The organism is Rhizobium sp. M10, assembly GCF_002531955.1.
Taxonomy (GTDB): Bacteria; Pseudomonadota; Alphaproteobacteria; order Rhizobiales; family Rhizobiaceae; genus Rhizobium; species Rhizobium etli_C.
Map to the genome: position 1 here is coordinate 1 of NZ_NWTA01000004.1, position 57671 is coordinate 57671.

The 57671-nt window shown below is 62.9% G+C and carries 49 protein-coding genes (1 of these 49 running past the window's edge); 27 read left to right on the top strand and 22 right to left on the bottom strand.

Annotation, left to right across the window (positions count from 1 at the left end; translation table 11 throughout):
* Window positions 1–250 precede the first annotated feature (250 nt).
* On the top strand, window positions 251–1288 hold the full coding sequence (locus tag CO671_RS07700) for a polysaccharide deacetylase family protein (protein ID WP_097605450.1): 1038 nt from the start codon (window positions 251–253) through the stop codon (window positions 1286–1288).
* Window positions 1289–1293: 5 nt separating this feature from the next.
* On the opposite strand, the gene pdxH is transcribed toward CO671_RS07700, so the two are convergent.
* Window positions 1294–1914, bottom strand: coding sequence for a pyridoxamine 5'-phosphate oxidase (gene pdxH, locus CO671_RS07705; protein WP_097605451.1), 621 nt, complete (start codon window positions 1912–1914; stop codon window positions 1294–1296).
* A 65-nt stretch (window positions 1915–1979) separates the two neighbouring features.
* Between pdxH and CO671_RS07710 the strand changes: the two genes are divergently transcribed.
* The 4 genes from CO671_RS07710 (at window position 1980) to CO671_RS07725 (ending at window position 5541) form a co-directional block, all read left to right on the top strand.
* The gene (locus CO671_RS07710) at window positions 1980–2438 is read left to right on the top strand and encodes an RT0821/Lpp0805 family surface protein (protein WP_097605452.1); all 459 of its coding nucleotides are present in this window, start codon (window positions 1980–1982) and stop codon (window positions 2436–2438) included.
* A 359-nt stretch (window positions 2439–2797) separates the two neighbouring features.
* Entirely contained in the window at window positions 2798–3991 is a 1194-nt protein-coding gene (locus CO671_RS07715; RefSeq protein ID WP_097605724.1) for a DnaJ C-terminal domain-containing protein, read from the top strand.
* Window positions 3992–4112: 121 nt separating this feature from the next.
* Window positions 4113–4931: an enoyl-ACP reductase FabI gene (gene fabI / locus CO671_RS07720; RefSeq protein WP_097605453.1), complete on the top strand. Its 819-nt coding sequence runs from the start codon at window positions 4113–4115 to the stop codon at window positions 4929–4931.
* Window positions 4932–4950: 19 nt separating this feature from the next.
* Window positions 4951–5541, top strand: coding sequence for a histidine phosphatase family protein (locus tag CO671_RS07725; RefSeq protein WP_097605454.1), 591 nt, complete (start codon window positions 4951–4953; stop codon window positions 5539–5541).
* Between the two features lie 68 nt (window positions 5542–5609).
* Here CO671_RS07725 and CO671_RS07730 read toward each other — a convergent pair whose 3' ends face one another.
* Window positions 5610–5870, bottom strand: coding sequence for a DUF1344 domain-containing protein (locus tag CO671_RS07730; protein ID WP_003569889.1), 261 nt, complete (start codon window positions 5868–5870; stop codon window positions 5610–5612).
* Between the two features lie 240 nt (window positions 5871–6110).
* On the opposite strand from CO671_RS07730, the gene CO671_RS07735 reads away from it, so the two are divergent.
* The 3 genes from CO671_RS07735 (at window position 6111) to ribB (ending at window position 11662) form a co-directional block, all read left to right on the top strand.
* Window positions 6111–9290, top strand: a complete 3180-nt coding sequence (locus CO671_RS07735) for an EAL domain-containing protein (RefSeq protein WP_097605455.1) — start codon at window positions 6111–6113, stop codon at window positions 9288–9290.
* Window positions 9291–9452: 162 nt separating this feature from the next.
* On the top strand, window positions 9453–10550 hold the full coding sequence (gene aroC, locus CO671_RS07740; protein WP_097605456.1) for a chorismate synthase: 1098 nt from the start codon (window positions 9453–9455) through the stop codon (window positions 10548–10550).
* A gap of 8 nt (window positions 10551–10558) precedes the next feature.
* Entirely contained in the window at window positions 10559–11662 is a 1104-nt protein-coding gene (gene ribB, locus CO671_RS07745) for a 3,4-dihydroxy-2-butanone-4-phosphate synthase (RefSeq protein WP_097579968.1), read from the top strand.
* A 258-nt stretch (window positions 11663–11920) separates the two neighbouring features.
* On the opposite strand, the gene CO671_RS07750 is transcribed toward ribB, so the two are convergent.
* Window positions 11921–13111, bottom strand: coding sequence for a winged helix-turn-helix domain-containing protein (locus tag CO671_RS07750; RefSeq protein WP_097605457.1), 1191 nt, complete (start codon window positions 13109–13111; stop codon window positions 11921–11923).
* Window positions 13112–13426: 315 nt separating this feature from the next.
* Here CO671_RS07750 and CO671_RS07755 point away from each other — a divergent pair, with 315 nt between their 5' ends.
* The 3 genes from CO671_RS07755 to CO671_RS07765 are packed head-to-tail and all read left to right on the top strand — an operon-like array spanning window position 13427 to window position 15297.
* Window positions 13427–14101, top strand: a complete 675-nt coding sequence (locus CO671_RS07755; RefSeq protein ID WP_010034209.1) for an ABC transporter ATP-binding protein — start codon at window positions 13427–13429, stop codon at window positions 14099–14101.
* The gene (locus tag CO671_RS07760; RefSeq protein ID WP_010034205.1) at window positions 14101–14709 is read left to right on the top strand and encodes an energy-coupling factor transporter transmembrane protein EcfT; all 609 of its coding nucleotides are present in this window, start codon (window positions 14101–14103) and stop codon (window positions 14707–14709) included. The genes CO671_RS07755 and CO671_RS07760 overlap by 1 nt, the downstream gene beginning before the upstream one ends.
* A gap of 24 nt (window positions 14710–14733) precedes the next feature.
* Window positions 14734–15297, top strand: coding sequence for a biotin transporter BioY (locus tag CO671_RS07765; protein WP_097605725.1), 564 nt, complete (start codon window positions 14734–14736; stop codon window positions 15295–15297).
* Between the two features lie 589 nt (window positions 15298–15886).
* Here the strand turns inward: CO671_RS07765 and metG are convergent.
* The 5 genes from metG to CO671_RS07795 form a co-directional block, all read right to left on the bottom strand.
* Window positions 15887–17452, bottom strand: coding sequence for a methionine--tRNA ligase (gene metG / locus CO671_RS07775; protein ID WP_097605459.1), 1566 nt, complete (start codon window positions 17450–17452; stop codon window positions 15887–15889).
* A gap of 403 nt (window positions 17453–17855) precedes the next feature.
* On the bottom strand, window positions 17856–18959 hold the full coding sequence (locus tag CO671_RS07780) for a helix-turn-helix transcriptional regulator (protein WP_097605460.1): 1104 nt from the start codon (window positions 18957–18959) through the stop codon (window positions 17856–17858).
* Between the two features lie 273 nt (window positions 18960–19232).
* Window positions 19233–20582, bottom strand: a complete 1350-nt coding sequence (locus CO671_RS07785) for an SLC13 family permease (RefSeq protein ID WP_097605461.1) — start codon at window positions 20580–20582, stop codon at window positions 19233–19235.
* 92 nt (window positions 20583–20674) lie between these two features.
* The gene (locus CO671_RS07790; protein WP_097605462.1) at window positions 20675–22189 is read right to left on the bottom strand and encodes a malonyl-CoA synthase; all 1515 of its coding nucleotides are present in this window, start codon (window positions 22187–22189) and stop codon (window positions 20675–20677) included.
* On the bottom strand, window positions 22186–23610 hold the full coding sequence (locus CO671_RS07795; protein ID WP_097605463.1) for a malonyl-CoA decarboxylase: 1425 nt from the start codon (window positions 23608–23610) through the stop codon (window positions 22186–22188). Before CO671_RS07795 ends, CO671_RS07790 begins: the two co-directional genes overlap by 4 nt.
* A gap of 157 nt (window positions 23611–23767) precedes the next feature.
* On the opposite strand from CO671_RS07795, the gene CO671_RS07800 reads away from it, so the two are divergent.
* Complete coding sequence (locus tag CO671_RS07800) at window positions 23768–24418, top strand: GntR family transcriptional regulator (RefSeq protein ID WP_097605726.1); 651 nt, start codon at window positions 23768–23770, stop codon at window positions 24416–24418.
* A gap of 103 nt (window positions 24419–24521) precedes the next feature.
* Here the strand turns inward: CO671_RS07800 and CO671_RS07805 are convergent, their stop codons facing one another.
* Together CO671_RS07805 and CO671_RS07810 are read right to left on the bottom strand one after the other, a co-directional pair.
* Complete coding sequence (locus CO671_RS07805) at window positions 24522–24944, bottom strand: hypothetical protein (protein WP_141514456.1); 423 nt, start codon at window positions 24942–24944, stop codon at window positions 24522–24524.
* 79 nt (window positions 24945–25023) lie between these two features.
* Window positions 25024–25425, bottom strand: a complete 402-nt coding sequence (locus CO671_RS07810) for a thioesterase family protein (protein WP_097605465.1) — start codon at window positions 25423–25425, stop codon at window positions 25024–25026.
* A 189-nt stretch (window positions 25426–25614) separates the two neighbouring features.
* Here CO671_RS07810 and CO671_RS07815 point away from each other — a divergent pair, with 189 nt between their 5' ends.
* From CO671_RS07815 to CO671_RS07830, 4 genes are all read left to right on the top strand, one after another.
* On the top strand, window positions 25615–26550 hold the full coding sequence (locus CO671_RS07815; protein ID WP_097605466.1) for a histone deacetylase family protein: 936 nt from the start codon (window positions 25615–25617) through the stop codon (window positions 26548–26550).
* Between the two features lie 2 nt (window positions 26551–26552).
* Window positions 26553–26804, top strand: coding sequence for an exodeoxyribonuclease VII small subunit (locus tag CO671_RS07820; protein WP_097605467.1), 252 nt, complete (start codon window positions 26553–26555; stop codon window positions 26802–26804).
* Window positions 26805–26878: 74 nt separating this feature from the next.
* Window positions 26879–27646: an SDR family oxidoreductase gene (locus CO671_RS07825; protein WP_097605468.1), complete on the top strand. Its 768-nt coding sequence runs from the start codon at window positions 26879–26881 to the stop codon at window positions 27644–27646.
* An 84-nt stretch (window positions 27647–27730) separates the two neighbouring features.
* Window positions 27731–28654 carry a pirin family protein gene (locus tag CO671_RS07830; RefSeq protein ID WP_097605469.1) on the top strand — a complete coding sequence of 308 codons (924 nt, stop codon included), beginning with the start codon at window positions 27731–27733 and terminating at the stop codon, window positions 28652–28654.
* Window positions 28655–28688: 34 nt separating this feature from the next.
* On the opposite strand, the gene CO671_RS07835 is transcribed toward CO671_RS07830, so the two are convergent.
* Complete coding sequence (locus CO671_RS07835; protein WP_097605470.1) at window positions 28689–30665, bottom strand: phospholipase D-like domain-containing protein; 1977 nt, start codon at window positions 30663–30665, stop codon at window positions 28689–28691.
* A 287-nt stretch (window positions 30666–30952) separates the two neighbouring features.
* Between CO671_RS07835 and dxs the strand changes: the two genes are divergently transcribed.
* Window positions 30953–32869, top strand: a complete 1917-nt coding sequence (dxs, locus tag CO671_RS07840; RefSeq protein WP_097605471.1) for a 1-deoxy-D-xylulose-5-phosphate synthase — start codon at window positions 30953–30955, stop codon at window positions 32867–32869.
* 244 nt (window positions 32870–33113) lie between these two features.
* Here the strand turns inward: dxs and CO671_RS07850 are convergent, their stop codons facing one another.
* The gene (locus CO671_RS07850) at window positions 33114–35057 is read right to left on the bottom strand and encodes a methyl-accepting chemotaxis protein (protein ID WP_097605472.1); all 1944 of its coding nucleotides are present in this window, start codon (window positions 35055–35057) and stop codon (window positions 33114–33116) included.
* Window positions 35058–35365: 308 nt separating this feature from the next.
* Between CO671_RS07850 and CO671_RS07855 the strand changes: the two genes are divergently transcribed.
* Together CO671_RS07855 and CO671_RS07860 are read left to right on the top strand one after the other, a co-directional pair.
* Complete coding sequence (locus CO671_RS07855; protein WP_097605727.1) at window positions 35366–36112, top strand: TlyA family RNA methyltransferase; 747 nt, start codon at window positions 35366–35368, stop codon at window positions 36110–36112.
* Window positions 36109–37359 carry a class I SAM-dependent RNA methyltransferase gene (locus tag CO671_RS07860; protein WP_097605473.1) on the top strand — a complete coding sequence of 417 codons (1251 nt, stop codon included), beginning with the start codon at window positions 36109–36111 and terminating at the stop codon, window positions 37357–37359. The genes CO671_RS07855 and CO671_RS07860 overlap by 4 nt, the downstream gene beginning before the upstream one ends.
* Window positions 37360–37363: 4 nt before the next feature.
* Here the strand turns inward: CO671_RS07860 and CO671_RS07865 are convergent, their stop codons facing one another.
* Complete coding sequence (locus CO671_RS07865; RefSeq protein ID WP_097605474.1) at window positions 37364–37813, bottom strand: helix-turn-helix domain-containing protein; 450 nt, start codon at window positions 37811–37813, stop codon at window positions 37364–37366.
* 85 nt (window positions 37814–37898) lie between these two features.
* On the opposite strand from CO671_RS07865, the gene CO671_RS07870 reads away from it, so the two are divergent.
* Both CO671_RS07870 and CO671_RS07875 read left to right on the top strand, forming a co-directional pair.
* Window positions 37899–38717: an oxidoreductase gene (locus tag CO671_RS07870; RefSeq protein WP_097605475.1), complete on the top strand. Its 819-nt coding sequence runs from the start codon at window positions 37899–37901 to the stop codon at window positions 38715–38717.
* 82 nt (window positions 38718–38799) lie between these two features.
* Window positions 38800–39804: an MBL fold metallo-hydrolase gene (locus CO671_RS07875; protein ID WP_097605476.1), complete on the top strand. Its 1005-nt coding sequence runs from the start codon at window positions 38800–38802 to the stop codon at window positions 39802–39804.
* A 30-nt stretch (window positions 39805–39834) separates the two neighbouring features.
* On the opposite strand, the gene CO671_RS07880 is transcribed toward CO671_RS07875, so the two are convergent.
* Window positions 39835–40587, bottom strand: coding sequence for a crotonase/enoyl-CoA hydratase family protein (locus CO671_RS07880; RefSeq protein ID WP_097605477.1), 753 nt, complete (start codon window positions 40585–40587; stop codon window positions 39835–39837).
* Window positions 40588–40618: 31 nt separating this feature from the next.
* On the bottom strand, window positions 40619–42394 hold the full coding sequence (locus tag CO671_RS07885) for an acyl-CoA dehydrogenase (RefSeq protein ID WP_097605478.1): 1776 nt from the start codon (window positions 42392–42394) through the stop codon (window positions 40619–40621).
* Between the two features lie 209 nt (window positions 42395–42603).
* Here CO671_RS07885 and CO671_RS07890 point away from each other — a divergent pair, with 209 nt between their 5' ends.
* Both CO671_RS07890 and CO671_RS07895 read left to right on the top strand, forming a co-directional pair.
* The gene (locus CO671_RS07890; protein ID WP_097579991.1) at window positions 42604–43599 is read left to right on the top strand and encodes a transporter; all 996 of its coding nucleotides are present in this window, start codon (window positions 42604–42606) and stop codon (window positions 43597–43599) included.
* A gap of 320 nt (window positions 43600–43919) precedes the next feature.
* A complete protein-coding gene (locus CO671_RS07895; protein WP_097605479.1) occupies window positions 43920–44183 on the top strand; it encodes a DUF982 domain-containing protein in 264 nt (87 codons plus the stop codon).
* 122 nt (window positions 44184–44305) lie between these two features.
* Here CO671_RS07895 and CO671_RS07900 read toward each other — a convergent pair whose 3' ends face one another.
* Window positions 44306–44761: a BA14K family protein gene (locus CO671_RS07900; RefSeq protein ID WP_010026411.1), complete on the bottom strand. Its 456-nt coding sequence runs from the start codon at window positions 44759–44761 to the stop codon at window positions 44306–44308.
* A 142-nt stretch (window positions 44762–44903) separates the two neighbouring features.
* Window positions 44904–46148: an aromatic ring-hydroxylating dioxygenase subunit alpha gene (locus CO671_RS07905; protein WP_097605728.1), complete on the bottom strand. Its 1245-nt coding sequence runs from the start codon at window positions 46146–46148 to the stop codon at window positions 44904–44906.
* 414 nt (window positions 46149–46562) lie between these two features.
* On the opposite strand from CO671_RS07905, the gene CO671_RS07915 reads away from it, so the two are divergent.
* The 3 genes from CO671_RS07915 to CO671_RS07925 all read left to right on the top strand — a co-directional run bounded on the left by CO671_RS07915 (window position 46563) and on the right by CO671_RS07925 (window position 49780).
* Window positions 46563–47171 (top strand): DUF6656 family protein, encoded by a 609-nt coding sequence (locus CO671_RS07915; protein ID WP_097605480.1) that lies wholly within the window; start codon window positions 46563–46565, stop codon window positions 47169–47171.
* 60 nt (window positions 47172–47231) lie between these two features.
* A complete protein-coding gene (locus CO671_RS07920; RefSeq protein ID WP_097605481.1) occupies window positions 47232–48206 on the top strand; it encodes an L-threonylcarbamoyladenylate synthase in 975 nt (324 codons plus the stop codon).
* A 137-nt stretch (window positions 48207–48343) separates the two neighbouring features.
* On the top strand, window positions 48344–49780 hold the full coding sequence (locus tag CO671_RS07925) for an FAD-binding oxidoreductase (RefSeq protein WP_097605482.1): 1437 nt from the start codon (window positions 48344–48346) through the stop codon (window positions 49778–49780).
* 143 nt (window positions 49781–49923) lie between these two features.
* Here CO671_RS07925 and CO671_RS07930 read toward each other — a convergent pair whose 3' ends face one another.
* On the bottom strand, window positions 49924–53247 hold the full coding sequence (locus tag CO671_RS07930; protein ID WP_097605483.1) for a DUF1217 domain-containing protein: 3324 nt from the start codon (window positions 53245–53247) through the stop codon (window positions 49924–49926).
* A gap of 300 nt (window positions 53248–53547) precedes the next feature.
* On the opposite strand from CO671_RS07930, the gene CO671_RS07935 reads away from it, so the two are divergent.
* Entirely contained in the window at window positions 53548–54114 is a 567-nt protein-coding gene (locus CO671_RS07935) for a DUF6101 family protein (protein ID WP_038687219.1), read from the top strand.
* 82 nt (window positions 54115–54196) lie between these two features.
* Here CO671_RS07935 and ubiA read toward each other — a convergent pair whose 3' ends face one another.
* From ubiA to CO671_RS07955, 4 genes are all read right to left on the bottom strand, one after another.
* Window positions 54197–55156, bottom strand: a complete 960-nt coding sequence (ubiA, locus tag CO671_RS07940) for a 4-hydroxybenzoate octaprenyltransferase (RefSeq protein ID WP_097605729.1) — start codon at window positions 55154–55156, stop codon at window positions 54197–54199.
* A gap of 114 nt (window positions 55157–55270) precedes the next feature.
* Window positions 55271–56083, bottom strand: coding sequence for a MipA/OmpV family protein (locus tag CO671_RS07945; protein WP_097605484.1), 813 nt, complete (start codon window positions 56081–56083; stop codon window positions 55271–55273).
* A 384-nt stretch (window positions 56084–56467) separates the two neighbouring features.
* The gene (locus CO671_RS07950) at window positions 56468–57049 is read right to left on the bottom strand and encodes a histidine phosphatase family protein (RefSeq protein ID WP_097605730.1); all 582 of its coding nucleotides are present in this window, start codon (window positions 57047–57049) and stop codon (window positions 56468–56470) included.
* A 35-nt stretch (window positions 57050–57084) separates the two neighbouring features.
* Window positions 57085–57671 carry the end of a cyclopropane-fatty-acyl-phospholipid synthase family protein gene (locus tag CO671_RS07955; protein ID WP_097605485.1) on the bottom strand. It continues 673 nt past the right edge of the window, so only the last 587 of its 1260 coding nucleotides appear in the window; its start codon lies beyond the right edge, outside the window; it ends in the stop codon at window positions 57085–57087.

A 57671-nucleotide genomic window follows, 5' to 3' on the forward strand; every position in this document is an offset into this window, starting at 1 on the left:
CAGGGCAGAGGCGATTGGCGATGGGCATACCCCTTGGTACGTCCGAGCCGATCGCCTCTGATCCTGGCGCAAAGATGCCCGGCCCTTCGGGTTGGCTGAACGGGCCGGCTGATCGACCGGCCGGCTTGGCCGTAGAGCTGGGCTACGACGCGCGCCGGCCGGTCGACCATCCGACTCCGTTTGAGCCAACAGAATGCTTCAATCTAACCAGGAAAGGCTCTAGTCTGCCGCAAAAGGCAATGGGCGGCGCATGACGGGACAATTGAAGCGACTGGCAAAACGCGCGGCGATCGGCGCCGGGCTCGAGGCATCCTGGTTGATCGCCGCGGCCGGGCTGATGCGGCAGGCGCGCGGGCGCGGCGTCATCTTCACGCTGCATCACGTCCGCCCGCACGTCGCCCAATCCTTCGCGCCGAACGCACATCTCGAAATCACGCCTGACTTTCTCGACGCGGCGCTCAGGCGGCTCAAGCGGGAGGGCTATCGCTTCGTCCCGCTCGACGAGCTGCCGGCGCTGTTGGCCGAGCCCGAGGGCGGCAGGCCGTTTGCGGCCTTTACGCTCGACGACGGCTACACCAACAATCTGGAGCATGCGCTGCCGGTGTTCGAGCGGCATCGGACGCCGTTCACGGTGTTCGTCACCAAGGGCTTTGCCGAGGGCTCCCACAGCATCTGGTGGGAGACGCTCGCCGTTCTCCTGCGTCAGGCAGGCGAAATCCGCTTCGATTTCGGCCGCGGCAGCGAGCGGCTGGCGCTCGAGAACCCGCAACAGCAATGGGACGCCTTCGACCGCTTCGCGGCCTATATCCACCGCTCCGACGAGGCGCGCGCCGTTGCCGCCCTCGATATGCTGGCGCGGGACAACGGCATCGAGCCGACCGATATCGTGCGCGAGCTGGTGATGGGGCCGGCGCAACTGCAATGGCTCGCGCAGCACCCGCTCGCCGCACTCGGCGCTCATACGATCAGCCATCGGGCACTCGCCCGCCTGCCGGAAGCCGAGGCGCGAATCGAGATGGAAGTTTCGGGCGATTACCTCGAGGCGGTGACCGGCATCCGTCCCGTCACGATCGCCTATCCCTACGGCACGCCGGAGGCAGCGACCGGCCGCGAGGCGGCGCTTGCCGGCCGGCTCGGCTTTTCGGTCGCGGTCACCACCCAGCCGGGACTGCCGGCGGCGGGAAAAACCGGTTGTCTCCCGCGCATGTCGCTGAACGGCTTCTACCAGAAGCGACGCTACGTCTCGGCGCTTGCCTCCGGCATTCCGCTGCGGCTGATGCGCAGGTAAGCCGATCACGGATACATCCGCACCTTTTCCCACGCTCCGACCGGCATGGGCCGGCGGAATTCGATGCGGTCATGCAGGCGGAATGCCTGATCCTTCCAGAATTCGATCGAGGTCGGCCGGATGCGGAAGCCAGACCAGTGGGCTGGGCGGGGAATGTCGCCGAGGGCATAACGGGCGGTATATTCGGCCACCGCCTTCTCCAGCGCGAAACGACTTTCGAGCGGGCGGGACTGCCTTGAGGCCCAGGCGCCGATGCGGCTGCCGCGCGCCCGCGTCTTGAAATAGGCGTCGGCTTCGGCGTCGCTCACGATCTCGACAGGGCCGCGCAGCCGCACCTGGCGGCGCAGGCTTTTCCAGTGGAAACACATGGCGGCTTTCCTCTGCCCCAAGATTTCGAGACCTTTCCGGCTCTCGAAATTGGTGTAGAAGACGAAACCGTCATCATCGAATCCCTTCAGGAGAACCATGCGGACATTGGGAAGGCCATCTTCATCGACCGTTGCCAGTGCCACGGCATTCGGGTCGTTCGGTTCCGAGGCCTCCGCCTCCTTCAGCCACTCGGCAAAGAGCTTGAAGGGTTCGCCACTTTCGGTAAAGTCACCGCTTGTTAACTCGTTTGCCGACATATTGGTTCAAATGCCCCGGATTGTTCAAAATTCGCCCAGCTTTTCATAACTGGACAGGATGCAGGGTGGAAGTCATAGCAAAGTCATATCGCCATACAAAGGGTCTGCGGCAACGCAGCAGCGCCTTCCTGGTCATCGGCGCCGCAATGCTGTCGCTTTCCGGTTGCGTTGGCGGCGGCATGGATTTCTTGAGCGAAGCCAAGGTCGACCGGTCGGTGGCAACAGGCACGGTGCCACAGCCGCCGCCGAGCACCGACACGCTCTCTGACGAGATGACGGTGCGCAACGCCGTGACGTCGGCCGATGTGAACAGGCTCGAAGGCCAGCCGCTTCCCTGGGCGAATGCATCGACCGGCAGCGCCGGCGTCATCGATACGATCGTCGAAAACAATGAGGCGGGCCAGGTCTGCCGACAGTTCCGCACTACCCGGCACTCCTATGTCGGCATCGCCAAATTCTACGGCAAGACCTGCCTCGTCGGCGGCGGCAACTGGCAGCTTCTGAGCTTCCAGCCGGAGAGCTGATCCGGCGGGAAAGCTAATCCGGCGGGAAAGCTGATCCCTCGCGGGGAATTGATCCGGCGGGGATTATCCCCGCGGGGAATCGATCCCCGGGGGGACAACCGATTCGGCGCGGACAGGTTAACGGCCGGCGGCTTTGCGGCGAATGCTTAGCAAAGAGCTAACCATTTGCGGCGAAACACTCCGCATCCCTCCACAGAAATAAGAAGTGATTAGCAACTCGGCCGCACGATCGGCGTTGAGAGTGGCTCCCCCTGCCTTTGCGGCCGGTGGCGCCTCACGGCGTTGATATTGGACTTTGATATTGGGCGGGGATGCCGGGCAAGGACAGGCGCCCGCATCGCAACACCGGCGGTTTTGACATGCGCGATCCTTACAAAATTCTGGGCGTCAAGCGCGACGCGGCGGCGGACGAGATCAAGGCGGCCTGGCGCAACATGGCCAAGGCCGCGCATCCCGACCACAATCAGGATGATCCGACGGCGACGGCCCGATTCGCCGAGATCGGCCGCGCCTATGAAACGCTGAAGGATCCGCGCAAACGCAGCCTGTTCGACAATGCCGTACGCATGGCGGAAGCCAAGAAGCATGAACAGACGATCATGCAGCAGCGCCAGGCCGCGCGCGAGGCTGCAGCCCGCGCCAAGGCGGCCCAGGCCAATGCCGAGCGGGTGATGGAAGAGCTTGCCCGGGCTGCCCAGAACGCCGCGGCCGAAGGCTCCAGGCAGCAGGCGGCCGCCGGCGAAGGCGCCGAGGAGATGGCGGAGCGCATTTTCGGCGCGCAGGCCCGCGCTGCGGCCGGCGGCCAGGCGCAGGGTCGCGCCCAGCACGCCCAGAATCAGCAAACCCAATATCAGCAGACCCACAATCAGCAGACGCAGGGGCAGACACAGGCCGAAGCGGGCAGGCGCGCCGATGGCGACGCCGCCGAAGCCGAGGAGGAAACCGGCGAGGCATCAAACAATGCCGGCGCCAACCTGTCGCTGCCGCTCAGCATTCTGACATCGCTGGTGCGCCGTTTCACCGGCGCCAAGGATACCGGCCTCGAAAAAGCGCCTGACGAGGTGACGACGGCGACGGTGACGATCGACGACGTGCTGAAGAGCGGCTGGATCACCGCAGCGCTGCCGGAGGGTCGCGAAATCGGCTTCGCCTTGCCGGCGGGCACGACGGATGGTCACGAGATCCGGCTCAAGGGACAGGGCTTCAAGCTGCCGGGCATGCAGCGCGGCGACGCCGTCGTCAATATCCGCATCGCCCCCGATCCGCGCTTCACCGTCGACGGTTTCGACCTGCACGCCGTGCTGCCGCTCAGCATCGAAAACGCCGTGCTCGGCACCGAGGCGCGCATCGACGGACCGGCCGGGCCGCTTGATATCACCGTTCCCGCCTGGTCGGGCTCGGACAAGACGATCCGGATTTCCGGCCAGGGATTGCCGCGGGAAGACGGCAGCAGAGGCGATCTCGTCGTCGAATTGCGCATCATCCTGTGGGAAAAACCCGACGACAAGATCACCGATCTCATGCGCAGCATGCGCGAAGGCCTGTTTCTGTGAAATTTTTACGACATTCGCACCCTTTGTTACGATCCCTAACAGTTGATGATCCAGGCCAAGCTTGAACCGATTAACGGCCTATGCCATAGGCAGGATCGATCAGAATCCTAGGGAGCGAAATATGGCTCAAGCATCCGGCCTCATGGCAGGCAAACGCGGCGTCATCATGGGTGTCGCCAACAATCGTTCGATTGCGTGGGGTATTGCCAAGGCCATTCATGCGCAGGGCGGAGAAGTTGCGCTCACCTATCAGGGCGATGCGCTGAAGAAGCGTGTCGAGCCGCTCGCCGCCGAAATCGAAGCGACGCTGGTCGGCCACTGCGACGTCGCCGACGAAGCCACCATCGACGCCGTTTTCGAAAATGTCGAAAAGCTGTGGGGCAAGATCGATTTTCTCGTGCATGCGATCGGCTTTTCCGACAAGGACGAGCTGACCGGCCGCTATATCGACACCTCGCCCGACAATTTCACCAAGACTATGCAGATCTCCGTCTATTCCTTCACCTCGGTCGCACGCCGCGCCGAGAAGCTGATGACGGAAGGCGGCTCGATGCTGACGCTGACCTATTACGGCGCCGAGAAGGTGATGCCGAACTATAACGTCATGGGTGTCGCCAAGGCCGCGCTCGAAGCCAGCGTCAAATATCTCGCCGTCGACCTCGGGCCGCAGAACATCCGCGTCAACGCCGTTTCGGCCGGACCGATCAAGACGCTCGCCGCCTCCGGCATCGGCGATTTCCGCTACATTCTGAAGTGGAACGAATATAACGCCCCGCTGCGGCGCACCGTCACCATCGAAGAAGTCGGCGATGTCGGCCTCTATCTGCTGTCCGACCTGTCGCGCTCCGTCACCGGCGAAGTGCACCACGCCGACAGCGGCTATCATGTCATCGGCATGAAGGCGGTCGACGCGCCGGATATTTCGGTCGTCAAGGACTAATGCCTCCGGAGTCTGGACCGTGCTTATCTATGTGATCAGACACGGTCAGACGGACTGGAATGCCGAGCGCCGCCTGCAGGGTCAGAAAGACATCGCGATGAACGCCACGGGCCTGGAACAGGCCCGGCGAAACGGCATTGCGTTGGCTGAGATTCTCGGCGAGACGGTCGGCGCGTTCGATTTCGTCGCCAGCCCGCTCGGGCGCACGCGCGCGACTATGGAAATCATGCGTGCCGCCATGGGACTGCCGCCGCTTGCCTATCGCACCGATCCCCGGCTGGTGGAGATCTCCTTCGGCGATTGGGAGGGTTCGACGCTCAAGGAGCTGAAGGCGACGCAACGCGAGCGGGTGGCCGAACGCAATGCCTCGAAATGGGATTTCATCCCACCCGGCGACGATGCGGAAAGCTATGAGATCCTCTCCTGGCGCACCGGCGCATGGCTGCGCTCCGTCGACCGCCCAACGGTCTGCGTCACCCATGGCGGCGTCATCCGCACGCTTTTCCAGATGATCGCCGACCTGCCGAAGAGCAGCGCGGCCGAAGGCGGCATTCCGCAGGACCAGATCGTCAGGATCGACACCAATGACCGGACGATCGTCTGGCTGTAGGTCGTCACCGCGTTTCGATCAGAATTGAATGAAAGTGAATTTTATACGCCGATCTCGGCGTTAGGCGCCTATTTGACGATGTCGAGATCGTTGATGACGCGCTTGCCGTCGACTTCGGTGTAGAAGACGATCACTTTGACGCCGGCTTCGAGGCCGTCGAAGTTGAATTCCTCAGGTGCCTGATAGGTCTTGCCGTCGTCGAGCGTCAGCACGAGATTGGCCGTATCGACCTTCTTGATCGTCGCCTCGACATCGGCGCTCTCGGCAAAGCCGCTCATCGGCGACAGGAAACTTGCTGTGGCCAAAAGCGTGGCGACGACGAAACGCATGGCAACAATCCTTTTGAAACGCTGCACGAGAACACTGGCCACAGATAAGCTCCTGAATATGGCGAAAATTGCCCGTAAGGATGGCTTTTCCCGCCCAATTGATGAATAGGATTTTAAATATAATCAAGATGCCGCGTTAACCACGCCTTTCCCACCCTCCCGCAGTTTTCAGCATCGAAAACAGGCAATCGTAAATTAACCCCTGCCTCCTAAAGTTACCGGGAATATGAGGGTCTCATTTTGCTATCCAGGTTCGGCGACGGCAAGCAGTTTCGGCGCGTGTTGAAGAATACCCGCGTCTCGTTTCTGGTTTCGTCGTTCGTCGCCGTCATCGTCACCATGGTCGGCTTCGCCCTCGATCGGGCCAATACTGCCTCTGATGTGCGCGAACTTCATATCCGCACCGAAAGCGAAATGAACCTGTTGCGCGCCCGGGTGGCGGCCGAGATCAACATGGATCTCAGCGTCGTCCGCGATCTCGCCAACCTGACCTCCGTCAACGGCACGGCAAACAAGGCGGAGATGGAGCGCCAGATCAACTGGCTGCTGATCCAGAACCCGGCTTTCGTTCATATCGCCGTCGCGCCCGATTTCATCATCAGCGACATCTATCCGACGCAAGCCGGCAATGAGCGGATCGGCCGCGACGTGCGTGAGGTCCTCTTCTCGCAAAAGGCGATGACGCGCGCAGCCGGCGATCAGTCGGCCCGCTTCTACGGCCCGATCCGGACCGGCGGCCGGGACGTCTTTGCTGTCTTCTTTCCTGTCTTCGTCAAGGAAAACGGCCAGCGGCGCCTCTGGGGCGCGGTGGAGGCGACCATCGACCGGAAGATGTTTTACGAGGCGACCGGGCTGATGCCGGCGCGCGACCGTGAAAACCAGGAGCGCTTTCCCAATCTCGACCACCTTTCGATCGCCGTCCGGGATATCGGCCCGCTGGCCGGGAAAGCCGATCGTCCGGCGCCGTTCTTCGGTTCGGCCGGCACCGACGACAAGGATCCGATCCGCCGCCAGATCAGCTTTGCCGGCGGCAAGTGGGAGCTTTCCGCCGTCCCGAACGACGGCTGGACCGCAATACCGGAAAACCGGACGGAGTTGCGGCTGATCGTCTTTGCCGCCGGCTGCATCATCATCGTCCCGATCTTCCTTGCGACGCTGCTGCTCGGCGAACGCAATCGCAACATCGCCGAGCTGGAGACGCGCGAGGCAAAACTGATGGAAGTGTCGCAGCGCCTCAACCTGGCGCTCGAATCCTCCAATATCGGCATCTGGGAGCTGCAGGACCATTCGACCAGCCTGCTCTGGGATGCGTGCGCCGCCGCCCTGCACGGCAAGCCGGCGGAGGAAGGAAGCCGGCCGCTCGACGAATGGCTGGCGGCGATCCTGCCTGAGGATCGTGAGATCGCCGAAGTGCATTTCTTCAGCTGCAGCATCGCGGGTGCTGCCTGCACGGCGCAGTACCGCATCATGCTCGCCGACGGCGGCATCCGGCATCTGCGCTCAGTCGGGGCGCTCTACAGGGATGCCGGCGGCGCCGGCAAGACGATCGGCATCGTCTGGGACGTGACCGCCGATGCGGAGGCGACCGAGGCGTTGCGCAAGGCCAGGGATGTGAGCGAGGTCAAGAACGCCGAGCTGGAGCTGGCGCTTGAAGAGCTTTCGAGCCGCGAGGGACAGCTCGCCGAGATTTCCAGCCGGCTCGATCTTGCGCTCAATTCCTATCGCTGCGGCATATGGGAGGCGCGGCCCGACCGGGGCGGCTCGATCTGGAACGAGCGAATGCACGAGCTATACGGGCTGGCGCCGCGCAACGGCTTCATGACGGAGGAAATCTGGCTTTCCCGCATCCACCCGGAGGATCGGGGGCTGGCGCTCGAAAGCGCGCGTCACTTCAAGCGAAGCGGCGATACGCATACCCTCGTCTGCCGCGTGATCGTCGACGACGGCTCGGTGCGCTATGTCCGCTCGGTCGGCAAACTCCACCAGACGGCTTCCGGCGAGATGAAGATCATGGGCATTGCCTTCGACGCCACCGAAGACATGCTGATGACGATCCGGCTCAAGGCCGCCAAGGACGAAGCCGTCGCCAAGAATATCGAGCTCGAGCTTGCCAAGGACAGGATCGAGCACAATTCGCTGCATGATCCGCTGACCGCGCTCGCCAACCGCCGCAAGCTCGACATCGCGCTCGAAAACCTGACCCATGACGGGCGCCGGCAGCGGCAGAAATTCTCGATCCTGCACATCGATCTCGACCGCTTCAAGGATATCAACGACACGCTCGGCCATGCGGCCGGCGATGCGATGCTGGTGCATGCCTCGAAGGTGCTCGCCAAGAATGTCCGCGGCAGCGATCTCGTCGCGCGCATCGGCGGCGACGAATTCGTCATCCTCGCCGGCGATGTCGGCGACAAGGAGATGGCCGAGCTTGCGACGCGGATCGTCGAGGAGATGCGTCAGCCGATCGATTTCCAGGGCTTTTCCTGCCGCTGCGGCGTGTCGATCGGCATCGCGCTCGCCAACGGCATCCATATCGATGCGCGCAAGGTGCTGATCAATGCCGACATCGCGCTCTACCGTGCCAAGAGCACCGGCCGCAACCGCTTCGAATTCTTCAATCACAATCTCCAGGCCGATATCATCAACACCAAGCGCACGGCCGACGAGATCCTTGCCGGCATCGACAACGGCGAATTCACCGCCTGGTATCAGCCGCAATTCTCGGCCCGGACGATGGAACTGACCGGCGTCGAAGCGCTGGTGCGCTGGAAACATCCGTCCAAGGGGTGGCTTGCGCCCGACAAGTTCCTGCGCATCGCCGACGAGATCAATGTCGTGCAGACGCTCGACCGGATCGTGCTGGAAACGGCGCTGCGCGACAAGATGCGCTGGACGGCGCTGGGCATTGCCGTTCCCAAGGTTTCCGTCAATGTTTCCGCTCGCCGGCTGCATGACGGCAGCCTGCTGGAATCGCTCGCCGACCTGCATATCCGCCCTGGGGAACTTTCCTTTGAACTGGTGGAATCGATCTTCCTCGACGAGAGCGAGGACGTGGTCTCGCAGAACCTCGAACGCATCAAGGCGCTCGGCATCGATATCGAGATCGACGATTTCGGCACCGGCCATACCTCGATCGTCAGCCTGCTGAAGCTGAAGCCCAAGCGGCTGAAGATCGACCGCCAGCTGGTGCAGCCGATCATCGGCGCGTCGCAGGAGCGGGCGCTGGTCAGCTCGATCATCGACATTGCCCGTTCGCTCGGCGTCGAGACGGTGGCCGAAGGCGTGGAGACGGCAGCGCATGCCGCCCTGCTGCGCGATCTCGACTGCGATATCCTGCAGGGCTACGCCTTCTCGCCGGCGCTCTCCTTCGACGATTTCACCGCCGAGGCGACCGGAACCGGATGGCGGCTGGCTTCGTGACGGCCGTCCTGTTGCCAAGGAGGGAAACAGGATTTCGGCAGCAGCCGGTTTGGCGCAAAGAAAGGCTTTTGCCCCGGCGGCTTTTTGGCCTATGAGTGTCGCGCCTTTTTCAAGCAATGGCGCGGCCGGCGGCGACCGGCCCTGGCGCCACCGTGGGAACACATGTCGCACAATACATTCGGTCACCTCTTCCGCGTAACCACCTGGGGCGAAAGCCATGGTCCGGCGCTCGGCTGCGTCGTCGACGGCTGCCCTCCGGGGCTGCGCTTCAAGCTCGCCGATCTCCAGGTCTGGCTCGACAAGCGCAAGCCGGGCCAATCCCGCTTCGTCACACAGCGGCGCGAGGACGACCTGGTGAAGGTGCTGTCAGGCGTCATGCTGGATGCCGACGGCGAGACGATGACGACGACAGGCACGCCGATCTCGATGCTGATCGAAAACACCGACCAGCGTTCGAAGGATTATGGCGAGATCGCCCGGCAATACCGCCCCGGCCATGCCGACTATACCTATGACCTGAAATACGGCATCCGCGATTATCGCGGCGGCGGCCGCTCCTCGGCGCGCGAAACCGCCGCGCGCGTGGCAGCCGGCGGCATCGCCCGCCTGGTCGTGCCCGGCGTGACCGTGCGCGGCGCGCTGGTGCAGATCGGCAAACACAAGATCGACCGGCGCAACTGGGATTGGGACCAGGTCGGGCAGAACCCGTTCTTCTCCCCCGATGCGTCGATCGTCCCGGTCTGGGAGGAGTATCTCGACGGCATCCGCAAGGCCGGCTCCTCGATCGGCGCGGTCATCGAAGTGATCGCCGAGGGCGTGCCCGCCGGCCTCGGCGCGCCGATCTATGCCAAGCTCGACCAGGACATCGCCTCGCTGCTGATGTCGATCAACGCCGTCAAGGGCGTGGAGATCGGCAACGGTTTTGCCGCCGCCGAAACATCGGGCGAAGACAATGCCGACGAGATGCGCATAGGCAATGACGGCACGCCGATCTTTCTTTCCAACAATGCCGGCGGTATTCTTGGCGGGATCTCGACCGGGCAGCCTGTAGTGGCGCGTTTCGCCGTCAAGCCGACCTCCTCGATCCTGACCGAACGCCAGTCGATCGACGCCGACGGCAAGAATGTCGATGTCCGCACCAAGGGCCGGCACGACCCCTGCGTCGGCATTCGCGCCGTGCCGATCGGCGAGGCGATGGTCGCCTGCGCCATCGCCGATCATTATCTTCGCGACCGCGGCCAGACCGGCCGTCTGAAATAGGAGCGTCCATGTCTTACGATCAGAAACGCGTCGTCGACGCCATCAGGGCCTTCGAGGCCGGCGAAATCGTCGTCGTCATGGACGACGATGACCGCGAGAACGAAGGCGACCTGATCGTCGCCGCCGTGCACACCACGCCGGAAAAAATGGCTTTCATCGTCCGCCACACCTCCGGCATCGTCTGCGCGCCGATGCCGAAGGAAGAGGCCAAGCGCCTCAACCTCAACGCCATGGTGGCGGAAAACGATTCGGCTCATACGACGGCCTTCACCGTCTCGGTCGATTTCAAGCATGGCACGACGACCGGCATCTCGGCCGACGACCGGACGCTGACGGTGCGCAACCTCGCCAATCCGAATGTCGGGGCCGCCGATTTCGTCCGTCCCGGCCATATCTTCCCGCTGGTTTCGCGCGAAGGCGGCGTGCTGATGCGCTCCGGCCATACGGAAGCGGCGGTCGACCTCTGCCGGCTCGCCGGCCTGCCGCCGATCGGCGTCATCTCCGAACTCGTCAACGATGACGGCACCGTCACGCGCGGGCCGCAGGTGGTCGATTTTGCCGAAAAGCACGGGCTGAAGCTCGTCTCCGTCGCCGATCTCATCGCCTATCGCCAGCGCAAGGAAACGCTGGTCGAGCACGGCGCGAGCTTCGACATCGACACGGCCTTCGGCAAGGCCAAGGCCCATACCTATGCCCTGCCCTGGGACCCGATGCAGCATCTCGCCGTCGTCTTCGGCGACATCCGCGACGGCATCGACATCCCGGTGCGCCTGCATCCGGAAAATGTCGCCGAGGACCTGTTCGGCAAGAAGAGCCCGGTCGATTTCTACATGGAGAAGATCGCCGCCGAGGGGCGCGGCGTCATTGTCTATCTGCGTGAGGGCTCCGTCGGCGTCGGCCATTACGACAACGGCCGCAAGGCCCGCAGCCAGGGCCGCGAGGCACATGCCGAAGCGCAGAGCCGCGAAAGCGAATGGCTGGAAATCGGCCTCGGCGCCCAGATCCTCAAGGACCTCGGCGTCAGCTCGATCAAGCTGCTGACCAGCCGCGAACGCCACTATGTCGGCCTGGAAGGTTTCGGCATCAAGATCAGCAAGACGGAGATTTGCTGAGTACTCCCCTTCTCCCCAGCGGGGATCCGAAGGACGGGTCGAGACCCGCGGCTCGACCCCGGTTAGTGGCCCGAAGGGTCGGATGAGGGGGCCGCACGGTACACCGTCCATGCTGCCCTTCGCTTGCGCTCAGCGCATTCGCGGCTTTGCCGCTCACCCCCTCATCTGCCTGCCGGCATCTTCTCCCCGCTGGGGAGAAGGGGCGTCGTGGCAACGCCTCGGTCCCTCGGTAAGCAAGATTATATCGGACGACTTCGCTTACCCTCTCCACCCGTCGAGCAACACCACCTTCTCCACCCCCGCAAACCGCGCCACGCGCTCCAGCTCCGCCTCCAGCCGCTCCAGCCGTCCGGCCGACGGCTTCACCCCCGGCTCCAGCCAGAGCCGCCTGACATCGAGCGTCGATTTCTTCCGGTCCGCCTTCATGTCGATGCGGCCGATCAGCCGGTCGCCTTCGAGGAGCGGGAAGACGTAATAGCCATATTCGCGCTTCGGCTCGGGCACGAAGACTTCGATGCGGTAGAAGAAGCCGAAGAGGCGTTCGGTGCGGTTGCGGTCGCGGATCATCGGGTCGAAGGGGCTGAGCACGCGGATGCGCGGCGGGGCAGCCGGGTAGCTGTCGAGCGTCGAGAGAAAATCGGCAAAGGCCCAGGACGGCCGCGGCTTGGCCCCGAGTGCCGGCTCGATCAGCACTTCGGCCAGTTCGTCGCGATGGGCGGATACCCAGGCCTTGGCTTCGTCAGGCGAGACGAGGTTCCAGAAGGCGGCGATCTCTCCATGGGTGGCGAAGCCGAGGCGGGTGAGCGCACTGCGGCAGGCCCAGTCGATGAATTCCTCGCGGCTTACCTCCGGCTCGCGGAAATGGCCGGGGACGACGCGCTCGGTGAGATCGTAGATCTTCTGGAAGTTCGAGCGGCCGGCGATGGCGAATTTGCCAGTATGCCAGAAATATTCGAGCGCCGTCTTGTTCGGATGCCAGTTCCACCAGCCGCCGGAGACATGGCCATCGGCCTTGACGTCGCGGGCCAGGATCGCGCCGTCGCGCCGGACGCGCTCATAGGTCTCCTCGAAGGCCGCCTCAAAACCCTCGCCGCGCCATTTGCGCCAGCGCTCGATCAAGACCTTTTCCTGGTGGCGGAACTTGTGCTTCCAATAGACGAAGAAAGCGCTCGGCAGGATCGAGGCGTCGTGCGTCCAGTGCTCGAACAGCGCCCGTTCCTGTTCAAGCAGCGCCGTCAGATGCTCGCGCCTATAGGTCTGGTTGCGGGAAAACAGGATCTGATGATGCGCCCGCTCCACCGTCTGGATGCTGTCGACCTGGACGAAACCCAGCTCATGGATGAGCTGCAGCAGGCCTGATTTGGTCAGGGCGCGGTTCGGTGGCGTGCTCAATCCCTGCTTGGCAAGGAAGACACGGCGGGCGTCGGCATTGGAGAGCAGATTCGTCATGGACGCATCATACCGCGGAAAATCTTCCTAGCCACCCGATATCGCTATCGGATGTCGACAGCGAGGTTTGCTCTTTGTAGAAGCACTGCTGTCAGGTTGGCGCCGGTGACCGCGACTGCCCCTCACCCTAACCCTCTCCCCGCTCGCGGGGAGAGGGGACGTGCCAAACGCAGCGTCGAGGTAGAGGGAAACGGTGCGGCATATCCCCTTCTCCCCGCCTGCGGGGAGAAGGTGGCGGCAGCCGGATGAGGGGCTGGTCTCCGCGGAGCTGCCCATTGAAGGCGCTTTCCGGCGTCGCCGATGCGAGGGTTTGGTTTGGATATTCAGTTCGAAGGCGCCGGGGTCAGTTTCGGAACGCGGGTGGCGCTGGCGCCGCTGACGCTCGGCATCAGCGGCAAACGCATCGGCGTCATCGGGCTCAACGGTTCGGGCAAGACGACGTTTGCGCGGCTGATCAACGGGCTGACCAAGCCGACGGTCGGCCGCGTCACCGTCAACGGCCGCGACACGGCCGATGAGAAGGCGGCGGCCCCCGATGTCGGCTTCATCTTCCAGACGCCGCAGAACCAGATCATCCTGCCAATCGTCCGCGACGACATCGCCTTCGGGCTGAAGCGGCACGGGCTCAGCAAGGCGGAGATCGAGGCGAAGGTCGCGGGCATTCTCGCCCGTTTCGGCGCCGAAGCGCTCGCCGATCGCCGGGCGCACGAGCTGTCCGGCGGCGAGCTGCAGGTGGCGGCCCTCTGCTCGGTGCTGGTGACCGGGCCCGGCATTCTCATCCTCGACGAGCCGACCAACCAGCTCGATCTGAAGAACCGGGCGCTGGTCGAGCGGATTATCGCCGGGTTGCCGGAAAGCGCCATCGTCATCACCCATGATCTGGAGCTGATCGCCGGTTTCGAACGGGTGCTGCTGTTTCACGAAGGGCGGCTGGCCGCCGATGCGCCGGCGACTGAAGCGATCGCCCGCTACAGGGAGATCGCCGCCTGATGCAGTCGCTTTATGTCGAAGGCAACAGCCCGATGCACCGGCTTTCCCCGCGGGTCAAGCTGGTATCGCTTGCGGTCTTCGGCGTCGTCCTGTTCGTCAGCCAGAATATCGCCCTGCTTTCCGGCTTCGTGCTGCTGACGGCGGTTGTCTACCGCACGACCGGCCTGCCGCTCGGCGAGGGGCTGCGGCGGCTGCGGCCGGTCTTCCTGACGATCGCGGTCGTGGCGCTCTTCAACCTGCTCTTCAACCCCTGGCAGGCAGCACTCGTGCCGGTGCTGCGGCTGACGGCGCTGATGCTGCTTGCCGCCGCCGTGACGGCGACGACGTCGATCGCCGCCTTCATCGACGAGGTGACGGCGCTCGCCCGCCCGCTCGAACGCACCGGCTTCGTGCAGGCCGACGATATCGGCTTGGCGCTGGGGCTGGTGCTGCGCTTCGTGCCCGAGATTGTCGGCCGTTACCGGGCGATCCGCGAGGCCCACAAGGCGCGCGGGCTGAAGGTCCGGCCGACGAGCCTGCTGGCGCCGCTGATCATCCTGACGCTCAGGGATGCGGATAATGTCGCCGCCGCGATTGACGCGCGCCGCATTCGACGGCATGGAAGTTAACCAATTTTAACCACGGAGTTCATGATGAGCACCCGCGACCTCGTCCTTACCGCCCTCTTTGCCGCGATCATCGTGGCGCTCGGCCTGCTGCCGCCGATCTCGCTCGGCTTCATCCCGGTGCCGATCACCGCCCAATCGCTCGGCGTCATGATGGCCGGTGTCGTGCTCGGCGCCCGGCGCGGCGCGATTGCCGTGCTGATCGTGCTGCTGCTCGTCGCCATCGGCCTGCCGGTGCTTTCCGGCGGCCGCGGCGGCCTTGCCATCTTCGCCTCGCCGACAGCAGGCTTCCTCGTCGGCTGGATCTTCGGCGCCTTCGTCACCGGTTATCTCAGCGAGCGCCTGGTCAATCACGGCCAATCCGGCCTGGTGCAGACGGTGAGCTTCTTCCTCGCCGCCATGGCCGGCGGGATCGTCGTGCTCTATGCGTTCGGCATCGCCTATCTCGCGACCGGCGCCGGTCTCGGCTTCACCAAGGCCTTCGTCGGGTCGATGGCCTTCATTCCGGGCGACGTCATCAAGGCTTTCGTCGCCGCTCTGCTCGGCCGGGCCGTCATGGTCGGCTATCCCCTGCTGCCGGCGCGCGCGTAAGGCGCCTCGATCGCAAATACATGCAGTGGCCGTCTTCACCCGAAGGCGGCCATTTGCGTTTGCGGCACACCAAGACCCGCTTGCCTGCGGCGCAGGCTTTGCGTCTCGATGCTGATGGATTGAGGAAGGAAGGCTTGTTGCGAGCAAGGTAAAGCTTGGAATACAGGCAACAAAAAACCGCCTTGAGGCGGTCGGGCATTCTATCGATTTCAGTTTGATTTAGTCTCCTCCACCTCCGTCGCCGCCGCCGTCACAGCCGCCGTCGTCCGAGGCGTCGAACCAGCCTCCCCCGCCATCGCCGGAGCTTTTTGACCTGCGCCTGCCACTCGCAAATATCAGGACAAAAACCAGGGCGAAACATGCGAAGAGCATGGCATCCGGAAAAAATGAATCCAATCGGTCTCCTTTCATTTGCTTCAGGAAATCTTGTTTCCTGATAGAAACTGTAGACTATTTCCCGATTTCCGCAATAGCTTTAATATGAAGCTTTTATGACATCCGGGATCGCGTCAAAACGCCCTGTCTTGTCCCCGCCACCCCGACTCCGCGCTGCTGCCACTGCAGCGCAGAGTATCACGCCCTGGGGTGTTCAAGCTGCCGCTCTTTGCGGAAAGAGCACGGCTTGCGGGGCAGCCTTGACACCAGCCACGATCAGGGGATCCCGATAAAGCCGAGGAGACGGTATTCCCAGCCTGGAATGCAGCGTTGCGGCCGAGCCTGGCAGGAACGGGAGGAGGCAGCGGGCAACGGTCGCAAGGCCGTAGATCTGCTCGGCCAGGCAAGCGCCAAGACGTTCGGTGGTCGCTTTGCGATCCTCCGAAGCGGGATCGGCAAGCAGCGTTTTCGCATCCGCCCATGGTGCACCTTTTGTAAACCGCCGGTTCGCCTCACCGACAAACTCGAAAATATCAGCGAGGCCGACATGGAGTTCGTAGGTATCGAAGGCCCGCGCCACCTTCCCCGGAAGGCGGTGAGCTTCCAGCACGAACTCGTTCTCCGGCACCGGCGGTACAATGCCGCCGAACGACTGATATAAAAGGGCAAGCACCCGGTTGGCGAGATTGCCGAGCTGGCCTGCGAGCTCTCCCGACCATGCGGCTTCGAGACGCTCGCCCGAGAAGTCGCCATCGTCTCCCGAGCGTATGTGCCGGAGCAGGTAATATCGCAGCGCGTCCGGCGTTCCGTAGGCGTCGATGATGCTTTCCGGGTCGATGCCATTGCCGGCCGACTTCCCGATTTTCCTGCCATCCACCGTGACGTAGCCGTGCACGAGGATCGACGACGGCGGCGGCAGGCCGGCGGACAGCAGGATGGCCGGCCAGTAGATGGCGTGGAACTTGGAGATGCCCTTGCCGACGATATGGATGCGTTCTCCGCCATTCCAATAACGCTGCAGAAGCGTCTGATCGGATCCGTGCCCCAGGCCCGTGAGATAGTTCGCAAGGGCGTCGAACCAGACATAGACAACGTCATCCGCATCGGGACCACCCCCATCGGGGACCGGAACGCCCCAGCCTCTCGCCCGTTCTGCGCTGCGCGACACGCTGATGTCGGTCAGGCCACGGCGCACCAGGGCAAGCATTTCGTTGCGCCGATGGGCTGGAACGATGCGAAGCGCCCCGGTCTCGACGAGTTCGAGGAGCCTGCCGCCGTATCGGGAGAGACGGAAGAACCAGTTCTCCTCACGGACGATCTCAAGAGCGATACCATGTTCCGGGCAGCGCCCGTCATCGAGTTCCGATGACTCGTAAAATTGCTCGCAGCTGACGCAATAGAGGCCCTCATAGGCCTTGCGATAGAGGTCGCCTTTTTCAGCGCAGGCCCGCCATAAGGCGTGGACACAGGCGACATGCCTTGGATCGCGGGAGGTGCGGACGAATTCCTGGTTGGAGATATCGAGCCGGCCGCCAAGACGCTCGAACCTGTCGGCGTTGGCATTGACGAAGTCCCTCACCTGTAGTCCCGCGGCTTCCGCGACCCTGACATTCTTCAGGCTGTTGTCATCGGTCCCGCATTGGAACCTGACGTCATGACCGAGAAGTCTGAGATGACGGGTATAGGCATCGGCCTGGACGAGTTCGAGGGCAAAGCCCACATGCGGCGCGGCATTCACATAAGGGATGGAGGTGGTGATATAGATGTCGGTCTTGTTCATCGGTGTTTCCTTTCGAAGGCTGTTATTGCCGGCGAGACGGATCGACCCATGAAAAAACCGCCTCGAGGGCGGTTGCTGGTGCATATGGACGCACGAAACCCGCCACGCTATGAGCGCGGCACCATCATCACGAAAGTGCTGATCACGTTGTTGTCCATACCATTTTTCTAGCATCAAGGGTGGTTTCGGACAAGCGCGCTGTTTGAGCCGGGACACTTTGCCATCCGCCCGTCGAGCGCCCGCCTTGGCGGAGCCTATTCAACGAATGGCGAACCGGCGGATCGGCATTCCTTCGTGAACCATTCCGTAAAACGGCGCACGGGACCTGAACAATGGAAGCGGTTCGGAATATTGAGCCAGGCGACCCACACGCGCATGAAGACCGGGCTTGCGCCTCCAGAATTCACCGCATCAGCAGCGACACCAGGCCGACCCGAGAATTGACCCCGAGTTTGGCATAGATGTTTCTCAGGTGGGTTCTGACGGTTTCGTAGCTGATATCATCGGCCATCGCCACTTCCCTCGGCGAATGGCCCGATGCGATGCTCGAGGCGATGCGGATTTCCGTCGCGGTCAGCTTGTAAAGCTGCATCAGCAAATCGCGCCGCTCATTGAGCGGCGTCGCCACGATCGGCTCGACGATCACCGCCACGGTCGGCCCCTCCAGAAACTGCGTGAACGCATCGGAGTGCAGCCGGACGAGGGTGATGCGGTAATTATCCTGGTTGCCGCCCTTGACGATCGCGGTGTGCGGTTTGGTCTGCACGCCGTTTCTGGAGGTCAGGAATTCGAGAACCGCAGCCGTCTTCTCGCATTGAAGCGCGAGCGTGCCGTCGGCGCCGATCCGCACAGGCAAGCCGGCTGCCAGCAAGGCCTCTGCGCTTTTATTCCAGCGACGGGCTTTGCGTTGCTCCGAGACATAGATCAATCCGACGCCGATGCTGTCGAACAGGGTCTGCGTCGCCTGTTCGTGCGGTGCGAAAAGATCGCGCTTGCGAATGAAGTCGAAAGCCCTTCTCAGATGCGGCGCGAGCTGCGTGTAAAGCTTGGCCGCCGCGCTGTTGAGATCGGGGTCCGCCGACGTCGTGCAGGCCGACAGGATGAAGGTGCGGTTTTCCTCGCGAATGATCGAGACGCCGACGCTCGTCTCGCATCCGGTCTGCCGCTTCAGCCAGTCATTATAAAACTCCGATTTGACCAGCTCCTCGCGCGGAACGATCTCGTCGCCGCACAGGCCCTGGCCGACGGGTACGCGATCCAATCTCGGAATCCAGGGATTGACCGAGGCGAAGTGGCTCATGAACTGGTCGATCTCGGACTGCGAAAATCCCGACATGAAGGGAACATGGGCGACGGACGAGGTCAGGTCGTGATAGTGAAGCGCCGCCTTGCCGCCCGGCGACGTCTGCGCAAGGCGGTCCAGGAAATCCTGCCAGCTGCACTCTCCGAACAGACTTCCATAAATCATATCCGTCAGAAGAGATGAGACGTCAGTCGATTGAATCATGAGTGATTTTCAACCTGAACGAATGAAAGCATCTTTGAATATTGAATAGTGTTGTCTTCGCAAAAGCAACGGAATTCGCACGTGCAATATCGGACACTCCGGAGTGACCGGGAAATACTACAACCACAGCATGTTATAGCTTCTCGGCACTAGATTTCCGGTCGACGCCCTCGATCCGGGGGAGCGTGCAACTCTGAATACGCCACGGCGTGGATGCCTTGACCGCCGCGGGCAATGCCCCGCGGCGGAAGCGACAGCCTCGCCGAACTTTCGTCAAACCAGCCCCGGCACGACGAACACCAGCCAGGCGACGATCGGGCCGATGATGGCGATCAGCGCGCTATAGACCAGCAACTGCTTGAGGACCTGCTCGCGCCGGTCATCCGGCGCATTGGCGACCACGAGCGCACCATTGGTGGAAAATGGGCTGGTATCGACGATCGTCGTCGAGATCGCGATGGCGGCGACGACGCCGATGGCGCTGACATGTCCCTGCATGAGGAACGGGACGGCCAGCGGGATGATGGCGCCGAGCAGCGCGGTCGAGGATGCGAAGGCCGAAACGATGGCGCCGGTAAAGCAAAGCAGGAGCGCCACCAGCAGCGGCATGCCGAGGCTGGATATGCCGTTTGCCACGTAGTCGACCGTACCGGCCTTCTCCATGACGCCGACATAGGTGATGATGCCTGATATCAGCAGCACGGTCGACCAGCTGACCTTGTCGATCGCCGCCTTCTGGGTTTTCGGCGACAAGAGCGCGAGGGCGACGGCGACGGTCATGGCGACGAGGCCGACATTGAACTTGAAAACCAACGCGCCGATGCCGAGCGCGATCAGGCCGACCAGCGTCGTCATTCGCTCATTGTTCAGACGCAGCGTCGCAGCAGTATCGGCCGCCGTGCCGTAGGCATGCTCCCGGATCGGTTTTGCCGGCGTGCCGCCGTGACCTCTGATCGACGCCGACACGCCCTCGGGGTGCAGTTCGGGCAAGGGGCCAAGGGATGCTGCGGGCACTTGCTTCATGACCTTTGCACCGCCGAAAACGAAGAAGACCAGCACCGCAATCGCCAGATTGAAGAAAAAGCTGGAGAGAAACAGCGATGTCGGCGCGAAAGGCAGGCCGGCCTTGGCAACGATCTGGTTGGTGATGCCGCCATAGATGCTGATCGGCGAAAAGCCGCCCGCCTGCGCGCCGTGGATCACCATCAACCCCATCATGACCGGGTGGATGCGGTACTGGATGGCAAAGCTCAGCGCGACCGGCGCGAGGATGGCGACGGCAGCCGGCCCAAGCGCGCCGAAACCGGTAATGACGGCGGCGACGAGGAACATCACCCAGGGGATCAGGCCTATGCGTCCACGCACCAGCCGGACGGCGCATTCGACCAGCCAGTCGATCGTGCCGTTGATCTGCGCGATGGCGAAGAGGTAGGTGACGGCGACGAGCGTCAAAAACAGATCGCTCGGAAAGCCCGCAAAAATATCGGTGGTCTTCATGCCGATGGTCATGGAGCCGAGCACGAAGGCGCCGGCGAAAGCGAGCGCGCCCATATTGATCGGCTGGATCGTCGCAACGACGAACATGGCGACGAGCATGCCTATGGCCAGTATTTCAATACCCATGATTCCCCTCCCTCCGACGCCTCCAGCGCCGTGGTTGCTGTTTGCAAGATTGATGCAGAGGCCGCCGACCCTCCTCCCAGAGGGCGGTCGCCTTACGTCCTGGTGTAAAGATCGGCGTATTGCTGCCGCAGGATGTTCTTCTGAACCTTGCCCATCGTGTTGCGCGGCAGGTCCTCGGCGAAGATGATGCGTTTGGGCTGTTTGTAGCGCGCCAGACGATCCTGGAGGGCGCTGACAATGGTCTTTTCATCCAGCACGGCGCCGGGCTTGCGCACCACGACGGCCGTGACGCCCTCTCCGAAATCCGGATGCGGCACGCCGATCACGGCGCTCTCGACCACACCGTCGATCTGGTCGATCTCGCTCTCGACCTCTTTCGGATAGATGTTGTAGCCACCCGAGATCACCAGGTCCTTGCCGCGGCCGACGATGTGGACATAGCCGTCGCTGTCGATCTTGCCAAGATCGCCGCTGATGAAGAACCCGTCGGCGGTGAATTCGGCCGCGGTTTTTTCCGGCATGCGCCAATAGCCCTTGAAGACGTTCGGCCCCTTGATCTCGATCATGCCGGTCTGTTCCGCCGGCAGCACTTGTCCCGTGGCGGGATCGGTGACGCGCACCGTCACACCAGGCAGCGGCAAGCCGACCGTGCCGGCGATGCGTTTGCCGTCATAGGGGTTGGAGGTATTCATATTGGTTTCCGTCATGCCGTAGCGCTCGAGAATCGCGTGACCGGTCCGGGCCTCGAACTCGGTATGGGTTTCTGCAAGCAGCGGCGCCGAGCCCGATATAAAGAGGCGGATGTTGGCTGCCGCCTCTTTGCCGAAGCGCGGGCTTTGCAGGAGGCGCACATAGAAGGTCGGCACACCCATCAGCATTGTTGCCTGCGGCATCAGGGAAACGACCTCGTCGGCGTCGAATTTCGACAGCAGGAACATCGAGGCGCCGGCGAGCAGCGTGACATTGGTGGCGACGAACAGCCCATGCGTATGGAAGATCGGCAGGGCATGGATCAGCCGGTCGCCGGCGGTGACGCGCCAATAGCCCCGCAAGGTCAGGGCGTTCGACAGCAGGTTGCCATGCGTGAGCATCGCCCCCTTGGAGCGTCCCGTCGTTCCCGAGGTGTAGAGGATCGCGGCCAGATCGTCGGCGGCGCGCGAGGCGTCGACAAAGTCGGCCGGCTCGTCGCGCGCAAGATCCAGCAACGAGCCGCTGCCATCGGCGTCGAGCGTTTCGACGATCGCGCCGTGACGCCTGGCGATCGTCTCGACGCCGTCGCGAGCGCCCGAGGCAACCACCACCAGACGCGGCTCGGCGTCGCCGATGAAGTAATCGAGTTCGGCCAGCGTATAGGCGGTGTTGAGCGGCAGGTAGACGGCGCCGCTGCGAACACAGGCGAGATAGAGGATCAATGCCTCGGCGCTTTTGTCCACCTGCACCGCAACCCGGTCGCCGGGGCGGATGCCGAGCGTATCCATCGCGCCGGCAATGCGGCCGGAAAGGGCGAAGGCCTCGTCATAGGTCCATGTGCGGGTGCCATCGATCCGGATGAACGGTGCGTTATCGGGTGCGGCGGCCCGCATGGCGTCGAAAAGATGGTTGCTCACTTTCGCCCTCCTCCAAGCGTGGAATTCATCAGCTGCGCGAATGCTCGAGAACCTTGCTGGCCATTGCCGCCACGGCGGCCTTCGTCGCTCTGGCTGAGCAGGCTTTTGACGGCGGGCGAGGCAATCACTTCGCCGCGCTGCGCTAAGGCCTCGTGGTTGGCCACGATGTCATCGAGCTTATAGAGGTAGTTGACCATCAGACCGTGCGCCTGCTGGAGCGCCTTGGGCGAGCGGTCGCCGAGAAAATTCACCCTTTCGAGCCGGGCGCCATTGCCGAGATGGAAGCGGGCGACGGGATCGACGGGGCGGCCTTCCGGCGTCCGTTCGGTCAGGAAATAGCGGGCCGCCAGCGGCAGCAACACACGCTCCACGTCGGCCGCGCTGCTTTCGCTGCCCGGCCAGTTCGGATCGTCGAGCAAGCTCAGCGTTCCCAGGGCTGCTTCGGATAAGGGCCGATCGCCGGTCGCGGCGCGCATCCTGGCAAGCCAACGGGCAAAACCCGGGACGGGCGACAGCGTGACGAAATTCTTCAGGCCGGGCAGGTCCTTGCGCAGATCTTCCACGACCTGCTTGATCAGGAAATTGCCGAACGAGATGCCGCGCAAGCCATCCTGGCAGTTGGAGATCGAATAGAAGACCGCCGTCGTCGCCTCGTCGGCATTGATCTGCTCCCTCCCCTCGTCGAGCACATCCGCGATCGCCTTCGGCACCGATCGGGTGAGCGCCACCTCGACGAAGACCAGCGGCTCGTCGGCCAGCCGCGGGTGGAAAAAGGCAAAGCATCGACGGTCGGCCGGCGCCAGACGACGGCGCAGCTCCTCCCAGCCGGCAATCTCATGCACGGCCTCATATCGGATGATCTTTTCGAGGATATAGGCCGGCGTCGTCCAGTCGATCGGCCGCAGCGTCAGAAAGCCGCGATTGAACCAGGAACCGAACAGATGCGTGAAGTCGGCATCGAGCGCATAACAGGCCTCGGACCGGTCCTTGGAAGCAAGCAGCTGCTGACGCATGCGGACGAGCCTGGCGGTGCCGTTCGGCGCGTGATTCAACCGGCGCAGGAGCTCCTGGCGCCGCGGCTCCGCGGCCTGATGGAGCGCAATGGCCGCAGCAGAGCTTTTGTCGGTGCGGTAATTTTCCATTGCCTGATCGAGCCTCACCGTGTCCGGCCCGAACTTTTCGTGCAGCATATGGAAGAATGTCTGCGCGCCCTCGTCCTCGAGCGCGCCCCAGCGATCGAGAATCTCGGCGGCAAGGGCCATGCCGGATGCTTCACCGCGGCTCGACAACAGCATCTCACAGAGGGTCTCAAGATCGGCTTTGGCGGCGGCCTGCGTATTGCGCGAACCGGAAAACAGGAGCTGGCGTCCGTGATCCGTAATGCTTTGCAGCATGTCGGTGAAGAAAGACGCCTCAGGCATGCCATTCTCCTTCTGAAGGTCGGGCGCTGTTCACGCCGGTGGACACCGCTTCCCCTCGCGGGGCTTCGTCTGTAGTATGTACATTGGCACTCTTCGTACACGACGTCAACGTTTGTGTATACAAGAATGGCATTTATGTATGAAGGAAGCGAAAGAAATGTCCGAGAATGTCGGCCGGTGGCTCCGCGATGAGATTGAAAATGCGATACTTTCCTACGAGTTCGCCCCCGGCGAGCGGCTGGATGAAACCGTGCTTGCCAATCGCTTCGGCGTGTCGCGGACGCCGGTGCGCGAGGCGCTGATGCAGCTTGATGCCATCGGCCTCATCGAAATCCGTCCGCGCCGCGGCGCCATCGTGATCGATCCAGGCCCGCACCGCATTTACGAGATGTTCGAGGTCATGGCCGAGCTCGAGGGCCTGGCCGGATCGCTCGCCGCCCGCCGGCTGGACAAGGCGTCACGCGAGGCGATCACCGCCACCCACAGCCGCTGCGAACAATCCGCCGCGGCCGGTGACAGCGATGCCTATTATTACGACAATGAGGAATTTCATAAGGCCATCTACGCCGCGAGCCGCAGCGATTTCCTGCAGGAGCAATGCGTGCAGCTGCATCGACGGCTGCGCCCATATCGCCGTCTGCAGCTGCGCGTGCGCAACCGCCTGTCGACCTCCTTCTCGGAACATTGCGCCATCGTCGATGCGATCTTTACAGGAGACGGAGATGAAGCCCGCCGCCTGCTGCGAACCCATGTCGGCATTCAGGGAGAAAGGTTCAGCGATCTGGTCGCGAGCATGGCGACGAGATGACCGGAGGGCGTGACTGATCGCTGCACGATCCTTTATTTGGCTCTGCCCGGATATCTAGCTCATCGCTTTCAGAGATCGGGGCTGGAGCAACTCCTGAGTCGGCTCACTTGCCGTCGACTTCTAGGATGACGCCTGAAAACGCCTGGGAAACCTCGTTTCCATCAGGAAAGCCTTCGGTCACGACCGTAAATCTGATCCAGCCCTTCCATCCTATAAGACCGGTGCGTTTCGGCGCGATCACCGCTACCACGATGTCCTCATTCGGAAAGACGTGAACGGCACGAACTCCGGGACCTGGCTCTGAGTGCAGCACTGCGAGTACCTTTCCGCCCCCCGGCTTGGCGCCTGCATAGATCGGAGAACCGTCACCTAGCGGTGCGACTGCGCTTATGAAGCGCGTACTGACGTAACCCTCGCCGTTGAAGAAAAGAGGACCTTGATAGGGACGAGGAGGCTCATCATCGCTCCACGCAGCGCTGACCGACACAAGTAACAGGGCAGTAGCGAGCATTGAACGTCGCGTCACCGGACGGCTCCTCTCTAAGATTGGCTGGAACAATTGACATGGACCTCAAGCTTTAGGCGTCCGCTGCCCGGGCAACATACTAATCCAAAAACCGATAGAGCCAGTCGCGCGTTTCCTCCGGCAGCGAGGCCGGCTGCTGGTCCTCGCTGCTGCGGGCCTGCCAGATGATTTCCACCTCGGCGGCGCGCTCCTCGCCGGTGTCGATCGAAACGAGGAAGCCGATGGAGCGCACGCCGATCTTGTCGACGGCGGCGGTAAAAAGGGCCGGCTCGTCGTAATGCAGCGGCCGATGGAGAACGCAGGTAATCTTGCTGGCGTTGTAGATCGGTTCGTCCTCGACCTCGGGCCGAGCCGACCAGAAGCTGGCAATGACGGATTCGGCATAGGAAATATAGGAGGCCAGGAACATCCGACCGTTCATATCGACATCGCGAAACGGCACATGTATTTCCGTCACACCCGGGCGTTTCGACTGACTCATCAACAACTCTGCCTGCAAAATTCCCCGTTAACGACAGTAGCACGGGGTTTTTTGAAGTAAACGGCTGAGATGACAGGAATTTATAACGCCGCCGCCAGCGAGATGGTGCGGCGGGAGCGCTTGTTGAAATCGTCCTGCGATGCCCCATCTGCTGTGGATCATGACACAAGCGGCCGATAGAGTGTCTCCATGAGCACCCGTCTTTATGAACACCCGATCTTCCTGGAACATGTGACGCCTTCCGGCCATCCGGAGCGATCGGACCGGATCCGCGCCATCAATGTCGCGCTGGAACATCCGAATTTCGAGCGGCTGGAGCGCCGGCAAGCGCCGCAGGCGAGCGAGGATGCGGTGCTGCTGGCGCATCCGGAAGAGCATCTGATGGCCGTCATGCGCGAGATCCCCGAAGAGGAAGATCGGATCAACCAGCTGGAAGCCGATACCTATGCCAGCGTCAAAAGCCTGCAGGCGGCGCTGACCGGGATCGGCGGCGCGATGGCGGCGGTGGACGACGTCTTTTCCGGCGCCGCCGACAATGTCTTCGTCGCCGCCCGCCCGCCCGGGCACCATGCCGAGAAGACGACGGCGATGGGCTTCTGCTTCTTCAACAATGCGGCGATCGCCGCCCGCCACGCGCAGAAAAGGCATGGCGCCGAACGTGTCGCCATCGTCGACTGGGACGTCCACCATGGCAACGGCACCCAGGACATCTTCTGGGACGATGCTTCCGTGCTGTTCTGCTCGACGCATCAGATGCCGCTCTATCCCGGCAGCGGCGCCAAGGAGGAGAAGGGCAAGCACAATACCATCGTCAACGCGCCGCTTTCGCCGAATGTCGGCAGCGACCATTTCCGCGAGGCGTTCAAATCGCGCGTGCTGCCGGCGCTCGACGATTTCCGGCCGGACCTCATCATCATCTCCGCCGGCTTCGACGCGCATCACCGCGATCCGCTGGCGCAGATCAACCTGACGGGCGAAGATTTCGACTGGGCCACCGGCCGCGTCCTGGAACTGGCCGACCGGCACGCCAAGAACCGGGTCGTCAGCCTGCTCGAAGGCGGCTATGATCTTGAAGGTCTGGCCGAATCGGCGGGCATGCATATTCTGCGAATGATGAAGGGTTGAGAATGACTGAAAGCGCCAAGCCTGAGGTATCGGGCCTTTCCTTCGAAAAGGCGGTCGCCGAACTCGAAAGCATCGTCGCCCGGCTGGAACGCGGCGACGTGGCGCTGGATGAATCCATCGAGATCTATGAGCGCGGCGAAGCGCTGAAGAAACATTGCGAGACGCTGCTTTCGGCCGCCGAAAACCGCATCGAGAAGATCCGGCTCGACCGCGCCGGCAAGCCGCAGGGCGTCGAGCCGCTCGACGGGGCCTGAGCGGATCGAAGGCGCTTGGCGATCGGCTTACGGCCGATCTATGATCCCCTCCAGAACCATGAGGGGACAGACAAATGACGGATAGATTGAAGGGCAAGGTCGCCATCATCTCGGGCGGCGCCACCGGCATGGGCGGTGCCGCCTCCAAGCTGTTTGCGGTCGAAGGCGCGCGTGTCGCGATCATCGACCGCAACGGCGAAGCGGCTGATGAGACCGTGAAGCAGATCCGTGATGCCGGCGGCGAGGCCGATTGCTGGACGGCCGATGTTTCCGACGAAGCCGCCGTCAATGCCGCCGTCGCCGGCGTCGAGGAACGCTACGGCGCGGTGACCGTGCTGTTCAATCATGCCGGCACCATCGTCATCAAACCCTTTCTCGAAACGACGCTTCAGGAATGGGACTGGCTGCACGCCGTCAATGTGCGCTCGATGTTCCTGATGACCAAGGCCGTGCTGCCGAAGATGATTGCCGCAGGCGGCGGATCGATCGTCTGCACCTCGTCGATCTCGGCGGTCGCGGCGACGCCGATGGAGGTGCTTTACGACACGACCAAGGGCGCGGTGCACATGTTTGCCCGGGCCATCGCAGTGGAATTCCGCGACCGCAACATCCGCTGCAACGCCGTCTGCCCCGGCTTCATCCGCACGCCGCACGGGTTGCGCGAAGTGGCCGACCTGCAGGCGCTCGGCGTCGATGTCTCGGATGCCGCCATCGCCGCCCAGCAGGGCCGGATCGGCGAGCCGGAGGATGTGGCGCGCGCCGCCCTTTATCTCGCCAGCGACGAGTCGAACTTTGTCAACGGCGCCCACCTCTTCGTCGACAACGGCTTCACCGCGATCTGAACGGATGCCCGACGAGACGCGCTCCATTGGCGCGCGGGCCTCCAGGCACTATCTCTCGCGGATATCTTGAGATCGGAGATCCCCATGTCCTTCTTTCCCGGTAAAGATCCGCTGCCCGGCGATGCCTTCGCCTGTGATGCGATCGAGAACCTGATCATTCCGCGCAGCAGCGATATCGGCGGCTTCCAGGTGCGGCGCGCCCTGCCGACGCGGCAGCGGCGGCTGGTCGGGCCGTTCATCTTCTTCGACCGCATGGGGCCGGCGATCCTGAAACCGAACGAGGCGCTCGACGTGAAGCCGCATCCGCATATCGGCCTGTCGACGGTCACCTATCTCTTCGACGGCGAGATCCGCCACCGCGACAGCCTCGGCACCGAAAAGGTCATCCGTCCCGGCGATATCAACCTGATGACGGCAGGCCGCGGCATCGTGCATTCCGAGCGCACGCCCGACAATCTGCGCGGCCACCCGCTGCTGATGTCGGGATTGCAGACCTGGCTGGCGCTGCCCGACGACAAGGAGGAGATCGATCCCTCCTTCGCCCATACGGAAAAGACCGACATGCCGCTGATCGAAACGTCAGGCGTGCGCGGGCGGGTCGTCATCGGCTCGTTCGATGGCATGACATCGCCGGTCGGCACTTTCTCCGACACGCTCTATGTCGATCTCAACCTGCAGCCCGGCGTGCGTTTTCCCTTCGGCGCCGGCCACGAGGAACGCGCCGTCTATGTGCTCTCAGGCGAGGTCGTCATCTCGGGCGATCGTTTCGCCGCCGATCAGTTGCTGGTCTTCCGGCCGGGCGATCCGATCACGCTCGAAGCCGGCAGCGACGGCTGTCACCTGATGCTCTTCGGCGGCGCGGCGCTGAACTCGAAACGTTATATCTGGTGGAATTTCGTCTCCTCCTCGAAGGAACGGATCGAAAAGGCCAAGGAGGAATGGCGCACCGGCCGCTTCGACATCGTTCCCGGCGACGAAGAGGAATTCGTGCCGTTGCCGGAAGGCTGACGGCACTCAAACCCATCGCAAAGATGGCTTCCGGTTAGCCTGCCGCGAAATAGCGCATCAGCGCCCCCTTGGTACGGTTGACGTAGCGGTCCTGCCAGCTGTCATCGACGTTGAGAAAGCCCGACCAGCCCTTCTTGCCCTGGCGCTTCAATTCCGCCTCGACGGCGCGGAAGCGATAGTGGTCATAGACATCGAGGATATGGACGGCATAGGCCTCGGCCAGCGCCCGGTCGCCTTTGACGATCAGCATGTTCTCGTCATTGGCGTAGGAGGCCTTGAAGCCGAGATTGTGGCTGCCGAGCACGACGACGCAGTCGTCCGACAGGGGATCGATCACCAGCACCTTGTCATGGATGATGGCGCCGACCTTCTTGGCCGTCAGCTCCTCCGCGCCGAAATCGGCCAGCAGCTGGTGGTCATCGATGCGCGAGGCCCGGACGATCGAGACATTGGCCTCGTCGAACGTATGCGGCGACACGGCCGCGGTATCGTCGTCCTCATCGTCGGGATCGTTCTTCTTGCCGGCGACGTAATTGGGCATGGCCTGCGGGCTGGAAACGGCGCCGGTGACGATCAGCTTCTGATCCTTGAGGCCGATATCGATCGCCTCGCCGACGATGCAATCCCTGCCCGACTGACCGGGATAGAAGGCCAGAAACAGCACCGCGTGCTCGGCACGGCGCATCAGGCGGTAGACCTCGCGAAGATCGGGCGGCGTCTCCTTGCCCTTTCTGCGGTTCTGCATGTTCGGCGAGAACCACGTTTCGACCGAAGCCCCGTTCGCGGTCGGGACGAGAGACGGTGTCTCGTTGGAACGCCGGAACGCCTTGCTCTGCTGATTGTCGGGCATGCCGTCATCGAATTCGACCGGCACTTCCAGCGTCGCATTGTCTGCCAGCATCCGCTCCCAATAGGCGACATAGGCGGCGGCAACCGCATCGTTGCGGACGATCAGGGCGTTGTTGGATTGGCCGGCAAGCCCCGTGGCCGTCCAGTTGGTGCTGCCGGTGAAGACGCTGCGCGTTCCATCGGGCGCTATATGCACGACGAATTTGTTGTGGCCGATCTGGCTCGAATTGTTGAACATCCGGTGGTGAATCTCGACGCCGGCGTCGATCAGCGCCTTGCGTGCGTGGGCATTGCGCACATCCCACTCGTCTCCGACCTTTCCCGTATTGGCGAGAATGATGCGCAGCTTGTCCTTGTTGGCAAGCAGCAGGTCGAGCAGCTCCTTATCCTCGAGCTCGTAGAGGGCGACCAGGAAGCGTCCGGGCGCATTCATGAAATCCCTGAGCATCGGAATGACATCGCCGGCCAGATATTTGCGGATGCCGTTCGCCGGATTGGAAATCATGTCGATCAGCTCGTTCGGCTGCTTCACACCGTCTTCCAGCAGGACGTTTCTGAGCCACTGGGCGGCGAGGATGCCGTTGGTGAAGGTCGATTCGAACTGGCCGCGCTTGCGCGTCACATGGACCGGGTTGGAGGCGACGGCCGGCCCGAGATAACCGAGCGGCCGCGGCGGACCTTCATAGGCCTTGACGGCGATTTTCTCGAAGGTGCCGTCAGCCTTCTTGATCGGCCTGCCGTTGTCGTCCCGCTTGTTGATCTCGACAAGCGCAGGCGTCGGATCCGGGGCCGCCGCCATGCCCGGCTTCAGATCGCCGAGCGGGCGGATCTCGTAGCGCACCCGCACCTCGTCCGGCCGCCGCCGCATTTCGTTGCGCCGCTTGCGCAGCGTGAGATCGCGCCAGGACAGTTTCTGCACCGGCCAGAGCGAGGTCGTCTGCGGCAGCCAATGCGGATTGCGCTGCCCCTTGAAGGCGACCCAGGCGGCGCAGGTCACGCGATCCTCGCTGCCATCGGACTTTTTCGCCACGTTTCCCTGCTCGTCGAGATAGACGCGCACGACCTCAAAGCCGAGGCATCCGTCGATCTTGGCGTCGATATCCCAGGCCACATAGGCGACCTCGTTGTTCACATAAGCATGCGCTGCAACAATCGTTCCCATGACCTGATCCCCCAGTCGGTGCGGCAACATTGCTACCATTCCGTGTCATATTCAAGCCGCTCGCCGCCCCTTTCAGCGTTCGACCGGCGAGGCGGAAAATCGGGGCGGCACCGGGCCAAAATCAGGCGAATGCAACTTACGGAAATAGAATGTGATAACTCCCGAAACCCCTCACACATTTTTCCGCCATGCTCTAAGGTGAAAACCTTCGGTTCCTGAAATCACTTGTTTTGCCTCGTTCTAATCGAATAAAGCGGTACAAGGAAAAGTAAGAAAGAGCGCCGCCCGTGACACATCCGCCGAAGACCCCTCTGCTCGACCAGGTCACTTATCCTGCCGACCTGCGCAAGCTCGAGGATCGCGACCTGCCGCAGCTCGCCCGCGAGGTCCGCGACGAAATGATCGATGCGGTGTCGCGCACCGGCGGTCATCTCGGCGCCGGTCTCGGCGTGGTCGAGCTGACGATCGCCATCCACAGCGTCTTCGACACGCCTGGCGACCGGCTGATCTTCGATGTCGGCCATCAATGTTATCCGCACAAGATCCTGACCGGCCGGCGCGACCGCATCCGCACGCTGCGCCAGGAAGACGGGCTGTCCGGCTTCACCCGCCGGGCGGAGAGCGAATATGATCCCTTCGGCGCGGCGCATTCCTCGACCTCGATCTCGGCCGGCCTCGGCATGGCGATCGCCGCCGATCTCGACAAGAACGACCGGCGCGTCATCGCCGTCATCGGCGACGGGGCGATGTCGGCCGGCATGGCCTATGAGGCGCTGAACAATGCCGGCGCGCTCGATGCCCGCCTCATCGTCATCCTCAACGACAACGACATGTCGATCGCGCCGCCGACAGGGGCAATGAGCGCCTATCTCGCCCGCCTCGCCTCGGGTCGCACCTATATGGGCTTCCGCGATTTCGGCAAGAAGCTGACGGCCTATCTCGGCAAGAACATCGATCGCGCCATCACCCGCGCCGTCGAGCATGCCCGCGGCTACGTCACCGGCGGCACGATGTTCGAGGAGATGGGCTTCTATCATATCGGGCCGATAGACGGGCATTCCTTCGATCATCTGCTGCCGGTGCTGCGCAATGTGCGCGACAATGCCCGCGGCCCGGTGCTGATCCATGTCGTCACCCAGAAGGGCAAGGGCTATCCGCCGGCCGAAGCCGCCGCCGACAAATATCACGGCGTCAACAAGTTCGACGTCATCACCGGCGCGCAGGCGCGGGTGAAGCCGAACGCGCCGAGCTATACCAGCGTCTTTGCCGAGGCGCTGGTGCAGGAAGCGGCCCTCGACGACAAGATCGTCGGCATCACCGCCGCCATGCCGAATGGTACCGGCCTCGACAAGCTCGCCGAAGCCTTTCCCTCGCGCTGCTTCGATGTCGGCATTGCCGAGCAGCATGCCGTGACCTTCGCCGCCGGGCTCGCGGCGGAAGGCTACAAGCCGTTTGCCGCCCTCTATTCCACCTTCCTGCAGCGCGCCTACGACCAGGTCGTGCACGACGTGGCGATCCAGGGACTGCCGGTGCGTTTTCCGATCGACCGCGCCGGCTTCGTCGGCGCCGACGGCCCGACCCATGCCGGCTCCTTCGACACCGCCTTCCTCACCACCCTGCCCGGCTTCGTGGTGATGGCGGCGGCCGACGAGGCCGAACTCAAACACATGGTACGCACGGCCGCCGCCTATGACGCCGGGCCGATCTCCTTCCGTTATCCGCGCGGCGAGGGTGTCGGCGTCGACATGCCGGCGCGCGGAGAAATCCTGCAGATCGGCAAGGGCCGCATCGTCAAGGAAGGCACCAAGGTGGCGCTGCTCTCCTTCGGCAGCCGGCTTGCCGACTGTCTGCTGGCCGCCGAAGATCTCGAGGCCGCCGGGCTGTCGACGACGGTCGCCGATGCGCGCTTCGCCAAGCCGCTCGACCACGACCTGATCCGCCAGCTCGCCCGCCACCACGAGATGGTAATCACCGTCGAAGAAGGCTCCGTCGGCGGTTTCGGCAGCCAGGTGATGCAGTATCTCTCGAGCGAGGGCCTGCTCGACAACGGCCTGAAGATCCGCTCGCTGGTCATGCCCGATATCTGGATGGAACAGGCCAAACCCGAAGCGATGATCGCCCATGCCGGGTTGGATCGCGCCGGGATTGTTTCGACGGTGTTTAGGGCGCTGGGGCGCAGGGTTGCGGTTGGGGTTGCGGGATAGTTATCGACGTGAGGGTGTGCCGTGCGGCCCCCTCATCCGCCCTCCGGGCACCTTCTCCCCGCTGGGGAGAAGAGGGAATCGAGAGGTCGCGGCATCACCCCTTCTCCCCAGCGGGGAGAAGGTGGCCCGAAGGGTCGGATGAGGGGGCCGCGGGCAGCACCATGGCCATCTCATCATGAAAAAAGGCGGCACATCTCTGCGCCGCCCTCTTCGTTTGACGTTCCTTTCTGAGAAAGGCGCCTTCTCAGAACTCCGTCCAGTCCTCCTGCACCGCAACCGCGGCACTCGCCTGTCTTCCGCCGAAGGCTTTGGTGACCTTGCCGGCGAGGGCGCGAGCCGGAGAGGCGACCGGGCGGGAGGCCGGCGTTGCGGCGGCGGCCTTCTGGGCCGGAGCGGCAAGCTGAGTGCCGAGCTTGAACTGGCGCAGCAGTTCGTCGAGAGCGCTTGCCTCGCTGGCGAGCGCATGGCTCGCCGCAGTCTGTTCCTCGACCATGGCCGCATTCTGCTGCGTGCCCTGATCCATATTGTTGACGGCGGTGTTGATCTCCTGCAGCCCGATCGACTGTTCGCGCGTGGCGGTGACGATCGCACTGACGTTGCGGTTGATCTCCTGCACCTCGGCGACGATGGCTTCGAGCGCCTTGCCGGTCTCGCCGACCAGCGACACGCCGGTCTGGACATGCGTACCTGAGGTGGTGATCAGATCCTTGATCTCCTTGGCGGCCTTGGCCGAACGCTGCGCGAGTTCGCGCACCTCCTGGGCGACGACGGCAAAACCCTTGCCGGCCTCACCGGCGCGGGCGGCCTCGACGCCGGCGTTCAGCGCCAAGAGGTTGGTCTGGAAGGCGATGTCGTCGATGACGCCGATGATGTTGGAGATCTCGCCCGAGGACTTCTCGATCTGCTGCATGGCCGAGACTGCCCTGCGGACGACGTCGCCGGACTTTTCGGCGCCGAGGCGGGTGCGCTCGACGAGATTGCCGACATCCTCGGCGCGTTTGGCGCTGTCGCGCACCGTCGTCGTCACTTCTTCCAGCGCTGCGGCGGTCTGTTCGACGGCGGCGGCCTGCTGCTCGGTGCGGTGGGCAAGATCGTCGGCGGCCGAGCGGATCTCGCCGGCGCCGGCATTGATCGCCGAAGCGTTGCGGCCGACCGACTGGAGTGCGGCCTGCAGTTTTTCGACGGCATTATTGAAGTCATTGCGCAGGCTGTCATATTGCGGCGCGAACGGCGTCTGGATGCGGGCGGCGACATCGCCGACGGCAAGGCCGGCAAGGCCGCCGGCCAAGGCGTCGACGGCATAACGCAGCTCGCCTTCCTCGCGCGCCTTCTGCTCGTCGCTCGCCTGGCGCTGGCGCTCGGCGTCACCGCGCATGCGGTCGGTCTCGCCGGCAAGGCGCAGCTTCTCGATCGCCGCCTGCTTGAAGACCAGGACGGACTGCGCCATGCGGCCGATTTCGTCACCGCGCTCGACAGCCGGCACCTCGATATCGTTCTGACCGCCGGCAAGGCGATCCATGGCCGCGGTCATGCCGACGACCGGGCGGACGATGGTGCGCGACATCAACCAGGCGAGTACGGCGGCGGCAAGCGAGGCGACAATGCCGCCGGCAATCAGCGTCATCTTCAGATCGCTGTTGGCATCGGCGCGGATGGCGGCGAGCGCATTCGACTTTTCGCGGGCGGCGGCCTTGATCTTGGCGGACGCCTGGCGGAAACCGTCGAGCTGACCCTTGGTGGCGTTGACGCCGATCTTGACGACCTCTTCGATCGGCATGTCGGTTTCCTTGCGCGCCTTGGTCTGCGGCTCGGCAAGTTCATGGAAATAGAGGTCGGCGGCCTTCTGCATGCCGTCGATCATCTCGACCAGCTGCGGCTCGCCGGCGGCCGTCTGCTTGGCGGCGGCGATCGCCTTCAGCATGCGCTCGCGGTTGGTGAAGACGTCGCCATAGGTGCTGTCGCTGCGGAAGAGGATGAAGCCGCGCAGATTGACCGCCTGCTCGAGCATCGCCTGCAGCGCATCGTCGATCTGGTTGACGAGCAGCTCCGATTTTTCCTGTTCGGCCGACGCTGCCGCCGAGGCCGTTGCCTTGGAATAGACGTAAGCGGAAACGGACATGAAGATGAGAATGAGGGCTGCGAACGTCGCCGCAAGCTTCCCGTTCAAGGATATGTTTTTAGCGGACATCGTTGAGTTTCTCCTGGCGACAGTCGACGCGGCGAGAGACGGTCGCGCGCAAGACGCAACCGCAGAGACTTGGAATCGGAAACATGATCGGCGAAAGACGCCTGCGCCTTCATGGCACGAAGCGGTTCGGACGAACCGCTGCAATCGAGCCGACCCTATGCGGGCAGGCTTTAAATTTGCTTAAATACGCGCCGCAGCAACGGCGAGCCCGACGATTATCTGCTTCCGGCGTCCGAAAGCTCCGACGGCCGTGGCGATCCTGGAACAAAATGCTTGCAACCGGCGGCTTTGCCGGTCATTCACAGCCGATGTCCGATCAAAACAGCCAACGCCTCGACCAGTTGCTCGTCTCCCGCGGCCTCTTTGCCAGCCGCTCGCGGGCGCGCGACGCCGTACAGCGCGGCACCGTCCGGATCGCCGGCCAGGTGGTGACGAAGGCCGGCGCGCTCTTCGGCGCCGACGCCGATATTGCCATTAACGATCCGGCGCAGGATTACGTCTCGCGCGCCGCATTGAAGCTTGCTAGCGCCCTCGAGCATTTCCGGCTCGATCCCGCCGGCCATCACTGTCTCGATATCGGCGCGTCCACAGGCGGCTTCACCGAGGTGCTGCTGCAGCGCGGTGCGGCGCATGTCACGGCGATCGATGTCGGCCATGGGCAGATGCATCCGCGCATCTCAGGCGACCCGCGGGTGACGAACCGAGAAGGCCTCAACGCCCGCAACCTGACGGCCGAGGATGTCGGCCACCCCGCAAGCTTCATCGTCTCCGATGTCTCGTTCATCTCACTGAAGCTGGCGCTGGCGCCGGCTCTTGATATCGCCTCGCCGGGCGCCATCGCCGTGCTGCTGGTCAAGCCGCAGTTCGAAGCGGGGCGCGAGGCGATCGGCAAGGGCGGACTGTTGAAGGACCCCTCGTCTGCGCCCGCCGTCGCTGCGGAATTGGAGCGCTGGTTCACCGAGGATATGGGCTGGAACAGCCTCGGCCTCATCCCCTCCCCGATTGCCGGCGGCGACGGCAATCAGGAATTCCTTCTGGCAGGATTGAAACCGTGAGCACCGAAACCGTCACCATCGAGAAGCTCGGCGCCCAGGGCGACGGCATTGCCGGCAGCGCCGCCGGCCCGGTCTATGTGCCCTTTTCCCTTCCCGGGGAAACAGTGGCGATCGCTCGCGTCAAAAGCCAGGGCACGATCATGTCGATCACGACGCCCTCGCCCGACCGGCAGGAGCCGCCTTGCCGGCATTTCGGTCCGGACGGCGTCAACGGCACCTGCGGCGGCTGCACGCTGCAGCATCTGGCGGATGCCCCCTACCGCGCTTTCAAGCGGCAGCTGGTGGTCGATGCACTCAAATCCAAGGGGCTGACGCCTGATGTCGGCGAGATCGTTCCGGCCCGGCCGGGCGAACGCCGGCGCGTGGTGTTTGCGGCGCGCAAGACCGAGAAGGATATGTTGATCGGCTTCAACCAGGCCGAAAGCCATCATATCGTCGCCATCGAGGAATGTCCGATCTCGTCGGCAGGGATCGTCGCCCGGCTGCCGGCGATCAAGGCGATTGCCGCCGCGCTCGCGACCAGCGCCGAACCCTTCCGGGTGGCGGTGCTCGAGACGTTTTCCGGCCTCGATATAGCGGCCGACGACATCAAGAAACTCTCCGACCCGCAGCGGCGCAAGGCGATCGAGACCGTGCTCGGCCTGCGCGGCATCGCCCGTGTGACCGTGAACGGCGAAATCCTCGTCGAGCCGGCCAAGCCGCTTATCGATTTCGGCGGCGTCGAGGTTTCGCCGCCGCCCGGCGGCTTCGCCCAGGCGACCAAGCCGGCAGAGGAGGCAATGGCGGAGCTGGTGCTTGCCCATGCCGGCAAGGCCAAGCGGATCGCCGATCTCTTCGCCGGCACCGGCACGTTTTCGCTCAGGCTGGCCCGCATCGGCCGGGTGCATGCGGTCGAAGCCGAGGCAACGGCGCTCGCCGCACTCGACCAGGCCGCCCGCAAGACACAGGGGCTGAAGCCGGTGAGTGTCGAAAAACGCGATCTCTTCCGCCGCCCGTTGATGACGCAGGAGTTCAAGCCCTTTGACATGGTCGTCTTCGACCCGCCCCGCGCCGGCGCGGAGTTTCAGTGCAAGGAACTTGCCCGCTCAGGCGTGAAGAAGATCGCAGCCGTCAGCTGCAATCCGCTGACGCTGGCCCGCGATCTTCAGATCCTCGTCGAGGGCGGCTACCGCATTACCGGGGTGACACCGATCGACCAGTTCCTTTGGACCTCGCATGTCGAGGTGGTGGCGACGCTGGAGAAGTAGGCCGTTATCGATCGCCGGGCTCGCTTTCCCGCTGCAAACTCATGCGCATTGGCCGCGTTCCGAGCTTTGCACCCGTGACGGCATCGATTGCGATCGGCTCGATCTCCGATCCTGACTCGACATCGACATAGCGGGCGAGTTCGCCATCGCAATGGCGGTGCGCCCAAGCCCCGATCATCATCAGCACAGGCAGAAAATCGCGACCGGCTTCCGTGAGGACATATTCTTCGCGGGGCGGCCGTTCGGAATAGAGGCGCTTCTCCAGCAGACCGTCCTCCGTCAGCGCCTTGAGACGCTTGGTCAGCATGGTCGGCACGATGCCGAGGCTCTTCCTGAACTGGTCGAAACGGGTGAGGCCCGAATGGGCGTCGCGCAAAACGAGAATGCTCCACGCATCCCCGACGGATTGAAGGCCGCGGGCGACCGGGCATTGCGGAATCGAATTATTTTTCATTAGGTATCTTTTCGATAGTGACACGATATCGAAAAGATAGTAACAGATCGGCCAACGATGATCCACTCTTTTGAAAGCTGACAATATGACCGACAGAAACAGAAGCGTTGCACTGGTCACCGGTGCATCCTCAGGCATCGGCCTTGCAACCGCGGAGTCGCTGGTGAAGGCCGGCTACCGCGTGTTCGGGACCAGCCGCAAACCGGCCGCCAACAGGCCCGGCATAACGATGCTGATCTGTGATGTGGCCGAGGAAGCCTCGGTGCAGGCGGCTGTTGCGGAGGTCGTCCGGCAAACCGGCCGGCTTGATCTCGTCGTCAATAATGCCGGCATCGGCCTCATCGGCGGCGCCGAAGAATCCTCCATCGCCCAGGCCCAGCGGCTTTTCGACGTCAACGTCTTCGGCGTGGCGCGCGTCGCCAATGCGGTACTGCCGGTCATGAGGAAGCAAAAGAGCGGCCGGATCATCAACATGAGCTCGATCCTCGGCCTCATCCCGGCTCCGTACAACGCCTTCTATGCCTCGACCAAACATGCGCTCGAGGGCTATTCGGAATCGCTCGATCATGAAGTGCGCAACTTCGGCATTCGTGTTGTTCTCGTCCAACCCGGCGTCACCAGAACATCCTTCGAGGAAAATCTGACACGAGCAGACCAACCTCTTCCGGTCTATGCTTCGGAACGCGCCCGCAGCGAAGCGCTGATGCGCAAATGGGTGGAAACGGGTGATGCGCCTGAGGTCGTCGCCGACATGGTGGTGAAAGCCGCAACCGCGAAGAAGCCGAAGCTGCGCTATTCCGCCGGCAAGCAGTCGCGCCAGGTCCGCTCGCTTCGCCGTTACCTGCCGGAACGGCTGGTCGACAGCCTGCTGCGAAAGGTCAACGAGTTTCCTGCTTCGGCCTGACGCGTTAATCGAGGATAGGATTCAGATTTCAAGCCGACAGGCTTAAAGTCATCCTATCCTCGGCCAAGGAAACCGATTCTGAATGCGCAAGACCAAACGACGCAATCCCTACTATGCGGGCCCGGTGTCCGATCACTTCGACGGCACGTATTTCTTCAATCCCGAAGGCATCGAGCCGCTTGGTTTCCGCGAGCTCTTGCGGTGGCAATTCGGCGGCGGCCGTGAGCGCTGGCCGCGGTCGGTCCCAAGTCCATTTGCGGCGGCAAAACCGGATCCAAGCGTCGACGGCGAAGGCCTGCGGGTGACCATGGTTGGGCATGCAACCATGCTGGTGCAGGTCGCCGGGCTCAATATTCTCACCGATCCGGTGTGGTCGGAGCGGGTCAGCCCCTTCACCTTTGCCGGCCCCAGACGCGTCGTCCAACCGGGCATCGCATTCGATGATTTGCCGCCGATCGATCTCGTGCTGGTATCGCACAATCATTATGATCATCTCGATATCGCGACGCTCAAACGCTTGCATGCGAAGCATCGGCCGCGTGTCGTGACGCCGCTCGGCAATGACACGATCATCCGCCGCGCCGTGCCCGATCTGCAGACGACATCGATGGACTGGGGCGAGCGCATCTCGCACGCCGGAATAAGCATCGATGCGGAGCCGGCCCATCATTGGTCCGCCCGGGGCGGCGCCGATCGCCGGATGGCGCTCTGGGCTTCGTTCGTCTTGTCGACGCCCGCCGGCAAGATCTATCACGTCGGCGATACGGGCTTTCACCACGGCATCAATTACAAAGCGGTACAGCGGAAGCATGGCGGCTTTCGCCTGGCGATTTTACCCTTCGGCGCCTATGAGCCGCGATGGTTCATGAAAGGGCAGCACCAGAATCCTGAGGAGGCGGTGATGGGGATGAAGTTGGCAAATGCGGCCTATGTGGCCGGGCATCACTTCGCCACGTTCCAACTGACGAACGAGGCGGTCGATGCGCCGGTAAGAGCATTGCAAGACGCGATGCGAGAGCACGATATTTCTCCGGACCGGTTCCGGCCGCTCAGGGCCGGAGAGGTCTTCAACGTGCCGGTGGTCTAATCGGTACCCCGTTTGCCCCCAGGCCGCCGTTCAGCGGCGCATGAAGGCTTCGAAGGCCGCCCGGGCTTCGGCGCTTTTCAGGCGCGCGGCGAAATGACGGGCCTCGACGTCGATGCGGGCGATGACCTCCTCCCGGGAGCCGCAAATGAGATCGCGGGCGATCTTCAAGGCTTCCGGTGGCTTGGCGGCGAGTTTCGCAGCCGCGGCAAGCGCCGCATTCTCCACCTCGCCCGGCGTCGTTACCTTCCAGATGAGGCCGGCCTCGCGGGCTTCCTCGGCGCTGAAGGCCTCGCCGGCGGCCAGCATGGCAAAGGCGCGCTGGTGGCCCATCACACGCGGCGCGATCAGGCTGGAAGCCGCTTCCGGCACCAAAGCCAGATCGACGAAAGGCGTGCGGAACTGGCTGCGGTCGGAGGCGATCGTCAGGTCGCAGTGCAGGTTGAGGGTGGTGCCGATGCCGATCGCCAGGCCGTCGACCCCTGACACCAGCGGCTTTTCGGATCTGGCGAGCGCGTAGAGGAAATCGATCAGCTCGTCTCCCATGCTGCCGCCCATGGCAGTGGCAAGAAAATCGCCGATGTCGTTGCCGGCCGAGAAGCTGCCTTCGGTGCCGAGAAAGACCGTCACTCTGATATTCGCGTCCGCATTGGCGGCGGTGAGCGCATCGGCCATGGTGCGATACATCGCCCGTGTGAAGGCGTTCTTCTTTTCCGGCCGGTTGAAGCGAATGAGCTGAACGCCGGGATGAGCGGAAGACCGCTCGATGATGATGTGGTCGGTCATTAGGTTTTCCTCAGGTGTCATGGGGATCTCCTCAGGCAAGCAGGATGCGGGCGGCGGCGAGGCTTGCCGCGCCGTTGACGACCCGATCGCGAAGGGCCGCGGTCTCGGCAAGCAGGTTTTCGGCGGCGAAGCGGCAGAGCGCGATGCGGCCCTCGCCTTTGCCGTCGCCGCTTTCGGCCAGAGCACCCTTGGCGAGATAACAGCCGGTGAGCACGAGGCCGAACAGGCGCTGATAGGGAGTGGCGCCGGAAAGCGCCTCGGCGGCCCTCCCATCGGCAAGTGCTGCCAGAAGCCAGGCGGTCGTCTCTTCGAGATCTGAAATCGCGGCACCGAGTCTGGCGGCAGTCTCGCCGAAACCGTCGAGATTGGAGCGGCCGACAGCCTCGGCGATCGCCTTCAATTCGGCTATGAAGCCCATGACCTGATCGCCGCCGGAAAGCGGCAGCTTGCGGGTGACGAGGTCGATCGCCTGGATGCCGTTGGTGCCCTCATAGATCGGGGCGATGCGGGCATCACGCAGATAACGCGCCGCGCCGGTCTCCTCGATGAAGCCCATGCCGCCATGCACCTGAATGCCGAGCGAGGCGACCTCAACGCCGGCATCGGTTGAAAACGACTTGGCGATCGGCGTCAAAAGCGCGGCGCGCTCCTGCCAGTGGCGGCTATCGCCTGCCCGGCGCGACATGTCGAGCGCATGGGCGCAGGCATAGGAGATGGCGCGCGAACCCTGGGTCAGCGCCTTCATGGTGAGAAGCATACGGGCAACGTCGGGATGTTCGACGATCGGGCTCATGCCGGCGCCGGTCGAACCCGGCGCCCTGCCCTGCGTGCGTTCCCTGGCATAAGCGAGCGCCTTCTGGGTGGCCGCCTCTGCGATCGCCACACCCTGCATGCCGACGGCGAGACGCGCATTGTTCATCATCGTGAACATGCAGGCGAGCCCCTTGTTCTCCTCGCCGACCAGCCAGCCGATCGCACCCTTTTCGCCGCCGAACCGGCCGTCGCCGTAGATCATCGTGCAGGTCGGCGAACCGTGGATGCCGAGCTTGTGTTCCAGCGAATGGCAGAAGAGATCGTTGCGGGCACCAAGCGAACCGTCGTCGTTCACCAGGAATTTCGGCACGAGAAAGAGCGAGATGCCGCGTGTGCCGGCCGGCGCATCCGGCAGCCGGGCCAGCACCAGGTGGATGATATTGTCGGCCGCGTCGTGCTCGCCCCAGGTGATGAAGATCTTCTGGCCAAAGATGCGATAGCTGCCGTCGGCGCGCCGCTCGGCGCGGGCCTTCAGCACGCCGAGATCGGAGCCGGCATGCGGCTCCGTCAGGTTCATCGTGCCGGTCCATTCGCCGGACACCATCTTTGCCAGATATGTCTCTTTCAGCGCAGCGCTGCCATGGGCGCTGACCGCCTCGATGGCGCCCATCGTCAGCGTCGGGGCGAGCGCAAAGGCCATGGAGCCGGAGTTCCACATTTCCAGCGCCGCAACATTCAGCATGTCGGGCAGGGCCTGGCCGCCGAAGGCTTCGGGCGCCGTCAGGCCGTTCCAGCCGCCGGCGATCCAGTTGCGGTAGAGATCGCGCCAGCCATCCGGCAACCTGACGTCGCCATCGATGAGGCGGGCGCCCTGGCGGTCGCCGATGTCGGCAAGCGGCGCCACCTCCTCTGTGGCAAAACGACCCGCCTCGGAGAGGATGGCGTCGACCAGATCGTCGCCGAGATCGCCGAACAGACCGTTCGACAGCGCCTCCCCCATATCCGCTACATGCTTCAACGTGAACGCGATTTCCTCGACGGGCGCCTTATACATGCTTTCTCCTCCATGGGACCGGCCTGCACCTCGCGCAAAGCCCCTCCGAGGCAAGGGCTAATTGATTTTTACGTAAACGTCAATTTCGATTTCCCGGCCCGCCGTGCGATAGTTTCCCCGACATGGCGGTTTGCTCTTGCACAGTTGCACAAATGGACGTCATGGAGAATTTCTAGAATGACATCGCCTTCGCAAAGGACCGGCGAACAATGGATACATTGCCCGTCAACATCCCCGGTTTCGTCTGGGCCTATCGTTTCTCGCCGGATGACAAGACGGCGGTACGGCTGAACAACAGCGCGACGGTGGCGGAGCTGACCGCCGACAACTGTTTCTACTGGCTGCATCTCAACCTGGTCGACGCCCGCGTGCCGGCCTTGCTCGAGACGCTCGACGGGCTGACCGAGGACGCCAAATCGGCGCTGACGACGCATGACACCCATGCGGCGATCACCGTCGACGAACAGATGCTCTACGGCACGCTCGTCGACTGCCAGCGTGATTTCGCCCAGGACACCAACAATCTCGGCTGGCTGCATTTCGCCATGTCCGACCGCTTCATCATCACCACGCGGCTGCAGCCGCTGCGCAGCGTCGAGCGGGCGCGCGGGCTGATCGAGAAGAATCCGGGCAAATTTGCGCGGCCGGTCGATCTCTTCGAACTGCTGGTGATCGAGTTTCAGCGTACGCTGATCGCCATCGTCATCGAACTCACCGAAGAGCTGAACCAGATCGAGGATATCGTCTACGACAACGCCCCGCGCGACGAGCGCCGCCGGCTGGCGCCGGTCAGGCGAACCGTGGTGCGGCTGCATCGCCATCTGCGCACGGTGTTGGCGCTGATGCGCCGGGCGGCGGCGGCCGATGAAGACGAGATGCCCTTCGGCTTCGACGACGTGGCGCGGCGGCTGACGAGCCGGCTGGAGACGGTCGACCACGATATCTATGCGCTGCAGGATCGGGCGCGCCTGCTGCACGAAGAAATCGATTCGAAACAATCCTCCGAAACCAACCGCCACCTCTATCTGCTGTCGATCATGACCGCCTTCCTGCTGCCGCCGACGCTGGTGACTGGCTTTTTCGGCATGAACACCGCCAACCTGCCCTTCGCCGTCGGCGACTACGGCACGGAATACGCCTTCATCATCATCATCGCCTCGATCGCATTCGCCTGGTGGCTGCTGCGGCGGGTGAATATTCTTTGAATGTGCGGGTGGGGTGTGTCGCGCTGCCCCTCATCCGCCTGCCGGCACCTTCTCCCCGCTTGCGGGGCGAAGGGGGGATAGCCGCAACCTCTCCGTCCCTCTCCAGCGTCTCGTAAGGCACGTCCCCTCGCCCCGTCTTTACGGGGAGAGGGCTAGGGTGAGGGGCAGCTTTCGGGCCATCAATTAAGGCGAATAGCCCGCCCTGCTGGCTGGCCGCCCCATCGAACGACGCTCGGATGATCGGCTGGTTCATGCAGCCACTCGTCCGGAACGGTTCTTGCACGGTTACTAATATATTTACCGTGGGGAGACCTAATGTCATGAAGTGGTGCACATCCGAAGAATTTGCCCCTCTGATGCTCGTCGTGAGTGGGCCGGAAAAATACAAGCTTGTTGCAAGCCTTGTACAGGCAGCCGAGATGCTGACGGTTGGCTGGCCGGTCGACGATGGAGACGAATATCTTATTGCGATCAGGGCATGCCGGGATGCAATTCATGGAGAAATTCCGGCGCAGGACGCGCGAGCAGCGCTTATCCGTGCCGCCGACGAAGCTGGCATGTCGGTGATAACAGCCGTTCACTGAGTTTTCGTGGGCGACGTATTAGGCGCAGAGCTTCCCCCACCCTCCGTCATCCGGAGAGCGGGGTGAGGTTCCGGCCAACTCCTGCGCCCAAGCAACTCGCGTCGCACGTCCCCTACCTCACCTCAATAAGGCGAATAGCACTGCTGGCGTGGGCCGTTATAGGGCTGAAACGTGTTGTCGTAGGCCCGATAGGAACGGTAGCGGTTGGCGCACCAGGCGACATGCGCCGAGCCATAGCGCGGCGCGGGCGCAACGTAGCGCGGGGCGGCAATGACTGCGCCGGCGCCGAAGGCGGCGAGCGGGTACCAGTAGCCGTTATAGCGGCGATAGCCCGGGCGGTAATAGCTGTAGCCGCGATAGCCGCCGTACCAGCCGGGGCGGTAATAGGCGCCGGGGCGATAGCCGGGCCGGTAATAGTCGCGGCGATAGTAACGGCGATATTGGACCTCCTCGACGGCGGAGGATTTCTCCACCTGCGGGGCGGTCGGCATCTGGATTGCCTGCGACGGGGCAAAGCCCGTCAGCACGACGGCGGCAGTGAGAATTGCAGTCGCGATTTTGCTTTTCAGCCCGATCATTACCTCTCTCCCATTCAACGGCGATCACCGCCTGCCACGCAACGCGTTCGTGGCTGAATGGTTCCAAAAGCAGCCGGCGACCGGCTGCTTTTCTGTTTTGGATCGGTCGACCTGAACCCGCCTTAGTTGCGGGCGACATGCATCAGGCGACGGCGGAGATCTTCGCCTGGTCGCCCTGCAGCCGGTTCACCATGAAGTTCGAATACCATTCGAGGAACTGCATGACGCCGCCCTCGTGCAGGGAAGAATAGGGGCCGGGCTCGTAGGCGGGCGAGTGGATGCCGAAGGCATTCTCTTCGACGATGCGGCGATCCTGATCGTTGGTCTCGGTCCAGACATGCGTCAGTTCCTCGAGATTGTAATCCACGCCCTCGACCGCGTCCTTATGGACGAGCCACTTGGTCGTCACCGCCGTCTCGTTGGCGCTGAGCGGCAGCACGCGGAAGGAGATGGCATGGTCGCCGAGCAGGTGGTTCCAGGTCGTCGGATAGTGGAAGAGCAGCATGGTGCCGATATGGCTGATCGAGATATCGTCGGCGATCCGGCGCTTGACGGCCGGCTTGCCGGACATGGTGTAGCTCTCGGCATCCTCGATCAACGGCATGCGGGCGGTGCGGAACTGACCGTCCGGGGAAATCTGGAACTTGCTCGGCAGGCCGGCGGCCTCGCAGCGCGCCCAATGGCCGGCGATTTCGGGATCGTCGGCGCCGCCATCGGTGCCGGTGACGCTCGGCGCTTCAGGATAGGTGCGGCAGAGCTCCGGGTGATTGGCGGCGCAGTGATAGCATTCGCGGTTGTTTTCCCAGACGAGTTTCCAGTTGCCCTTCTCGATGATCGTGCTCTGGAAGGCGACCTTGGTCTCGCCGATCCGATGCGGCGCCATATAGGGCTCGACCTTGTCGCGCACCGTCTGGAAATCCGGGGCGGTGTCGGCGAGGCAGATGAAGATATAGCCGGCCACGCTTTCGCAATGGACGGGCTTCAGGTTGAAGCCGGTCTTGTCGAAATCATCGCCCATATGGCGGGCGAAGGCGAGCTTGCCGTCGAGATCATAGGTCCACTGATGATAGGGGCAGACGAGACGCACGGAGGAGCCGCGCTCCTTGGTGCAGACGCGCGAGCCGCGATGGCGACAGCTATTGTGGAAGGCGCGGATGACATTGTCGCGGCCGCGCACGATGACGACGGGATAGCGGCCGATCTGAACGGTGAAATAGGCTCCCGGCTTCGGCAGCTCGCAATCATGGCCCATGAACAGCCAGTCGCGATAATAGATCATCTCCATGTCGAGCTGGAAATAATCCTCGTCGATATAGAACGGCTGCTCGAGGCTGAAGCCCTCACGGCGGTTCTTGAGCTGACGCAAAACGTTGCTGCGAATATCCATCTTCATATCCTCGTGCATCCGGCTGCCGCCGTTAAGCGGGAAAAACCGCGGAAGCGCGCCCGCTTCCTTCTCCTCTTGGAGAATTGTTCATGGCGTCATTTAATCACCGAGCCCGCCTGCTGCTTGGTTGCAATGCGACATCGGCTTCGAAATTGACGACAGGATGCGGCAAGGCCGTGACGGCCCGCCCCGCTCGATCGCATCGCCGACTCTCCAGGCAATTATCGTCAATTGCGACATGGCGTAAAGCCCCGTTTCGCAGAGAGGTCGGCTGCCGGATGCCGATCACCGTCGCATTTGCGACATCTTTTCACACCTGCCGGCAGCCGTGGCGCAGCCGGAACCGCGTTAACACCGCCTTAAGCATAGGACCCTATCCTTGCGATGAATCAGACCGACCGAAGAACGCGAACCATGGCCAGACTCCGCTATTTCGATGCGAAGGACACCAGCAGATTGCGGGAGCGGCAGCCGATTGCCGCCCATTCCGAATTCCTGCGCACCGGCCGCATCCCGCGCGAACGGCGGCACTGGCTGGCAGAGGAAAAGCGCTACCTCACCCATGACGAGGTCGCGGCAAAGACCGGCCGCAAGCTGCAGGTGGCCGGCGAAAAAACGCATCAGCACATCAACGGCTTTCACCACTCGATCCAGTTTCCGAAGATGGTCTTCCACCGGACGCTGGAGGACAGCCCGCATCTCGGCTATTGCCATGTCACGGCCGCGCGCACGAAGTTTGCCCATTATGACGAGGTGAGCTGGGCCTTTTATATTGCCAATTTCTATTCCGACATCGGCGACAATGACAATTTCTTCCAGCGCATCGACGTCGGCTATTCCCGCATGTATTTCGCCGTCGCGATAAAACCGGGCGAGGTTTCCTCCGAAAGGATGACCATCGACCGGTCGGTACGCGGCAATGGGTTGCTCTTCCGCACCCACGACCCCCAGGCGGCGATCCGCAACGTCCTGCTGCTCGGTGCCCGCAACGAACAGCTGCGCGAAATCATCCGGCAGCTATAACAGCGATTGATCGGCGGCGACGGAAAGCCTAATGACTGCCGGGATCAATCCGGGCAGCACATGGCACGCATCATCGACATAGAGGCAGACAGGCAGGCGGCGCTCGAAGCGGCCTCAGCCGCTCTTGCCGACGGCTTCGCCATCGCCATGCCGACCGAGACCGTCTACGGCCTTGCGGCCGACGCCACCAACCCCGCCGCCATCACCCGCATCTACGAAACGAAGGGCCGGCCGCGCTTCAATCCGCTGATCTGTCACATGGCCGACCTTGCCATGGCCGAACATCATGCCGAGTTCGATCCGGTGTCGCGAGCGCTCGCCGAAGCCTTCTGGCCCGGTCCGCTGACGCTCGTGCTGCCGCTCAAGGCCGAAAGCCCGATCCATTCGCTGGCGACCGCCGGTCTCGACAGCGTCGGCGTGCGCGTGCCGAAGGGTTTCGCCGGCGCCCTGATCGGCGCCTTCGGGCGGCCGCTCGCAGCCCCGAGCGCCAATACCTCCGGCGCCATCAGCGCGACGAGTGCTGCCCATGTCGAGGCCGATCTCGGCGCGAAGATTCCGTTGATCCTCGATGCAGGCCCGAGCACGGTCGGCGTCGAATCGACGATCGTCAAGGTGGAGGGCGACCGGGTGAGGCTGCTTCGGCCCGGCGGCCTGGCGGCGCGCGAGATCGAACGCATCGCCGGCAGGCCGCTGCTGCGCGCCAAAAAGGCATCGGCGGCCATCGAGGCGCCGGGCATGCTCGCCTCGCATTATGCGCCGGGCGCCAGCGTACGTCTCAATGCGCGCGCGGTGGAACCCGGCGAGGCGCTGATCGCCTTCGGCGGTGCGGCAGTCGAAGGCGCGCGCGACGCACGCATCGTTCTCGACCTCAGCCCGCGCGGCGATCTTGCGGAAGCGGCGGCCAATCTTTTCGACTACATGAAGCGGGCCGATGCCAGCGGCGTCTCGAGCATCGCCTTTTCGCCCATTCCCGACGACGGCCTGGGCGAAGCGATCAACGACCGCCTGCAAAGGGCTGCCGCCCCGCGCCACTGATAGAGCTGATAGAGCATGTCTCGCAAAAGTGTGCAGCGGTTTTGCGATAAAGACATGCGTAAAAACAAAGACCTAAAGCGTGATAAGCGAATCTGAAAGATCGCGACGCGCTTTAGAAGCGACAGAGGATCGACCCGATGAGCAGCCCCGGCATTTCCACCGATCTTCTCGACCGCTTCGCCGCCATCGTCGGCGACAAATACGCGCTGCGTGGTGAGGCCGACCTTGCGCCGCATCTCGTCGAAAACCGCGGGCTCTATCACGGTTCCTCCCCTCTCCTCTTAAAGCCCGGCTCGGTCGAGGAGGTCTCTGATATCATGAAGCTCGCCACCGAGACCGGAACCGCAATCGTGCCGCAGACCGGCAATACCGGCCTCGTCGGCGGCCAGACGCCGCGCGCGGGCCAGTCCGATATCGTCCTGTCGCTGGAGCGCATGAACAGGATTCGCGACGTCGATCCGGTGGCGAACGTGCTGGTCGCCGACGGCGGCGCCATCCTTGCCGATGTGCAGAAGGCGGCCGAGGCGCATGGGCGGCTGTTTCCGCTGTCGCTCGGCTCGGAGGGCTCCTGCCGCATCGGCGGCAATCTCTCCACCAATGCCGGCGGCACGGCGGTACTGGCCTACGGCAATATGCGCCAGCTCTGCCTCGGCCTCGAAGTGGTGCTGCCGACCGGCGAGATCTGGGATGGCCTGCGCCGGCTGAAGAAGGACAATACCGGCTACGATCTGCGCGATCTCTTCATCGGCGCCGAAGGCACGCTCGGCATCATCACCGGCGCGGTGCTGAAGCTGTTTCCCCAGCCGCTTGGCCATCAGGTGGCATTCGCCGGCCTCAATTCGGTCGAGGACGCGCTTGGTCTCTTCAATCTTGCCGCCAGCCTCTGCGGCACCTCGCTCACCGGGTTCGAGCTGATGCCGCGTTTCGGCGTCGAGATCACCACGCGCCACATCGACGGCGTGCGCGATCCGCTGGAAGCGGCCTATCCCTGGTACGTGCTGATCGATATTTCGACGTCGGATTCGGCCGAGACGGCGGAGCGGATGATGAACGGCGTGCTCGAACAGGGTTTTGAGGCCGGACTGGTGCTCGATGCGGCGATCGCCTCATCCGTGGCCCAGCAGAAAGCCATCTGGCATATGCGCGAGAGCATGTCGGATGCCCAGAAGCCGGAAGGCGGATCGATCAAGCACGACGTGTCCGTGCCGGTGTCGAGGATCCCGCATTTCATCGCCGAGGCTGAAGAGGCCGTCATGGCGGCGATGCCCGGAGCCCGCATTTGCGCCTTCGGCCATATGGGCGACGGCAATATCCATTACAATATTTCCCAGCCGGTCGGCGCCGACAAGGCGGCCTTCATCGCCCGCTGGCGCGAAATGAACCACATCGTGCACGGGCTGGTGCTCGCCCATGGCGGTTCGATCTCGGCCGAACATGGCATCGGCCAGTTGAAACGCGACGAGCTGGCGGCGATCCGTCCGGCGATCGAGATCGAGCTGATGCGCCGCATCAAACGCGCTTTCGATCCGGCCAATATCATGAATCCGGGAAAAGTCGTCAGTCTCGACGTTTGAAGGTGACGGGGGGCAGCCCCTCATCCGCCTGCCGGCACCGACCGGGGCCGAGCCACGCGTCTCGACCCGTCCTTCGAACCCCCGTCTGCAGGGGTTAGCGTGAGGGGCAAATCATTGAAACTGAAGAGCAATTAGGACTTCTATCAGCCGCCGCCGGTCAGGATCTGCAGGGCCGGCGATTGCTGGGCGCTGTTCTGAACATCGTACATCGCGGTGAAGCGGCGCAACAGCTTGTCGACCTTCTTCGGATCCTGGAGATCCTCGAGCTTGACGAAGCGGTTGATCAGATCGGCTTGCTTGGTGACGTCCATGCCGGAGATCTGCGACGGCAGGCTATAGGCCGTCGTGATCACCTGATAGAGAGCCTTGTCGCCGAGGATCGAAAAGATCGAGGTGATGCTGGAGGCCTTGCGGCTGAAATAGAGCGCCAGGCGGACGCCGTCGTTGGTTTCGCCTTGCTGGGCTTCCAGCGTCTGCTTGACATAGAGCTCCTGGGTGTTCTCCTCGGCCGCCTTGTTCTGGATCGTGCCGATCTTGGCGCGGGTCAGATTGCCGTCCTTGTCGAAGTTGAAGGCGGCGACGATATCCTTGAAGCGGGCATCGGCCTTGCTGTTGAGGTAGCTCTTCTTGTCGTCGGGGTCGGAGGTGAAGATCTTCTTCAGCGTCGCCTTGTCGTAATCCTCCGGGTCGAGGTTGTTCGCCTTCAGCACCAGATCGGTCAGACGGCTGTCGTCCAGGAAATCGTCGAGCGACTTCACCTTGGCCATGGTCTTGGCGAAATAATCCACCTCGGCCGTCGCGTCCTTCGCCGCCTTGTCCTTTACCGGGCCCGCCTTCAGCAGCATGGTCATATGCGCTTTGTAGTCGGTGGCGTATTTGGCCATGGTCGCGTCGGGCAGCGCCTGGAAGGGTGACGCCGCCTTGCCGTCCGGGCCGAAGTTGAAGGCCCTGGCGAGATTGGTGATGCGTTCATCCTTCAGCGAGGCGATATAGCCGTCCGGATCATAGGCATCGCTCGTCAGGATCTTGCGCATCATCGAGCGCGACACCTCCTGGTCGTTCAGGCCGAAGGCCTGCAGCGCCACATGAAAGGGATCCGGCAGATTGTCGTTGCTCTTCTTGAAGTCGGCCGAAGAATTGGTGCGCAGAAAATCGTTGACGCTCGTGATCTCGGAGAAATCGAGCAGGCTGGTGCTGTCGGCCATCATGCTCTTGTAGTTGGAGGCGACCTCGGCGATGGCCTCGTCGCGCTCGTCGTCATAGCGCGCCATATAATTGTCATTGGTGGTCTGCGCCTGAGCGGCGGTCTGCACCGAGCTGACGGCTGGAAGCGAGCCATCGGCAGCAAAGTTGAAATCGGCATTGAGATCGGCGTAGCCGGCTGCGGCGGCCGCCGTCGAATCGGTGAGGATGCTCCTCAGGTCGGCGTCCGAGATGTTGAACGGCAGATTGTAGGTGCTTTTCAGGAAATTGGTGATGGCCGGATCGGCGATGAGATCATCGACATTGGCGATCGTCCCCATCCTGGCGGAATAGTCGTTCGTACGCGCTGTGGCGGCAATTTTGATGTTGGTGACCTGGCTGTCCGTTTGCGCCGGCATGCCGTCTTCGAGCGTGCCGTCCGCCTTGAAATTGAAGGCGGCCGCAACGTCGGCATAGGTGCCGGTGCCGCTCTGATCGGTCAGGATATCGCGAAGAGCGAGATCGGTGACGGTCGAAGGAATACCGAAGGCGTTGCGGACGAAATTGTTCAGCTTCTGGTCAGCCAGCAATTGATCGACATTGGAAATACCGGCGATGGTCGCCTGGTAATAGACAGCCGCGTCATCCGCCTTGCTGGCAGTGCTCGCGCTTTGCGCGGCCGTCTGCCCGGAATAGAGGGTCGCGACCGAGCCGTCCGTCTTGAAATTGAAGAGATCGTGGACATCGCTGTAGCCCTGGGCGCTGGCCGCCGCAGGATCGACGAGGAAGGTTCTCAACGTCGCATCGGAGACGCTGTCCGCGATCTGCATGCTGTTTCTGATATAGCTGACGGCAATCGGATCGGACATGATGTCGTCGACATTGGTAACACTGGCGATCATGCTGTTGAAGTGCGTCGCATTCGCCGCCGACTTGTCGGTGGTCGACCGACGCTGCGTGTCGGTCTGGATCACGGAACCGTTGATCGAGCCATCCGCATTGAAGTTGAAATCGGCATTGAGGCCAGCCTTCCCCTGGGCGGCGGCATAGGCCGAGTCGGTCAGGATGTTCTTAAGCTCGGCATTGCTGAAATTCACGCCGAGGCCATAGGCGTCCTTGATGTAGCGCGCCAGCACGCTGTCGGCGAGCAGGTCGTCGACATTGGTGATGCTGCTCGATTGCGAGGTCACGCTATAATAGTTGGTGGTGCTTGACGCGGCCGACTTCAACTGGTTCGCCTGCTCAACCGACTGGACGCGCGCCGTATTCGAGGTCGAACCGTCAGACTTGAAATTGAAAGCATTGTAGACGTTGGTAAAGCCCATCAGCTGGGCATAGCTGGGATCGGTCAGCACCGTGCGCAGCGCTGCCGCGGTGAAGTCAGCCCCCATGCTGTAGGCTGTCTTGATGTAGGAGGTCAGCCGGCTGTCGGCGACCAGATCGTCGACATTGGTGATCGTACCGATCTTGGCGGTGTAGTAGGCCTTGTTGTATTCGGCGGCCGTCTTGCCGACATAGTAGACATCGGAGCCGACCGAATTGTCGATGATGACCGACTGGGAATTCAGCGTGTAGGTCTCGATGACAGACGCCTTCTGCGCCGCCGTCTGCGCCGTGCCGGTGACGGTACCGTCGGCATTGAAGCTGAACTGGGCGGCAAGCGCCTTGTACTTGTCGCCGCCCTGCGTGTTGACGATGCTCGTGGGGTCGCTGAGATCGCTCGTCAGCACCTGCCGCAGAAAATCCTTCGATGCATAGGTGGGGTCGATTTTGAACGTCTTCAGCACATAGGTGCGCAGCCGCGTGTTGTTGACCAGGTCGTCGACCGTCTGCACGCTGTCGATATTGTTGCTGTAATAGGTGCTCTCGGTAGCCGCAGCCTTGTCGGCATCGACAAAGGACTGCTTGTAGAGGCCGATGAGCTCGTCCTCCTGGGCATCCGTCTGCACGTCCTTTTCGGGCGCGTTGAAATTGAAGGCGGCGGCGAATTCGCGGTAGCGCGTATCGGAGAGCTTGTTGGCGTAGCTGTCGGGGTCGGTCAGATCGCTCTCCAGCACCTTCTTCATGAAGGCCTTGGCGTAGGTCATATCCTCGAGACCATAGGCCTTCATCGCATAGCTGTAGAGCTTGTAGTCGCCGAGGAAGTCGTCGACCGAGGTGACCTTGTTGATATGGTCGGCGTAGTACTGCGCATCCTTCTTGACCGTCGCCTGCGACGCAACCTTGTTGAGGCTCGACGTCATATCCTTCGACAGGATCGAATAAGCGAGGGAAGCCGTAATCATCAAAAGCGCCCTTTTGGCAAAATCTCTAAAAGAACGACAAACTGCCGGTAAGCCCATTTTGCCACGCAAAACTTACCCGAGACTTACCTCTGGGTTGCGTCATTTCGGGACGGCACACCGTTCACCTTCCGGAAACCCTGCCGGATTCGGTTTTGATAACCATCAGGGGAGGCAAAGTTTTCTTAACCGCAATTTTTAAGCTGTACGGAAGGGCGCCCGCCTATTGTCGGCCATAGAGGACGAAAAGTCCCGAGGAGAAGACCGCAAACCGGCTCTCAGGTAAGACAAGGGTAGAATGAAATGAACAATCCCGTTTTGAAGCCCGCTTGGGCTGGCACGACGCTGCGTCTCGATCCGTCCCGCTTCCCGCAGCAGGTCAGCTACGCCATCCATGATTGTTCGGATGACGTCAGCATCACCATAGACGAACGCGGCGCGGTCCTGCGCAAAGTCCTTCCCTCCAGCGGCCTGCCGCTCTCCATTGCCCTGCCGAAGCGTGTCTTCAAGGGTGTCGCCGCCCGCGCCATCGACCATGGCGACGGCGAGGTAACCGTCACGCTCGAACTCCACCATGCCGACCCGGAGCTCTGCATTCCGCTGCTGGTCGCCCATGATCTCAGCGATATCGCCGCCGACTGGCGCAGCTGGTCCGAGGCCTTCCGCATTCCGATGCTGATGGTCGAGGCTGACGGCGTCGCGCGGCCGCTCGAAGATCATATCGGCGCCCTGCGCACCGGCGATCTGAAGCCGCGCCGCCGCCATTCCTACTTCGCCAATCGCCGTCCGCGCTTCCTGGTGCGCCGCACCACCGGCCAGCTCGGCGTCGCCATGCGGATCGAAGGCAAGGAAATCATCGCCCGCAACTGAGCGATATCGCGACACTTCATTTTCGCAAGCATTTGAAACCCGGCGCCGGCGCCGGGTTTTGTCGTTTTTCGCGTCGCTCCATTCAGGGAATGGCGAAGAGCAGCGAGATGAAGAGGCCGAAGAAGATGATCAGGCCGACGCGGTTGTTCGACTTGAAGAGCGCCAGGCATTGGGCGGCATCCTCGATATCGAGCCGGACGATCTGCCAGGCGAACATGCCGGCCGCGCCGAGCAGCGCCAGAAACGCGATGAGATTGGCGCCGGCAAGCGCGAAGGCCGCAAACATCAGCACCAGCGTCAGCCCGTAAAGGCCGATCAGCCACGCCCTTGTCCTGTCGCCGAACAGGCGGGCGGTGGAGCGGACGCCGATCAGCTCGTCATCCTCCTTGTCCTGATGGGCATAGATCGTGTCGTAACCGATCGTCCAGGCGACGGAGGCGGCATAAAGCAGGACGGAGGCGACCGAAATTTCGCCGAGAATGCCGGCCCAGCCCATCAGCGCGCCCCAGGAAAAGGCAAGGCCGAGGTAGAATTGCGGCCAGTCGGTGAAGCGTTTGGCGTAGGGGTACAGTGCGACGATGCCAAGCGAGAGCAGGCCCAGGAAGACGGTGAACCAGTTGAACTGCAAGAGCACGAAAAGCCCGACCAGCGCCTGCAGTCCGATGAAGATTTTCGCGTGGGCGCGTGTGACGCGGCCGGAAGGAAGCGGGCGCGAACGGGTGCGCGCCACCTGCATGTCGATCTCGTGATCGACGAGATCGTTGTAGGTGCAGCCGGCGCCGCGCATGGCGACGGCGCCGATGAAATAGAGGAAAAGGTGGGAAACCAGCATGCTGCCGGAATAGACCCCTTCGTCGATCGCCGCATTGGCGGCAAGGGTCGCCGACCAGAAGCACGGCCACATCAGCAGCTGCCAGCCGATGGGGCGGTCCCAGCGGGCGAGCTGCGCATAGGGCCAGAGCCATGGTGGCAGGATCCGGTAGACCCAGTTGTCGGAAGGCGCGTCGGAGACGCGATCGTTAAAATGGTCGGAGTCTTGCATGCCGCTCATCTAGCGGCGGCCCGGCGATCCGGTCAAGAAGCGATCGCCGCGGCACTTTGGTACTTTGTTGATGCAGATCGTTATCCCGGAACCGCTGCGGGTGACGACGCTGGCTCACTGCAGCGAGAAATTGAACTTGTAGGTCGCCGAGACGCCGATCAGGAGCTGGTTCTTCGAGCCGCGGTCGCGCACCAGGCTGCTGTCGGCGGCGGGACCGGCCAGCCGCTTATATTCGAGGAAGGAGCTTGCCGAGAGGTTTTCCGTTGCCTTCCAGGTCAGGGCCGCGCCGGCGCCGTAGGACTGGATGCCCGACGAGGGTTTGTAGGGATCGAGGCCGCTTGCCGCTGCCTGCTTGGCGTTGACGCCGTAATAGGCGTCGTAATAGCCGCTCGTCGCAAATGTCGCGCGCGGGCCGCCGGAGAGTTGCAGGTCGGGCGCGATGTCGGTGAAGGCATCGACGGCGAGATCGGCGACGACGCCGTCATGGGAACGGATGCCCTGGCGGACTTCGGCGCGGGCGCGGAGGAAATCGGTCGGATAGACCTCGACGAAGCCGCCGGCCTCGGCACCCCACTTGACCTTTTTCATGCCCTTCAGATCGTGATCGTCATCAGCATCGCGCGAGGGCACGAACCTGCCGACGATGCCGGCGCGGAAGGCGCCCTTGTCGATCAGGGCGAAGGAGGGATTGTCGTTGCGCGAGGAAAAGCGCGGGCCGGCGCCCTGCCGGCCGACCGAGATCAGCGGGCTGAACTTGAATTCATTATGCGACGCGCCCTCGAATTTCGGGGCGGAAAAGCCGGCGACGCCGACGCTTAGATACCAGTCGCCCGACCAGAAATGCTGGCCGCCATCCTGTGCGGCCGCGGGAGCGATGGATGAAAAGGCAATAAGGAAAGAGATCGATACGACTGATCGATGAAACACGTCCGCACTCCAGAAAACGCAAAAACAAAGCCGCGGAGAGCGGCGGTGGCTACATTTATCGTGAGGTCGTTACGCCAATGTTAACCACGGTGAACAAAGGGCGCTAATGAAAGTCCTGCCGTGAGGCCCCCTCATCCGACCCTTCGGGCCACCTTCTCCCCGCTGGGGAGAAGAGGGAGATTGTTGCCTCGTCATCGATCCCATTGGATGAAGTGCTTTTGACTAGGCTGGTTCGTTTAGGCAGTGTCGGTGCGTCTTGCTTCCTCTTCTCCCCAGCGGGGAGAAGAGGGCCCGCAGGGTCGGATGAGGGGGCCACAGGCACGGCGCCAACGACGATTTAATTATCCTGAACCGACATCACCGCAAACCCACCCCGCAGCATCCTTACCGCTGGTTCCACTGGCGGATGACCGGCTCCGTCAGATCGTGTTCGTAACCGAGCACGCTGATAGAAGCCGTATCCAGCACGAAAAGCGCGCCGCCCTCCGGCGGCAGGCCGAGCCAGCGGGCGGCGAGCACGCGCAGGAAATGCGAGCTTGAGAAGATCAGGATGGTCGCACCCACTTGGCGAAGCGCATGGACGACCGCGTCGGCGCGGGCGCCGACGTCGGCGGCCGTTTCGCCGTTCGGGCAGCCGTCGCGAAAGAGCTGCCAGCCGGGGCGCTTCGCCAGAATCTCCTTCGTTGTGATGCCTTCATAGGCGCCGTAATCCCATTCGGCGAGATCGTCGCGGATCACCGCGCCCGATCCGAAGCCGGCGAGCGCGCAGGTCGTGCGGGCGCGCGCGGACGGGCTAGACCAGACGGCGGAAAAGGAGCGTCCGGAGAGCCGCTCGGCAAGCTTGCGAGCGGCGGCCTCGCCCACGTCAGTCAGCGGAATGTCGCTGCGTCCGGTATGGCGCCCGGACCGGCTCCATTCGGTCTCGCCGTGCCGGACGAGATAGATCTCGGGAAAAGCACTGCTCATCCGCATGTCCTTTCATTGCGTCCGGCCGCTGCCGCTCAGAAGGTCACCTTTTCCAGCGGCGCGCGTCTCGCCTCGAATTCCTTCAGCCTGGCTTCGTTCTCGGCGATGTAATTGCGATTGTCGGGAACGGCGAACTGGTTCTTGGCGATCTGGATCTGCAGGATGAAGAGCTCATCCCAGCGGAAGCCCATTTCCGAGCCGGCGAGATAAAACTCCCACATGCGGAAGAACTGCTCGTCGTAGAGCGCCACCGCTTCGGCCTTGCGCGCCACGAAACGCTCGCGCCAATGGCGCAGCGTATAGGCATAATGCATGGGCAGGATTTCGATATCCTTGACCAAGAGCCCGGCCTTTTCGAGCGGCGGCACGACTTCGCCGACCGACGGGATATAGCCGCCGGGGAAGATATACTTCTCGATGAAGGCATTGGTGCCGAAACTCGGCTTCGGACGGCCGATCGAATGCAGCACCATGACGCCATTGTAATCGAGGAGATCAGAGACCTTGCGGAAGAAATTGGCGTAATTGCCGATGCCGACATGTTCGAACATGCCGACGGAGACGATGCGGTCGAACTTTTGGCCGGTCATGCTGCGATAGTCCTGCAGCTCGAAACGCACGC

Excerpts from the sequence above, each read along its gene's own strand:
- CO671_RS07905 (WP_097605728.1), bottom strand. The coding sequence starts at position 46,148 with ATGGATATTCGCAGCAACGTTTTGCGTCAGCTCAAGAACCGCCGTGAG.
- CO671_RS07795 (WP_097605463.1), bottom strand. The coding sequence starts at position 23,610 with ATGCCTGAGGCGTCTTTCTTCACCGACATGCTGCAAAGCATTACGGAT.
- CO671_RS07715 (WP_097605724.1), top strand. The coding sequence starts at position 2,798 with ATGCGCGATCCTTACAAAATTCTGGGCGTCAAGCGCGACGCGGCGGCG.
- CO671_RS07825 (WP_097605468.1), top strand. The coding sequence starts at position 26,879 with ATGACGGATAGATTGAAGGGCAAGGTCGCCATCATCTCGGGCGGCGCC.
- CO671_RS07730 (WP_003569889.1), bottom strand. The coding sequence starts at position 5,870 with ATGCGTTTCGTCGTCGCCACGCTTTTGGCCACAGCAAGTTTCCTGTCG.
- CO671_RS07885 (WP_097605478.1), bottom strand. The coding sequence starts at position 42,394 with ATGTATAAGGCGCCCGTCGAGGAAATCGCGTTCACGTTGAAGCATGTA.
- ubiA (WP_097605729.1), bottom strand. The coding sequence starts at position 55,156 with ATGCAAGACTCCGACCATTTTAACGATCGCGTCTCCGACGCGCCTTCC.
- CO671_RS07820 (WP_097605467.1), top strand. The coding sequence starts at position 26,553 with ATGACTGAAAGCGCCAAGCCTGAGGTATCGGGCCTTTCCTTCGAAAAG.
- CO671_RS07890 (WP_097579991.1), top strand. The coding sequence starts at position 42,604 with ATGGATACATTGCCCGTCAACATCCCCGGTTTCGTCTGGGCCTATCGT.
- CO671_RS07760 (WP_010034205.1), top strand. The coding sequence starts at position 14,101 with ATGCAGTCGCTTTATGTCGAAGGCAACAGCCCGATGCACCGGCTTTCC.
- CO671_RS07810 (WP_097605465.1), bottom strand. The coding sequence starts at position 25,425 with ATGAGTCAGTCGAAACGCCCGGGTGTGACGGAAATACATGTGCCGTTT.
- CO671_RS07815 (WP_097605466.1), top strand. The coding sequence starts at position 25,615 with ATGAGCACCCGTCTTTATGAACACCCGATCTTCCTGGAACATGTGACG.
- CO671_RS07915 (WP_097605480.1), top strand. The coding sequence starts at position 46,563 with ATGGCCAGACTCCGCTATTTCGATGCGAAGGACACCAGCAGATTGCGG.
- CO671_RS07935 (WP_038687219.1), top strand. The coding sequence starts at position 53,548 with ATGAACAATCCCGTTTTGAAGCCCGCTTGGGCTGGCACGACGCTGCGT.
- CO671_RS07930 (WP_097605483.1), bottom strand. The coding sequence starts at position 53,247 with ATGATTACGGCTTCCCTCGCTTATTCGATCCTGTCGAAGGATATGACG.
- CO671_RS07855 (WP_097605727.1), top strand. The coding sequence starts at position 35,366 with ATGTCCGATCAAAACAGCCAACGCCTCGACCAGTTGCTCGTCTCCCGC.
- CO671_RS07750 (WP_097605457.1), bottom strand. The coding sequence starts at position 13,111 with ATGACGAATCTGCTCTCCAATGCCGACGCCCGCCGTGTCTTCCTTGCC.
- CO671_RS07835 (WP_097605470.1), bottom strand. The coding sequence starts at position 30,665 with ATGGGAACGATTGTTGCAGCGCATGCTTATGTGAACAACGAGGTCGCC.
- CO671_RS07875 (WP_097605476.1), top strand. The coding sequence starts at position 38,800 with ATGCGCAAGACCAAACGACGCAATCCCTACTATGCGGGCCCGGTGTCC.
- CO671_RS07780 (WP_097605460.1), bottom strand. The coding sequence starts at position 18,959 with ATGATTCAATCGACTGACGTCTCATCTCTTCTGACGGATATGATTTAT.
- CO671_RS07895 (WP_097605479.1), top strand. The coding sequence starts at position 43,920 with ATGAAGTGGTGCACATCCGAAGAATTTGCCCCTCTGATGCTCGTCGTG.
- metG (WP_097605459.1), bottom strand. The coding sequence starts at position 17,452 with ATGAACAAGACCGACATCTATATCACCACCTCCATCCCTTATGTGAAT.
- aroC (WP_097605456.1), top strand. The coding sequence starts at position 9,453 with ATGTCGCACAATACATTCGGTCACCTCTTCCGCGTAACCACCTGGGGC.
- CO671_RS07880 (WP_097605477.1), bottom strand. The coding sequence starts at position 40,587 with ATGACCGACCACATCATCATCGAGCGGTCTTCCGCTCATCCCGGCGTT.
- CO671_RS07785 (WP_097605461.1), bottom strand. The coding sequence starts at position 20,582 with ATGGGTATTGAAATACTGGCCATAGGCATGCTCGTCGCCATGTTCGTC.
- CO671_RS07850 (WP_097605472.1), bottom strand. The coding sequence starts at position 35,057 with ATGTCCGCTAAAAACATATCCTTGAACGGGAAGCTTGCGGCGACGTTC.
- CO671_RS07800 (WP_097605726.1), top strand. The coding sequence starts at position 23,768 with ATGTCCGAGAATGTCGGCCGGTGGCTCCGCGATGAGATTGAAAATGCG.
- CO671_RS07925 (WP_097605482.1), top strand. The coding sequence starts at position 48,344 with ATGAGCAGCCCCGGCATTTCCACCGATCTTCTCGACCGCTTCGCCGCC.
- ribB (WP_097579968.1), top strand. The coding sequence starts at position 10,559 with ATGTCTTACGATCAGAAACGCGTCGTCGACGCCATCAGGGCCTTCGAG.
- CO671_RS07830 (WP_097605469.1), top strand. The coding sequence starts at position 27,731 with ATGTCCTTCTTTCCCGGTAAAGATCCGCTGCCCGGCGATGCCTTCGCC.
- CO671_RS07765 (WP_097605725.1), top strand. The coding sequence starts at position 14,734 with ATGAGCACCCGCGACCTCGTCCTTACCGCCCTCTTTGCCGCGATCATC.
- pdxH (WP_097605451.1), bottom strand. The coding sequence starts at position 1,914 with ATGTCGGCAAACGAGTTAACAAGCGGTGACTTTACCGAAAGTGGCGAA.
- CO671_RS07950 (WP_097605730.1), bottom strand. The coding sequence starts at position 57,049 with ATGAGCAGTGCTTTTCCCGAGATCTATCTCGTCCGGCACGGCGAGACC.
- CO671_RS07865 (WP_097605474.1), bottom strand. The coding sequence starts at position 37,813 with ATGAAAAATAATTCGATTCCGCAATGCCCGGTCGCCCGCGGCCTTCAA.
- CO671_RS07700 (WP_097605450.1), top strand. The coding sequence starts at position 251 with ATGACGGGACAATTGAAGCGACTGGCAAAACGCGCGGCGATCGGCGCC.
- CO671_RS07920 (WP_097605481.1), top strand. The coding sequence starts at position 47,232 with ATGGCACGCATCATCGACATAGAGGCAGACAGGCAGGCGGCGCTCGAA.
- CO671_RS07900 (WP_010026411.1), bottom strand. The coding sequence starts at position 44,761 with ATGATCGGGCTGAAAAGCAAAATCGCGACTGCAATTCTCACTGCCGCC.
- CO671_RS07870 (WP_097605475.1), top strand. The coding sequence starts at position 37,899 with ATGACCGACAGAAACAGAAGCGTTGCACTGGTCACCGGTGCATCCTCA.
- fabI (WP_097605453.1), top strand. The coding sequence starts at position 4,113 with ATGGCTCAAGCATCCGGCCTCATGGCAGGCAAACGCGGCGTCATCATG.